This is a genomic window from [Clostridium] citroniae WAL-17108, assembly GCF_000233455.1.
GTDB lineage: Bacteria > Bacillota > Clostridia > Lachnospirales > Lachnospiraceae > Enterocloster > Enterocloster citroniae.
In genome coordinates this window covers 1-46,986 of the sequence record NZ_JH376424.1, presented here as the reverse complement: position 1 = coordinate 46,986, position 46,986 = coordinate 1, and the positions used below count along the sequence as shown (strand labels likewise).

Genomic DNA, 46,986 nt, shown 5'->3' with positions numbered 1-46,986 from the left:
CTCCTGCTCTGCAAAACGTGCATCAATACACTTCTCCTGCTCTGTAAAACGTGCATCAATACACTTCTCCTCGCTCTGCAAACGTAGCATCAATACGCTTCTCCTGCTCTGCAAAACGTAGCATCAATACACTTCTCCTGCTCTGCAAAACGTGCATCAATACGCTTCTCCTGCTCTGCAAAACGTGTATCAATACGCTTCTCCTGCTCTGCAAAACGTACATCAATGCGCTTCTCCTGCTCTGCAAAACGTGCATCCATGCGTACATCCATGCGTTCCTCAGAAGCCGAAATCTCTTCCTTCATAATAATACGGATCATCTCTAAATCCCTTTTATCAAGCATCTCTTCCCTCCTTTCCAAAGAGTTTACGCTCGGAGTCTCCGAGAGTAAACAAGAATATAAAACACCCGGGTGAAAATCCAGGTGTTCTGATCGTTAAGTTACTGTCTCGATCACAGGCGGTAATCTATATATAGCATATATGGCGGTCAATTTCAATATCCGAAAACGGACTCCCCAAACTTTTTAAAAAATGGGGTAAAATAAACTTTATTCATCTGCAGTGTTTTTCCCGAAATACAAAAACAGGAACCGGTCTTGATCCGGTCCCCGTTCCCATTCCCCCGTCAGGTCCCATATCTTTACATGTTACTCGCTGAGATATGCTTTCTTTACCTGATCATTATTCATAAGTTCCCCGGCATCCCCGCTGAGGGCGATATTGCCGGTCTCCAGAACATATGCCTGGTTGGCGATGGAGAGGGCCTTCTTCGCATTCTGTTCCACTAAAAGCACAGTAGTCCCGTCCCCGTTGATCTTCTGGATGATATCAAAGATCTCGTTTACGTAAATGGGTGAGAGTCCCATGGAGGGCTCATCCATTACAATCATCCTGGGATGGCTCATAAGGGCACGCCCCATTGCAAGCATCTGCTGCTCGCCGCCGGAAAGAGTTCCGGCCAGCTGATTCTTCCGCTCCTCCAAACGTGGGAAACGGCTGTAGATCATTTTAAGGGTGCTGTCTATCTCTTCCTTGTCTTTCCTGGTGTAAGCTCCCATCTTCAGGTTCTGAAGAACCGTAAGGGTTGCAAACACTCTCCTGCCCTCCGGCACATGGGCAATGCCCATATTGACCAGTTTATATCCGGGAACCTTGGTTATATCCGTTCCCTCGTAAATGATCTTTCCTGATTTTGCGCTGATCAGACCGGTAATGGTGTGCAGGGTGGTGGTCTTTCCTGCCCCGTTGGCACCGATAAGCGCTACGATCTCTCCCTGGTTTACATCAAAGGAGATTCCCTTTATGGCCTGGATCACACCATAGTATACTTCCAGGTTTCTGACTTCAAGCATAGCCATAATAACCTCTCCTCCTATTCACCAAGATACGCTTTTACTACTTCCGGATTGTGCAGGACCATGCCGGTCTCACCCTGGCAAAGGACCTGGCCAAAGTTCAGTACGGTCAGTTCTTCACAGATTCCGCTTACCAGCTTCATATCGTGTTCAATGAGAAGGATCGTCATATCAAAATTGTCCCGCACAAAACGGATGGTTTCCATAAGCTCTGCTGTCTCGTTGGGATTCATACCTGCCGCAGGCTCGTCCAAAAGAAGCAGTTTGGGTTTTGTGGCAAGCGCCCTGGCTATCTCCAGCTTTCTCTGCTTGCCGTATGGCAGGTTGGATGCCTTGTAATCACATTCATGATCCAGCCCGAATACATGTAACAGCTCCATGGCCTTTTCATCCATCTGCTTCTCTGTCTTATAATACCTTGGCAATCTGAAGATACCGGCCGCCGTGGAGTATTTGTAGTGGTTGTGCAGTCCCGCCTTTACATTGTCCAGCACGGACAGATCCTTAAACAGACGGATATTCTGGAACGTCCTTGCAATCCCTGCCTGATTGATCTCCGTGGTCTTTCTTCCCGTTACATTGACGCCGTCCAGCTCTATGCTTCCTGCATCCGGCTTATATACGCCCGTAAGCAGATTGAAGATCGTGGTCTTTCCGGCGCCGTTAGGCCCGATCAGGCCATAGAGCTGCCCTTTATCAATACTGATCTGGAAATTGTCAACTGCCTTAAGTCCGCCAAAGGAAATGCTTAAATTCTTTACTTCAAGTAATGCCATGTTATGCCGCCTCCTTTGCCGGATTCTTATCTTTCCTGCTGAACTTCTCTGCCACACGCTCACGCATGGTCACAAACTGCGGCGCGGAGTTAAAGAGCATGGCAAGGATCAGCACCACAGCATACATGAGCATACGGTAGTTGCTGAGTCCCCTGAGCATTTCCGGAAGAAGGTAGAGGATAACGGTTGCGATCACCGATCCCCGGATACTTCCAATGCCTCCCAGAACCACATACACTAGGATCATAATGGACATGTTGTATCCAAAGTTCTTGGGCAGCGCTGTCAGGGTGGTCAGGTTGTGGGCGTACAGTACGCCCGCCACACCGGCCAGACCTGCGGAAACAGAGAAAGCCAGCAGCTTATATTTTGTGATATTGATACCAATGGACTCTGCTGCGATCCGGTTGTCGCGGATCGCCATGATGGCGCGTCCCGCTCTGGAATTCACCAGATTGATCACTATAAACAGGGTGACCAGAACCAGGATCACTCCAATGGTAAAGGTAGCGGTCTGGGGCGTTCCTGTAATTCCCTGGGCCCCCTTGATCAGCACTTCGCCGCCCTCCTCCAGGTTCAGGGACATGGAATCCTTAAAGGAAATATGAAATCCTGCCGTGTCACGTCCCAGATAAACGGCGTTTACCAGGTTCTTGATGATCTCGCCGAATGCCAGGGTTACAATGGCCAGATAATCGCCTCTCAGGCGCAGTACCGGAATACCGATCAGTATGCCGAAGGCTGCTGCTGTGACAGCCCCGATGATAATGGCGATCACCATTCCCAGGGTGGGGTCAATAACCCCCTTCATACACTTGGAAAACAGGGCGCCTGCAAATGCGCCCACGCACATAAATCCTGCATGGCCCAGGCTCAGCTCACCCAGGATACCAACAGTCAGGTTCAGGGAAACAGCCATGATCACATAGATACAGAAGGGAACTAAAAGTCCCTTCATCAGGCTGGACACATGGCCTGTACCCACCAGGATCTGCATGATGACATAGGCTGCCGCCACCATTCCGTAAGTGATCATATTATTGATAAATGTTTTACGCTTTGCGTTACTCTTCATACCGGCACCTACACTTTCTCATTAATCTTCTTGCCCAGAATACCGGTGGGCTTTACAAGCAGCACAATGATCAGCACAGAGAACACGATGGCGTCCGACATCTGTGAGGATATGTATGCTTTTGCAAGGATCTCGATTACACCCAGGAGGATCCCGCCAATAAATGCACCGGGAATAGAGCCGATGCCGCCGAACACAGCAGCAACAAAGGCTTTGATGCCCGGCATGGAACCGGTATAGGGAGTCAGGGACGGGTAAGCCGAGCACAGGAGCACGCCTGCAACGGCAGCCAGTGCGGAGCCGATCGCAAACGTAAGGGCAATGGTGCCGTTGACATTGATCCCCATCAGGGTAGCTGCCCCACGGTCCTCCGAAACAGCCAGCATGGCCTGCCCTGCCTTGGATTTGTTGATAAATGTGGTCAGACCGATCATAATAACGATACAGGAAAGAATGGTGACAATGGTCTCCCCTGTGATCGTCATCTGTCCGCCCGCCAGTTTGATGGCCGGAATAGTAACAACAGATGTAAATGACTTCGTATCCGCACCAAATATAAGCAGTGCCACATTCTGCAGCAGATAACTGACACCAATGGCCGTGATAAGTACTGCAAGAGGAGAGGCGCCGCGCAGGGGCTTATAAGCGATCCGCTCAATGGTCATACCCAGCAGCGTACAGGCCAGAACTGCCACCAGTACCCCTACCATGGGAGGAAATCCCATGGTGCTGACCGTGACAAATACCACGTAGCTGCCAATCATAATAACATCGCCATGAGCGAAGTTCAGCATTTTGGCGATCCCATAAACCATTGTATACCCAAGAGCTATAATGGCATATACACTGCCCAGGCTGACGCCGTTGATCAAATAGTTAATAAAGCCCATACCTACACCTCTTTGTCTGAAGTCTTTTTTAATTTACCACTATGAAGCGGCAGAATACTGAAATTAATATATCACAGAAACTTACTATAAACAAGAGGGTTGTCATCGAGACAACCCTCTGTTGGGTTTCGCATTATGATCTGCAATCGCTGCAATTACATTGCTGTGTAAGCTCCGTCCACAACCTTAACAGCCTTAGGTGCCTTATGAGGCTCGCCGTCCTCTGTCCAGGTCATACCCTCGCCGGTCAGTCCATCCAGCTTGATGTTCAGCATAGAGGTCTTAAGTGCATCACAGATAGCGCTTGCATCCATATCAGATGTCACGCCTGCATCTTCCATTGCTGCCTTGATGGCGTAGATCGCATCATAGGCATCGGCTGCAAACTGTACAGGAACTTCATTGTATGCATCCTTGTAGCTCTTTACAAAGTTAACGGTCAAATCATCGGAAGCATCCGCTGCAAATGGTGTAAGAAGCATCAGGCCCTCTGCCAGCTTGGTGTCAAAGTTCTGAACCTGAAGGATACCGTCCATACCATCGCATCCAAAGAACTGAGGAGCAAATCCTGTCTTGTCAGCCTGCTGTAAGATCAGGGAAGCCTCTGTATAGTAGATAGGCAGGAATACCAGCTCGGCGCCTGCATCCTTTGCCTTCTGTAACTGTGTGGAGAAATCCTTGTTGCTGTCAGCGGTAAATGCTTCTGCTGCAACGATCTCAAGACCCTGGTTTTTGGATTCTTCAGCAAACTTCTCATAGATACCGCTGGAATATACATCAGAGCTGTCATAGATAACAGCGATCTTGGAAGCCAGCTTGTTCTCACCAATGTACTTGGCGGAAGCTGCACCCTGATCCGGATCGGAGAAGCAGATACGGAATACGTTGGGGTTTGCCGCACACTCTACAGCAGAACCGGATGGTGTGATCTGGAACATGTTGTCAGAGGCCGTCTTATCAGCAACCGCAATACAGGGAGCAGAGGTAACGGTTCCCATAAGAGCCTGCATACCCCAGTCTTTTAACGTATTATAGGCATTGACAGATTTCTCTGCGTCATGCTCATCATCTTCAAATTTAAACTCAACCTGAGCACCGTTAATTCCGCCTGCGGCATTGATCTCATCCACTGCCAGCTGGGCACCGCGCTGAACAGCCAGGCCGTATACTGCAGCACCGCCGGTAGTCGGCCCAATTCCGCCGATCTTGATCACGCCGCCGGCTGCTTCTGTGGTTTCTGCCGCCTCACCTGCCGCTGTGGTTTCCCCTGCCGCACTTGACTCAGCAGCCGGTGCTGCTGTGGTTGTTTCTGCTGTCTTGGAGCCTCCGCACGCTGTCAGGGAAGCTGCCATGGCCACTGCCAGGCCAAGACTAAATAATCTCTTCTTCATAAATGTTTCCTCCTCTTGCTTTTCCTTACGTTCCACGATCTATAGCATCGCTGTATTATCATGGACTTTCTATGTAAAGCTTTCTATATTATAGGTAGTCCGGAAGAGATTGTCAACCTTTTCATGAAAATATTAAGTCGATTTTAGGGATTTGCAGAAAAATTATCCTAAAATTTGCTGTATTTCCTCAAAATGAACCAATTTTTAGGGGAGGGGACCATATTCAGGCCTTCCCTCCCCTGCTATTCCAGGAAAATATGTTTGTTTTCACTCTCTGATCTTACTCTTCTTCCCATTCCAATCCGGAGTTTTCAATCCGCTTATCCCTGAGCATCAGCTCCAGCACCGCCTCCTTGGCTGGCATACCCCCAAACAGGATGGCATTGACCTGCTCCACAATGGGCATGGAAACATGGTGCTGCCGGGACAGGGCCAGGGCTGCCTTGGCGGAATATACTCCTTCCACCACCATATTCACCTCAGCCATGGCTTCCTCCATGGTGTAACCTTTGCCAATGAGGATACCGGCACGCCGGTTACGGCTGTGCATGCTGGCACAGGTAACGATCAGGTCCCCGATTCCCGTAAGACCTGCAAATGTCTCCATCCTGCCTCCCATATCCGTGCCCAGGCGTGATATCTCCGCAATCCCCCTGGTGATCAGGGCCGCCTTTGTATTATCCCCGTAGCCCAGACCGTCAGCCATGCCGGATGCCAGAGCGATCACGTTCTTTAAAGCTCCGCCCAGTTCAATTCCCAGAATGTCAGGGCTGGTATAAACGCGGAACACCTGGCTCATGAATATACCCTGCACAAACTCCGCCACATGTTTTTTGTGGGCGCCTGCGACACAGGTGGTGGGAAGACCCTTGCTGACCTCCTCCGCATGGCTGGGTCCTGAAAGCACTGTAACCTCAGCCTCCGGCAGTTCTTCCTCAATGATCTGCGACAATGTCATAAGGGTATTCTCTTCGATCCCCTTTGCCACATTTGTAATAACCTGGCCTTTCTTGATATATGGTTTCATCTTCTGCGCCGTGCCGCGCACAAAGACTGAGGGCACTGCCAGGATGAGAAGATCCCTGTCCTCCATTGCTTCCTTCAGATCTTCTGTGAATCCGATGGATTCCGGAATATGCAGATCCGGCAGATTCCTGTGAGTGTGTGTTTTCTTAAGTTCCCTCACTTCCTCCGGTATCGCCGACCAGATGATCACCTGATGTCCGTTGCCGCTCAGCAGTACAGCCAGCGCGGTTCCCCATGTACCTGCTCCAATTACACCAATTGATGCCATAACTTCACCGTCCATTTTCAGTTATTTATTTCTTTTTTGCGCCTACTTTATTCTCCTTGCCCTGCACCAGCCTTACAATATTGGCCCTGTGCCTCCAGAAGGCCATGGCGGCGATCACTGCGGAGATACCATAAAATTCCGGTCTGGCCGCAGCAGACAGTCCGTAGGCTCCCATCTGTCCCATCACCACATTCCAGACCACTAAAATGGTGGATACAATAAGAGATCCCAGGGATACATACCTGGTCACAGCCACGACCAGGACAAATGCCGCCAGGCACAGCAGCATCAGCCTCCAGTCCAGGGAGGTGACAATTCCTGCAGTTGCCGCAATTCCCTTACCGCCTTTGAAATTCAGATAAAACGGGAAGTTATGTCCCAGTATGACTCCGAATCCGGCGTATAGAATCCACACATAAAGATAATCCGGCTGGCTTCCAAACAGGATCCTTACCAGAAAACAGGGGATCACTGTCTTAAAAAAGTCTCCCAGAAATACAATGAGTCCCGCCCTCACTCCCATCACCCTCAGGGCATTGGTGCTTCCGGAGTTTCCGCTTCCGTGCTGGCGGATATCGATCCCCTTATACTTGCCATAAAGATAACCGGTCTGAAAAAGTCCAAACACATATCCCATAACTAAACATATGATACGTTCCATTCCTTTATCCCCCCTTGTCTGGCTTACTGCTCTTTTGCCTTGCGTTCCCGGGTAATAAACTTTAGGGAAGTTCCCTTGAATCCAAAGGCATTCCTGATCTGGTTCTCCAGGTATCTGGTATAGGAAAAATGCATCAGTTCCTTGTCATTCACAAAGATCACGAATGTGGGCGGTTTCACAGCCACCTGGGTCATATAGTAAATCTTAAGTCTTTTTCCCTTGTCTGACGGCGGCTGCTGCATGGCAACTGCCTCCGTCATGATCTCATTGAGTACTCCTGTAGCCACGCGCAGTGTCTGATTCTGGCGCACCGCATCAATCAGCTCAAACAGCTTTGGAAGGCGCTGTCCTGTCTGGGCGGAAACAAAAATGTATTCCGCATAGGGCATAAAGGATAATGTATTCTTTATCTTATTGGTGTACTCGTAAATGGTCTTATCCGTCTTTTCAATGGCATCCCACTTATTCACCGCCACGATCACACCCTTGCCCCGCTCGTGGGCAATCCCTGCGATCTTGGCGTCCTGCTCCGTCACGCCCTCGGTGGCATCAATGACAATCACCACAATATCAGCCCGTTCCACGGCCGTAACCGTACGAATGATGCTGTACCGCTCCAGTTCTTCCTTGATTTTATTCTTGCGGCGCAGTCCTGCCGTATCAATAAACACATAGGGGGTGCCGTTGTGAATGATCTCCGTGTCCACCGCATCCCGGGTGGTGCCGGCAATGTCGCTTACAATCACCCGGTTTTCTCCCAGCAGCTTATTAATAATGGAAGATTTACCTACATTAGGCTTGCCCACCACCGCTATACGCGGACGGTCATCATCTTCCTCCTCCGCCTGCGTACCGTCAAAGTGCTTTGCCACCTCATCCAGCAGATCGCCGATCCCCAGGCGCGAAGCAGCCGATACCGGTACAGGGTCACCGATCCCCAGGTTATAGAATTCAAAGACATCATTGCCAAACTTGGCCACGCTGTCCACCTTGTTCACGGCCAGCACCACAGGCTTATGGGACTTGCGCAGCATGTCCGCCACCTTTGCATCGGAATCCACCAGACCCTGGCGCACATCCACGATAAAAATGATCACATCCGCAGTGGAAATGGCTATCTCCGCCTGCTCCCTCATCTGGGAAAGGATGACATCCCTGGCGTCAGGCTCGATCCCCCCTGTGTCGATCAGTGTAAAGTTCATATCCAGCCAGTTACAGTCAGCATAGATTCTGTCCCTGGTCACTCCCGGTGTGTCTTTTACAATGGAGATGGTATCTCCTGCTATCACATTAAACAACGTGGACTTGCCCACATTGGGCCTTCCCACGATTGCAACCACTGGTTTGCTCATCTTATTTCCTCTCTTTCAATCTGCCTGTATCTGCTTTTTTATCCGGCTTTCTTTTATCTGCCCTGCCTATATCTGCTTTCGCACGATCCGGTATTCATCCCCGGACTGATAATAAGGGCACTGGTACATGGTATTACTCAGAAAGCGTCCCATCTCATCCTCATCCAGATTCACTTCACAGATATAGTAGTCATTTTCCTCATCATATACGTAATTCCCACAGCACTCGCAGCTGGTCCTCACTGTCTTCCTGCCAGACTCCATCCGGTTCATACCCCTCATATCTATATTCTGCACCGGCACGCCTTCCATGCACGCCTTCTGCGCCTGCCCGCTTTCAAGATGAAACAATACCTGCGCAAAGTCATATCCGCTTGATTTTACTATACGTGCCCTTACTTGTAAAGCATTTTCTGAATCCACACCAATCCCATCAGTATATAACTTATATAATAACAATATTGCCCTTTTTTGTAAATGGCAAGTTCTTTTTCTGAAAATATTTTGTATTTTTTGAAGAAATACCCGCAACCCCTTGACCGGGCCAAATAAAAAATGGTATAAATCATATGTGGTATTTTGACAACATACGAGTATTAGTATTTATTTACTTATTTAACAAAGGAGCACAGCTATCATGGCTAACAATTATGTATTCAACGATTCCCTTCCTGTTGCGCCGCTAAAAATCGCTGCACTGGAAAGCTGTCAGGAACTGGCATCCAAGGTAAATGACCATGTTGTACAGTTTAGACGCAATGATATGGAAGAGCTTATGCGCCGCAAGGAGGATCTGCATTACCGCGGTTATGACGTGGATTCCTACCTTCTTCCCTGCAGCTGTCCAAGATTCGGCACAGGAGAAGGAAAGGCCGTTATCGGTGAATCCGTCCGCGGTACCGATGTCTTTGTGATGGTGGATGTGATGAACTACAGCATTCCCTACATGGTCAGCGGCTATACCAACCACATGTCACCGGATGACCATTTCCAGGATTTAAAACGGGTGATCGGTGCCTGTGTATCCACAGCCCACAGGGTAAATGTGATCATGCCTTTCTTATACGAAAGCCGTCAGCACAAGCGCAGCAAGCGCGAATCCCTGGACTGCGCCATGGGGCTTGAAGAGCTGGCAGCCATGGGAGTGGAGAACATCATCACCTTTGATGCCCATGACCCACGCGTGCAGAATGCCATCCCCCTTATCGGCTTTGACAATTTCATGCCTACTTATCAGTTTGTGAAGAGTCTCTTTGCACATGACTCCAGCATCCAGATTGACAAAGAGCACCTGATGATCATCAGCCCTGACGAGGGAGCCATGAACCGGGCCGTGTACCTGGCCAACAACCTGGGCGTGGATATGGGTATGTTTTACAAGCGCCGTGATTACTCCCAGATTATCAACGGACGCAACCCTATTGTGGCCCATGAATTCCTTGGTGCCTCCGTGGAAGGAAAGACTGTCCTGATCATTGACGACATGATCTCTTCCGGTGAGAGTATGCTGGATACCTGTAAGGAATTGAAGGAGCGCAAAGCAGGCAAGGTCATTGTATGCTGTACCTTCGGCCTCTTTACCAACGGCCTTGAGAAGTTTGACGAATTCTATACCCAGGGCTACCTGGACTATGTGATTACCACCAACCTGAATTACCGCAACCAGGAACTGTTAAAGAGGGAATGGTATCTGGAAGCTGACATGAGCAAGTATATGGCGGCTATCATCAACGCCCTGAACCATGACCGCTCCATCAGCGCATCTCTCTCCCCAACGGAGAAGATCCAGAAGCTGGTGCAGAAATACCAAAACGGCGGATATGAGTATTTCCAGAAATTAGTATAAGACAGGCTTTTCTCCCTGCCTGTTAGGGCTTTCCAAAAAGAGCACAACCCGTTCCCCATGGAGTGGATTGTGCTTTTTAATATCATGGGAAATTCCTCTGGAATTCCCTATGGTATAAAAAACGGTCCGCGGGGACCGGCCCGGTATGGCCGCTCCTGAACGGCAGCCCGCACACAATGGCCCTCAACGGATCACCGGAGGCACAAAAAGGCGGCCAGGTTTCCCCGCTCCTCTCCCACCCTGCGGTGGGAAAACAGATAGTCGCTGTTGCACATGGTGCAGATATTGGTGGTATGTATTTGTTCCTTTGGAACACCGGCTTCCCTGAAAATGATCTCATTGGCCTTCCACAGATCCATCTGGTATTTGCCCGGTTTTCCGTTGAAGCAAAAGAGATCCTGCCAATGTGTTTTGTCAAAGGCAGCCTTAAACTCCTCCGCCACCTCCTCACCTACTTCAAAGCATTCCCGGCAGATGCTGGGGCCAATGCAGACCACCAGATCTTCAGCCCTTGTTCCGTATGCCTCCTTCATGGCGTCAATGGTGACCCGGCCCATCCTCTTTACAGTGCCCCTCCACCCGGAGTGGCTGAGGCCAATGGCGCGGTTTCTTGTGTCCACCAGATATAAAGGCACACAATCCGCGTAAAAGGTCACCAGGGTGATGCCCGGTATATTGGTGATCAGGCCGTCCACATCCCTGTAGTCCCGTTCCCGTATAACGCCTTTCCCCTCGTCTTCCTCCGTCACCCTGCGCACATTTACGGTATGTGTCTGATAAGAGACAACCATCCTGTCCCGCTCCACCTCCAGGGCATCGGCCATTCTTGTGAAATTCTCCAGGACATGGGAGGGATCGTCCTTTCTGCTGTAGGAAAAATTCATGGTGGCAAATTTTCCTTTGCTGGCACCCCCCAGACGGGTGGAGAACCCATTCATGACCATTTTGGTGTGTTCCAATGCCTTAAAAGAAAGAAAGGGCACACCGCCCTGCTCACAGGTAATAAATATATCATTGCTGTTTTTATAGTTCCATTTGATCGCCATCGATTATCTCCTTACAAAGCATATCTAAAATGCATCCTGGACCAGCTCGACCCGTTCTCCCAGGATCCCCACCACATCAAATCGGCAGGCACAATCCTCAGCAAAACCGTGGCTGTACATATAATGGGCGGCAGCCTGGCGGATACGCCTCTGCTTTCTCTTATCCACTGCCTCAAGAGGACCGCCCATGCGGCCGTCTGTCCGGTACTTGACTTCCACGAATACCAGGCAGGGGCCCTGGGTACAGATCAGGTCCACCTCCCCCTGTCTGCAGCGGTAATTCCGCTCCAGGACGCGGTATCCTTTTTTCTGTAAATAAACAGCTGCCAGTTCTTCATAGCAGCTGCCTACTTCCCGTTTATTCATCTTCCTGCTCCACAAAATTCCTGATAAATGATCTTCTGTGAATGGGACATGGTCCCAGTTCCCTGATCGCCTGGATATGGGCCGCGGTCCCGTAGCCCTTGTGCTTTGCAAACCCGTAGCCCGGGAACATTTCCTCGTATTCCGCCATCATATGGTCCCTTGTAACCTTGGCCAGGACGCTGGCAGCTGCGATGGAAAGACTTTTTGCATCCCCTTTTATGATGGGCACCTGCTTCATAGGAAGGCCCGGTATGGTGACCGCGTCATTGAGAAGCACATCCGGTGTTACGCCAAGCCGGCCCACAGCATCCCTCATGGCTTCATAGGTGGCCTGTAGGATATTGATATCATCGATCCTGGCAGGGGACACAATCCCCACGCTCCAGGCTGCCGCCTTTTCCTTGATCTCCTCAAACAACTCCTCCCTCCGCTTTTCAGAAAGCTTTTTGGAATCGTTCAGGTACAGGATCCGGCAGTCCTTTGGGAGAATCACCGCGCCTGCCGCCACCGGACCTGCCAGCGGCCCTCTTCCCGCCTCGTCAATGCCGCATACATAGGCATAAGCTTCATATTCTTTTTCATACTGGGTCATGGCTTCCAGCCTGGCCAGTTCCTTCTCCAGTCTCTCTCCCTTTAGTACTCTTGCAGCCACAGTTATCCTCTCCTTATTCCCCGGGCTGTTCCAGGGTTACACGCCCCAGTTTCCCTGCCCGGAAATCATCCAGTAAAAGGGCTGATGCCCTTGCCACATCCAGCTCCCCGCCCTTCATCAGGCATGAGCGCGCTCTTGCAATGTCCTCCAGGATGGCGGCCGGCTCCTTATCCTCTGTCTCCAGGTCAAACCGGTTTAAAAGGGTTCCGGGATACTGCTCCTTCAATATGCGGATACACTGTCCGGCCAGTTCATCCTTGTTAAGGATCTGGTCATTGATGGAGCCGATGAGAGCCAGCTTAAGCCCCACGCTCTGGTCATCAAATCTAGGCCAGAGGATACCCGGGGTGTCCAAAAGCTCCAGGGTCTTGTTCAGGCGGATCCACTGATTTCCCTTTGTCACACCGGGCTTGTTGCCTGTTTTGGCACATGCCTTGCCTGCAAAGGAATTGATGAATGTGGATTTGCCCACATTGGGGATCCCCACCACCATGGTACGGATGGGGCGGTTTAAGATGCCCCGCTTCCTGTCGCGCTCGATCTTGTCCCTGCATGCCTGCTGCACCACGCCCTGCACCTGCTTTAAGGTTCCCTTATTCCTGGCATCGATCTTTACCACATGAATACCCTTTGCCTCAAACCAGGCTGCCCACTGGGCGTTCAGGCGCTCATCCGCCAGGTCTGATTTGTTGAGAAGCACCATCCTTGCCTTGCCTGCCGCCAGACTGTCAATGTCCGGATTACGGCTGGAAAGGGGCACTCTGGCATCCACCAGTTCGATCACCAGGTCAATCAGCTTTATATCCTCTTTCATGGCCCGTTTGGCCTTGGTCATATGACCGGGATACCATTGTATATTCATACCTTGTTAACTCCTGTTCTTATATGCTTCCTGTTCCTATATGTCTCCTGCTTTTGGTTATAGCTTCTATTTTGAACGGATCAGATCCAGTTTGAGTAAGGGATAGATGCGGAACCAGACCTTACCCTGTATCTGCTCTCTTTTTACATTTCCAATGTTGGAAAAGCGGCTGTCCTCACTGCTGTCCCGGTTATCGCCCAACAGGAAGTATTCGTCCTCCTCCAGCTGGATCGGCGTGTCGGCACGGCCGGCCAGGGAGACCTGCTCCAGTCCGTCCGGGGCCTCCAGCAGCTCACCGTCAATAAATACATAGCCGCCCTTGATCTGCACGGTCTCCCCCGGAAGCCCGATGACCCGCTTTACATTCTTTTTCCGGTCCTCACGTTCAAAGACCACGATATCAAACCGTTCCGGCTTTCCCACGTCATAGGCAAGGCGGTTTACCAGCACCACGTCATCGGCTGCCAGCACCGGCTGCATGGAATTGCCCGACACAAGGACCTGGGCACAAAAGCCATATACCAGAAACCAGGCAAGGGCCAGCACGATCACCACATTTACAACCCAGTGCACAATCCGGCGCAGCCAGGCCGTATCTTCATTTACATAAAACTCCATGGACCACACCCATTTCTCCCACTGTTGCCAGCGCTGCAAAAGAATAAGAAAGGGACAATTTTCATTGTCCCTTGTTCCCGTTTCAACTACCTGATTATTTAACTGATTCTTTAACCTTGGCAGCCTTACCAACCCTGTCTCTTAAGTAGTTCAGCTTAGCACGTCTTACTTTACCCTTACGAACAACTTCTACGTTGTCAACGCTGGGAGAATGTAATGGCCAGGTTTTCTCAACGCCGATACCATTGGAATTCTTCCTTACGGTAAATGTCTCTCTTGCTCCGCCGTTCTGTCTTTTAATAACAGTTCCCTCGAAAATCTGGATTCTCTCGCGGTTACCCTCTTTGATCTTGTTGTATACCTTTACGGTATCGCCAACGCAGAATGCGGGTACGGTTTCTTTCAGCTGAGCTGCTTCAATGTTCTTAATAATGTCGTTCATCGTGTGAACCTCCTTCATCTATTGGATGTTCTTAATACCATGTGCGGTAAATCAAATTCACTGCCTTTCAGTAACAGAGGACCATCTATTTCTTGTCACAACATCTGATTCTATCATATATTGTCCCAAAATGCAAGCTTTTTATCGATCAATCTTCTTCTTTTTCGCTGTGGGAATGGAGGTAAAGATGAATTTTGTCAATGCGGTTTTTATCCACCTGCTCCACCACCAGGCGCACTCCGTCACACTCCACTTCCTCTCCCTGGGCGGGAAGGTGCTCCAGCTTGTCAATGATCAGACCTCCCACGGAATCATAATCCTCAGAGGCCAGCTCCAATCCCAGCTTGTGGTTTAGGTCATCCAGCTTCATGGCTCCTTCCACCAGATACTGGTCCTCCCCCAGGGCAACCAGCTCGTCCTCCTCATCCTCATCATACTCATCCCTGATGTCCCCTACGATCTCCTCCAGAATATCCTCCAGGGTGATCAGGCCGGCCGTTGCGCCGTACTCATCCAGGACAATGACAATGTTGTTGGAGGTTCCCCTCATCTCCACCATGAGTTCGGACAATTTTTTGGATTCAAAGGTATAAAGAGGCTGCCGCAGATGGTCGCCTATGGAAAAATGCTTCCTGTCCTCGATCAGCAGCATGTCCTTGATATTGATAATGCCCACCACGTTGTCCGTGGTTTCCTCGTATACGGGCAGGCGGGTGTAGCGCTCCTGGCGGAACACCTCCAGCAGCTCGTCAAAGCCTGCATTCACATTGATGAACGTCATATCAATCCTGGGAACCATAATATCCTTGGCCACAGAATCGCCCAGATCAAACACATTGTTTATCATTTCTTTTTCTTCCGACTCAATGACGCCCTTTTCATGGCCCACCTCCACTATGGTGCGCAGCTCGTCCTCCGTCATGTCATCTCCCCGCTTGTTGGGATCCACGTTGAGGAGCTTCAGTACGCCAAAGGACATCCCGTTCACCGCTGCGATCACCGGTGTGAGAAGGACCATCAGGATATAGATCACATGACCGAACCTGAGGGCATTCTTCTCCGCCTCCAGGGTGGCGATGGTCTTGGGGGTGATCTCACCAAAGATCAGGATCAAAAGGGTCAGGATTCCTGTGGCCGCACCGGCCGCCCTGCTTCCGAACACCTCCGTGGCCAGTACGGTCAGCATGGAGGATGCGGAAAGGTTGACCACGTTGTTGCCGATCAGTATGGCACTGAGCATCTTGCCCTGATCTTCCCCCAGCTTCATGACCCACACGGCAGATTGATTGCCCGACTCTGCCAGGTTTCTGATGCGGATCTTATTAACCGTGGTCAGGGCTGTCTCCGAAGATGAGAAAAAGGCGGAGAGCCCCAGTAAAATAATGATAACAATTAAGCGTATGGCGATCGTGTCACCAGATAGGTCCAAAATTATCAACTCCTGTTTCGTTTGCGTATTTTCATGAAATTGTACAATATTCTGAGGATTCTGTCAACGCCGTGCTTGCGTTGTACTGGATTTTATAACCGGATATCATTTGTGTTTCAGCCATTTGATCTTTAAACTGCACACTTTATAAAAGCTTTTCACATCCTCCAGGGTGCATTCCCCGGAAGCCAGCAGCTTCTTTGCCGCCGCCATGGCCCGGCGTTTGATCCGGGGAGCTGCTTCCCCGCTTCCCGCGGACTCCGCATAGCTTTCCAGGATCTCCTCCAGCTGCCCGATGCCGCCCTCTCCCTGCCCCAGGGAATCCAGATATTTGTGCTCCTTTAGGGTCAGTCTGGCTCCGGCAAGCAGGTCCGGGCGGCGCTCCAGGGTGCGTTTGATGGACTGCTGCCTGCGCCACTCTTCAATATTCTTGTGATGTCCGCTTAAGAGCACTTCGGGAACAGCCATGCCCCGGAACACCTCCGGCCTGGTATACTGCGGATATTCCAGCAGATTGTCGTGAAAGGACTCCTCCTCTGCTGACACCTCATTGTTCAGCACGCCCGGCACCAGCCTGGAGATACAGTCTATCATTACCATGGCAGGAAGCTCTCCGCCCGTGAGCACAAAGTCCCCCACAGAGAGATGATCCGTGACGATCAGCTCCAGCGCCCTCTCGTCAATGCCCTCATAGTGACCGCACAGGAACACCAGGTCCTCCTCCTTTGCCAGTTCCTCGGCAATGGACTGGTTGAATACCCTGCCCTGGGGCGTCATGTAGAGGACCCTGGGTTTTTTACCGGTCCGCGCGCAAAGGTCTTCATATGCCTCGCACACAGGCCCGGGCTGCATCACCATACCGGCCCCGCCTCCGTAAGGCGCATCATCCACATGCCTGTGTTTATCCCTGGAATAGGCCCTGATATCAATGGCCTCCACCGATATGGCCCCGCTGTCCATGGCCCGGCCCGTAATGCTGGTTCCAAGCCCGTCCATGACCATATCCGGAAACAATGTCAATATATGGAAATTCATCTTTTCTCCTATTATCCTTTTATTTAGTTATCTTTCCACCGGTTCTTCAGTTTCGTCTGGAGCCGGTACAAGGTGTTCAGGGCATCAATGGGCGTCATGGTGGACAGTTCCAGGCAGTCCAGCTCCCTGACAATGTCGTCATCCTTTACCGTATCAAAGAAGGTGAGCTGCTGCATATCCACCTCGTCTGGCTTGGGAACCGCCTTGTGCTGGGTAATGTTGGAGCTGATCTCCGCGATCTCCTTGGCCCTGGCCGTGATGTCGGCATCGCTGAGTTCCTCTGCGATCTCCTTGGCCCTGGCAATGACTGAATCAGGTACACCTGCCAGTTTGGCCACCTGGATGCCGTAGCTTTTATCAGCCCCGCCCCGGACGATCTTTCGCAGGAACACGATATCATCCCCCTGCTCCTTCACCGCAATACAGTAGTTTTTCACCCCCGCAATGGTGCCCTCCAGCTCCGTAAGCTCATGGTAATGGGTTGCGAACAGTGTCTTGGCTCCCAGAAGCTTTGTACTGCTGATGTGTTCGATCACAGCCCACGCAATGGACAGGCCGTCAAAGGTGCTGGTTCCCCTTCCGATCTCGTCCAGGACCAGCAGGCTGTTCCTTGTGGCATTGCGCAGGATATTGGCCACCTCGGTCATTTCCACCATAAAGGTGCTTTGCCCGCTGGCCAGGTCATCGGAGGCGCCCACCCTGGTAAAGATCCTGTCGCAGATTCCGATGTCCGCCTCCTGGGCAGGCACAAAGCTGCCCAGCTGGGCCATGAGCACGATCAGGGCCACCTGGCGCATATAGGTGGATTTACCCGCCATGTTAGGGCCTGTGATAACGGACAGACGGTTCTTGCCATTGTCCAGGAAGGTATCGTTGGCCACAAACAGGTCATCCCGCATCATCTGCTCCACCACGGGATGGCGGCCGTTTTTGATCTGGATCACGCCCTTCTCGTTGATCATGGGCTTTACATAATTCCGGCGCGTGCTCACCACGGACAGGGAGCAGAACACATCCACTCCCGCAATGGCCTTTGCCGTCTTCTGGATGCGGACCACCTGGGCCGCAATGCTGTCCCTCACCTGACAGAACAGGTCATATTCCAGGGAGACCAGCTTGTCCTCGGCTCCCATGATAATGTCCTCCAGATGCTTTAGCTCATCTGTGGTAAAACGCTCCGCATTGGTCAGTGTCTGCTTGCGCACAAAGTAATCCGGCACCTGGTCCTTAAAGGAATTGGTAACCTCAAAATAGTAGCCGAACACCTTGTTGAATTTTACCTTCAGGGTCTTGATCCCTGTTTTTTCCTTTTCCTTTGACTCCAGCTCTGCCAGCCAGTTCTTACCCTCTGTCTTGGCCTGGCGCAGCTTGTCCGCCTCCTCGTTATAGCCGTCCTTGATGATGCCGCCCTCGCGGACCGTTACAGGCGGATCCTCCAGGATCGCCTCCCCGATCAGCTCATAAATATCCTGGAGGCTGTCCAGTTCCTCTGCCAGGCTTCTTAACAGTTCTCCGGTAAACTCTCCCAGGATCCGCTTGATGTGTGGAAGCATTTCCAGGGAACTTTTAAATGCAATCAGATCCCTTGGGTTGGCCGTCTTATAACTGATACGCCCGATCAGGCGTTCCAGATCATAGATGGGATTGAGGTACTCGCAGATCTCCTCCCGGGAAATATAATTCATATTCAGCTCTTCCACTGCTTCCTGCCGTTTCATGATCTCGTCCTTATGGATCAGGGGCTGTTCAATGTAACTTCTCAGAAGGCGCGCCCCCATGGCTGTCTTGGTCTTGTCCAGGACCCAGAGCAGGGTTCCCCGCTTCTGCTTTTCCCGCATGGTCTCCACCAGCTCCAGGTTTCTCCTGGTAGAGGTGTCAATGACCATAAACTGCCCTGTGGAATAGGGGGTGATGGTGGTAATGTGTTCCAGGGTATTTTTCTGGGTTTCATACATATACTGCATCACTGCCCCTGCCGCAATGATCCCCGTACCGTAATCGGTGAGTCCCAGACCGCTTAAATGACCCACACGGAAATGCTCCCGCAGCACCCTGCGGCAGGACTCATCACCGAAGAATCGGCTGTCCAACGCTGATATGACCACATGATAGCGGTTCTTAAGCTCTTCCAGATCCACGCCGGACATATAAAAAGCATTGTTACAGATGATCTCGGAAGGGGAAAACTTGTTGATCTCATCAAACAGCTCCCGGTCCGAATCCACTTCGGTTACCATAAAGTCCCCGGTGGTGATGTCCGCAGTGGAAATGCCGTAAATGCCGTCCATGCAGACGATTCCCATGAGATAGTTGTTCTTAGTCTCATCCAGGGCCTGCACACTGGTGATGGTCCCGGGGGTAACCACGCGGATCACTTCCCGCTTCACAAGCCCCTTTGCAAGCTTGGGATCCTCCACCTGTTCCGCTATGGCCACCTTATATCCCTTCTGGACCAGACGGTACAGGTAAGACTCCACTGCATGATAGGGCACGCCGCACATGGGAGCGCGCTCATCAAGGCCGCAGTCTTTTCCGGTCAGGGTGATCTCCAGCTCCTTTGAAACCGTCAGGGCGTCCTCGAAAAACATCTCATAGAAATCCCCCAGACGGTAAAACAGGATGCAGTCCGGATATTCTTTTTTAGTCTCTACGTAATGCTGCATCATGGGTGATAATTGTGACTGTACCAAAATTATGTCCTCTCTTCTCTCGTATCGTTGGATGCAGGTTGACGGTGTATCACCTACATTCTTTTTCCCATGTAATAAAATCCTTTGCTCTCTTCCAGATATACGGGTACCAGCTGTCCTATGAGGGACGAGTCCCCGGGGAAATGCACCACCGTGTTGTTGGACAGCCGTCCTGTGACCAGATCCGGGGAGTGGTCATTGACCTCCTCCACCAGCACCTCCTGCACGGTATGGACGTCCCTGCTGCACATCCTGGCGGAAATATCCTGCACCTCCTTAAGCAGGCGGTCAAAGCGGTCTTTAATCTCCTCATGGGGGATCTGATCCTCCATGGACGCTGCCGGGGTTCCGGTCCGTTTGGAGTAGATAAAGGTAAATGCGCTGTCAAACTCCACCCGGCGCACCACATCCAGGGTTTCCTGGAAATCCTCCTCCGTCTCTCCCGGGAACCCCACTATGATATCTGTTGTCAGGGAAATGCCTGGAACCGCTTTCTTGATCCGGCCGGCCAGTTCAACAAACTGCTCCTTTGTGTAGACACGGTTCATTTTCTTAAGGATCCTGCTGCTTCCCGACTGCAAAGGCAGGTGCAGATGGCGGCAGATCTTATCCGACTGCGCCATGACCTGGATCAGCTCCTCTGACAGGTCCTTGGGATGGGAGGTCATGAATCGGATCCTGCGGATGCCCTCGATCTGCTCCACTTCCCTTAAAAGCTGTGCAAATGTCATGGGCGTGTCCAGATTCTTGCCGTAGGAGTTTACATTCTGTCCCAAAAGCATGACTTCCACCACGCCCTCGGAAGCCATTTTACTGATCTCCTTTACGATCTCCTCCGGCTTCCTGCTGCGTTCCCGCCCCCGAACATAGGGAACAATGCAGTAGCTGCAGAAATTATTGCAGCCAAACATGATATTGACGCCGGATTTAAAAGGATATTTTCGCTCCACCGGCAGATCCTCCACGATCTGGTCCGTGTCCTCCCACACATCCACAACCATTTGGTGCTTGTGGGCTTTGCCGGAGCCTCCCCTCCGGCTCTCATCTTCCTTTTTGCGGCTGTCCAGACAGACGGACACCAGCTCTGCCAGCTTAAATATATTGTGGGTTCCAAAGATCAGGTCCACGTAGCGGTAGCTCTTCTTTATCTTGTCCACCACTTCCTTTTCCTGCATCATGCAGCCGCACAGGGCGATCATCATCTGGGGATGTTTTTTCTTGTAGGCTCCCAGCTGTCCCAGACGCCCGTAGACCCGCAGGTTTGCATTTTCACGCACCGTACATGTATTGTAGAGGACAAAATCAGCCTCCTCCGATTCCACGGCCTTGTACCCTATGGTTTCCAGGATCCCCAAAAGCTTCTCCGAATCCCTGGCATTCATCTGGCACCCAAAGGTGTTGATGCAGCAGGTCAGGGGCCGTCCCAGACGGTCCGAAAGCTCTCCCACCTGTGATCTGGCCCGTTCCATAAAGTACTGCTGGCGTTCCGGCTCCATGTCCGGGGGCATTATGTCTTTGTCTTTTATTGTAGTTCTGGATTCTTCCATCAATCTGCTCCTCACTGTTTCTTCCTGTATACATATGGAAAACAGCCGTTTTCCATATGGTGTAACACGCAAGCAGGCTGGACCGCATGGTCCAGCCAATTATAATTATTAACAGTATGAATTTTATATTAAAATACCATAGAAGTCAATCCGGGTTTTTAAAAGCTTTTCTCATCTTCCCGTTCCAGCCGTATGGTCACGGTCTGATCATCGATCTCCGGCCTGGGGGTATGGATATGGATGCAGGCTGTTCCCTGCGTCCCGCCGGCACGGGTCCGGACCCAGAAAGCCGCGCATCCTCCCAGGGACGGGATCAGGGGCGGACCGATCAGCTCAATGTCACCTTCCACAGACACACTGACCACCTGGGGATGATGATACAGCCGGTTTCCGTACTCATCCGCAAAAGTGCAGACCACCCGGGTCTCATCCACCTGGTCGTTATAGAGGACCGCGTCATCCACCTCGACCATCAGCCTGGCCAGCCTTGGGTTGTCGGAGTACCGTCTCTCCGCCACTGCCTCATCTCCCACATAGCCCACGATCCTGGCCCCGGTCCATCTGTGCTGCCAGAACTCGCCGTTCTCAGTCACCAGCACCGGAGGATGGGCAAGGCCCGGAAATTTAACACTGGGATAATAGGTCCTTGTTATATCATTGGACAGGGTTACCTCAATATAGTCGCAGTTTGTCAGCACATAAAAGGGGACCGGCTCACAGCGCTCTCCCCTTCCCACCATGGAACAGGGAACCAGGACCGCCTCCTCCTTGGGGGATTTCTGGCTTGCATACAGCCATGCCGCCCACTTGGGCACGCGGAACATATCCAGTACCCCATGGTAACAGATCTTATTAAGGGAATTGTGGTCATTATGGGTGTTGTAGTCAAACATACACCACCCAAGACCTCCCAGGTATTGGTCTGAAGTCATGATCTTGCTCATGGCCCTTGCATGGCGGATTGCAAACTCTTCCTGCCGTTCTTCCGAGTCAAAGGGCTTAGTGGGAAGGACCGCCCCCGTATGCTCGCTCACCAGATAAGGCACCCGTTTTGTACTGCCCGTGGCCTGGTGGGCGCTCAGCAGCATATGCTCTCCCTGGTCGTCCTCGCTGTAATCATTATAACTGTATATATCCTCGATCAAATGGCTGCCTGTTTCCCAGCGCACCCCGGTGGTCGGCCTGGAAGGGTCCATGGCCTTGCAGCGCCGGTTGGTCTCCCGGTACAGCTCGTCATGATCCGTTGTCTCGTTCAGACGCGTCCCCCATATCACAATGCCGGGATGGTTATAGTGTCCCAGCACCATATTTTCCAGATCCTGGAATACCACCTTTTTAAATTCCTCGTCACCCACATAGCCCCAGCCGGGAATTTCCTCAAAAACCATAAGCCCCAATTCATCGCACCGGTCCAGGAAATACCTGGACTGCATATAGTGGGAACAGCGCACCATGTTAAGGCCCATGAATTTTTTCAGCAGCCAGGCATCCTTTTCCTGGGCCCGCCTTCCCATGGCATATCCCACATAGGGATAAGACTGGTGGCGGTTCAGCCCCATCAGCTTGATCCGTTCTCCGTTCAGGTAAAATCCATCCGGCTCCACACGGATGGTCCGAAATCCGATCCGCGCCCGGAATCCGTCCACCTGCCGTCCATCCTCATCCTGTAATGTAACACTGGCCTCATAAAGCTGCGGGTCATCCGGCTGCCACAGCTTTACCGTCCCCACATCACCGGGTTCCAGTAAAATGCTTCCGTTATCCGGCGCAGCCCATATCCGCTGCCGCTTTTCCCACACCAGGGTTCCGTCCTTACGGAGGGACGCCACGGCCCACAGTTCCCGCTCATGGCCATGGCTTTTGATCAGAAGCTCCGGTTCCATCACCGCATGGTCATGATCCAGGGTGTAGCGGAATAATACCTGCTTCAGATATGTTTCCTCCTGGATATACAGGGTAACATCCCTGTATATCCCGCCGTAGATCAGGAAATCCACGGTGGAACCATTGGGCGGTATATCCTCTCTCTCATGGGAGTCCACCCGAAGGACCATCCTGTTCTCCCCCGGTTTTACATACTCCGTAATATCAAACAGCGCCGTGGAGTACGCCCCCTTATGGCTGCCCGCCCTGCGTCCATTGATATATAGATCGTAGCAGGCGGAGACTCCCTCAAATGAAACCAGGGCGCGTTTTCCCTCCAGCCCCGGAAGGCTGAAGCTGCGGATATATGTGGATATCATGCAGGTCATGGTCTGATCAAAACAGTCATAGGGAATCTCCTTCACCGTATGGGGTACATTGACCAGCTGGCCTTCTTCATCCTTACCGCCTGTTATGTATTCTTCCTTAAAACCCTCTTTGAATCTCCATCCCAGGTTTAAATTGCAGTATTTCTGCATTCTATCTTCCCTCACTTTACATTTTATAAACTGCTATGATTTAATTGCCCCCGCCGTGATATCCGCCGTAAACTGCCGGCTGAACAGCAGGAATATGATAAACAGCGGCAGGGTGGCCAGAAGCACGCCGCACATGACCATACCGTAATCCGTGCTGTTGTAAGCTCCCTGCAGCTGTGCCAGGGCCACCTGAAGAGTATTCCTGCTGGAATCATTGGTCACGATCAGCGGCCACAGGTAATCGTTCCAGCTGTCCATGAATATATAGATACATAAGAACGCGCAGCCCGGTATCATAATGGGCAGCCCCACGTGCAGGAACAGGCCAAAGGTGCCGCACCCATCGATCCTGGCGGAGTTGATCAGGTCATCATGTATGGACCCGGTACAGTACTGGTTCATCCAGAAGATGCCGAATGCCGGGATCAGTCCGGGAAGGATCAGCGCCTTAAAGGTGGAGAGCCAGCCCAGCTTGTTCATGATGATCAGCTGTGGGATCAGGTTGAGTTGGGGCGGGATCATCATGGTCACCAGACACAGTGCAAATAAGAATCTCCTTCCGGGAAATTGAAACTTTGCAAAATAAAAGGATGCCAGGGAACAGAAGAACACGCCTCCCACGGTCTTGCATACGGCCACAACAAATGTGTTGAACATGGCCCTTCCAAACTGGATGGAATTTAAAAGATTCGTCATATTGGTCATGAACTGCCCGCCAAAGACCATGACCGGAGGAAACCGCATGAATGCCGCGGAACTGTTGGTGGCCATGACCGCCAGCCAGTAAAAGGGGAACAGGGATATGACGGCTCCCAGGCCGATGAATCCGTATAAAAGAATGCCGGATACCACTTTATTCATTTTCATGTTAATCCACCTCCCGTCTGGTAATCATCCAGTTGATCAGGGAACAGAAGCCGATGATCACAACCAGAGCCCAGGAAATAGCTGAACCGTAGCCAAACTGACGGTTGCCGAATGCCTGGTTGTACAGGTAAAGGACCACGGTCATACCGCTCTTGCCGATCCCTCCCGCCGTGCCCACTAACATCTGGGCTTCCGCAAACAGCTGCCATCCTCCAATGGTGGAGGTGATCACCACAAACTGGATCACCGGATTCAGCAGCGGCACCGTGATATACCGGAAGATCTGGAAGGTGGATGCCCCGTCCAGGCTGGCAGCCTCATACAGAGAGCTGGGTATCTTCTGCAGTCCGGCCAGCAGGATAATGGCGTTATAGCCGGTCCACCTCCATATGACAATGGCCGCAATGGCCACGTGCACGCCCCAGGTCAGGGACATCCACTGCACCGGGTCAAATCCCAGGCGGCTGATCAAAAAGTTCAGGATTCCATATTTATTGCCGAATATGTTGGCGAATACAATGGCGATCGCCACCGTTGAGGTGATGTTGGGAAGGTAGTATACGGTACGGAAAAAATTCTTTCCCTTTAAAAACGCGCCGTTCAGCAAGAAGGCCAGGACAACAGCCAGGATGACCATGGGAATGGTGGACAGCACCCATATGATCAGCGTATTTTTAATGGACAGCAGGAAGGTGCTGTCCTGTAAAAGATGCTGGAAATAAAAAAGTCCTACAAACTTTTTCTCTCCCACTCCTCCCCATTTGTGGAATGAAAGAAAAAAAGAATAGAAAATAGGAAAGATCCAGAATATTGCATAGATCAAAAAGAAAGGGCTGATCAGCAGGTATATCATCCTGTTTTTATAGATGTCGTGGAGTAATCCCCGTACCCTGTCCCCGGGCGGGCCTCCCTGTGGTTTCTTCCTTTTTTTCATTGATTGTTTTCCTCCATGGCCTGCCCGTTTGCAGGTCAGCTTATAACCTGGGGCAAAACCCAATAATGGGCCACTTTAAAAGCGGCCCATACCAGCAGTTTATTTCATGTATTCCAGATCGTAAATCTCCTTTGCCTCTTTTACCGCATCTGCCAACGCCTCTTCAGGATCCTTATCCTGGTCCTGGACCAGTAAAAGCTGCTGCTCAAAGGCGGACTGGTAGGAACTGTAATTCGGAGGATAATAATAGTCGCTGATCTCCTTGGCGGCCTTAATAAAGTACTCATTTACCACCTGATTCCCGAAAAACTCCTCCTCATACATCAGGGCCGGATCATCCAGGGCCGAGATCAGGGACGGGAACAGACCCAGCTGTTCCAGGGATTTCACCTGATTCTCCGTGTTGGTCATCCAGGTCAGAACCTTGTATGCTGTTTCCACATTTTTACAATCTTTTGTAATCCCAATGGAGGAACCGCCTACATTTCCGGCTCCTCCCGGCGCGGTGGTCACTCTCCACTGGCCTGCCGTATCCGGCGCCGCGTCCTGGAGCTCCGGTTTCATCCACACGGCTCCCACAAATGCAGCCACGTCCCCGTTGTTCAGGGATGCCGCCCACTCGGAGGACCACTCGGTGTCACCGCCGTACACATACGGCTTTCCTTCCACCGCTGTCATGAACGCCTCCCTGATATGATCCTGGTCGGCTATAAAATTCCCCTGTTCATCGATCATGTGCTGAGACTGCTGTCCCAATGCAGCCACAAACAGATGGCCCATGAAATCAAACATCTTCACATCCGGAGTTGCCGCCTGCAGCTTCTCGGCTGCCGCATATGCATCCTCCCAGGTGGACATGGCGGCCGCCACATCAGCCGGCTCCGCGGGAAGCCCTGCCGCCTCAAACAGGCCGGCGTTATAGAACATGCAGGTGGGGCCGATATCCATGGGAAGGGCGATCAGCTTTCCGTCAACAGTCTCTGCACGTTTCCATTTCCACTCCACATACTGGTCTTCAATTTCCTTTGCATTGCAGGGGGCGTCATAAAGGTTCACAAACATATCCGGATACTGGAGAAGATTGGCGATCCAGTCATCCATTGGAAGCAGGTCCGGCAGTTCCCCGCCGCTTGCAATGGTGGTGTTGATCTTCTCCTCTATATCATCGGCAGAGAACAGCTCCGCCTTGATGGTAACTCCCGGGAACTGCTCCGATACCTGCGCGATCAGATCTTCCCTTATGCTGTTCTTCCAATACCACATGGTCAGTACTACTTCATCTGATCCACTCTCTGTTCCTTCCGGCACTGCCTGGGATGCCGTCTCCTTTCCAGAATCCGCGCTGCCTGCCGGATCCGCACTGTTTCCTGAACCGGAGCATCCGGCCAGTGAAGACATCACCATGGCTGCGGCCAAAAGGGCTGCCATTGATCTTTTTAACATAATATCCCATCCTCCTTTGTTGTAAACTAAAAACAAAAACACTCAATATTGTAGCAATTTATAACGGCATCTGCAAATCGTAAATTCAGGCTGAGGATAAATACATTAAAAATAGTAATTTATTTCTGTCAAAGGTGCCCGTTCCTGTCCCATGTGGGAAATAAATTTATATATTTATTTTTTCGCAGTGGGTAGACACATAAATTTCCCAAAATAAATTACCATTTATAATACTGAAAAAGTGTCTTTTCCGCGTTATATTTCATATTTTCCCCTTTATTCTTCCATTTATGATGAGCAAAAAATTTTACTATTTTTTCGCACTTTCATGTGGTACAATAATTAGAATTAATATTGGCATCTCAGGAGGGGGATTTTCGTGCAGGCATGTAAGGTCCATATCAATACCGCAAAAATGGTTTCTATTTTAAATCCAATATCCAAACTATTAAAAACACCTGTGCTTTTTTATGCAACAGAATCCAAACAGTGGTTTGGAGCCTCGAAACGAAACCTTCCCTTCTGCTACATGATGGAGCGCAGCCCTGTGACCAACGCGTTCTGTACCCATTGCGACCAGCAGGCCGATGAACAATGCGCCCGGCAGAAGAATGCATATGCGTACCACTGCCATGCCGGTCTGATCGAGGTCGCATGTCCGGTATACATTGACAACACCTATGTGGGATTTCTGATCATTGGGCAGTTTCGCACCAAAAAGGCCGGGCTGGAAAAGGAATATGCCAGAAAGCTGGCTTTGTTATGTGAAACAGAGCCGGATACCCTTTATAAAAAATATTATTCCCAGCCTCTCATCGGAGCCGAAGCAGTGGATGGGATAAAGCTGATCGCCGGAATGATCCGCAGCCGTCTTCTGGAGGAAAAGGTCTTTTCCCTGGAATACCACGAAGTCATCAAAAAGGTGGAAAACTATATTAACCAGAACATCTGCTCTCCTCTTCCCCTAAAGGGCATTGCCCAGCATGTTTTTATGAGCTCCGCTTACTTAAGCACCACCTACAAAAATGTGACAGGTAAAAATATCACGGACTATATCCAGGAGCGCCGCGTATCCGCGGCCTGCTTTCTGATCCGCACCACCTCAAAATCCATTTCAAAAGTGGCACAGGAAACCGGATTTTCCGATGCCAATTATTTTACCAAGGTTTTTAAGAAAAAAACGGGAATGACGCCCAGGGAATACCGTCAGCGGTGGAAAGACGGGGATATCGAAGAGTAGGGACCTTACATATCACAGGACCGTAATGCCTTTGTCATTCCGGTCCTCTTTGCCTTGTCGATCCCGCCCCCCATGTGTGGCAGAGCCTGGTTTAAGAACGCGGCCCGCATAACGGAGTCCTCCCCGTATCTTTCCCTGATCTCGTCAATGGCAGCGTCCAGCCTGGAATATTTCTCATAGCTGTCCATGTCAAACATATTGTACTGATATCCGCTGTGGCGGGTGACCCGGCTGGTGTGCACCCCCATCTGGCGGATGGGTGAACGGTTCCACAAGCTGTCAAATACCCGGCAGGCCGCACGGTAGATCTCAAGGGTGGTGTCCGTGGCTGAGATCAGGGTGGTCTGCCGGGAACAGTGGATAAAATCCCGGTCAGTGATGGATATGGCCACACAGGCCGCCTTCATCCCATCCGCCCTCAGCCTGGCGCACACGGTCTCGGTCAGTGAAAGAATGACCTGACGGGCGGCGGCTGCATCCGTCACATCCGAGGGAACGGTCATGGAGTTGCCGTACCCCTTGTTTTCCGGAAGTTCTTTGAGAAAAGGTGAGGTGTCCCGTCCATTGGCATAATTCCAAATAAATTCCCCGTGTTTTTTTAAATGCCGGATGATCAGCTCCGGGTCGGAGACAGCCAGTTCCCCAATAGTCCTGATCCCCAGGCTTATCAGCTTTTGTCTGGTGGCCCGTCCCACCCAGAACAAGTCGCCGATGGGCAGGGGCCACATCTTTTTCTGTATCTCCTCCCGGAACAGGGTGTGCACCCTGTCGGGTTTTTGAAATTCCGATGCCATCTTAGCCAGCAGCTTATGGTCGGACACCCCGATATTGACCGTAAAACCCAGGGTGTTTCGGATCTCCTCCCGGAGCTGGTGCGCGAAAACCACTGGATTCCCCCACAGGGACATGGTTCCCTTCATAAGGCAGAATGCCTCATCAATGCTGTATTGGTGCACATAAGGGGAATACTGTCTCAGAAGCCTGATCAGGGCCTTGGAACATTCCACATACAGTTCATAATCAGGGGGCAGGATCACCAGCTCCGGACACTTGCGCCTTGCCTCATAAAGGGATTCCCCTGTACTGACCCCGTACTTTTTAGCAGGTCCTGATTTTGCCAGCACAATCCCATGCCTCTCTTTTTCATTCCCTCCGATCGCGGAGGGAATGGTACGAAGATCCAGGCCGCTTCCTTTGATATGGATCTCGTGGGCCGCAGTCCAGCTGAGGAACGCACTGTTCACATCCACATGATACCATATTTCTTCTATCTCTCCTTCTGTTTTCATCCTTTCCTCCGTTTAAAACTCGTGTACTCTCGGACTCTCCCGGTTCCTATGTCAGGGTCTGGAAAAATGACCACTTGTGGGTGGATACCCGGTATCTCAGCTCAATGAGCTTTCTCTGGCCTTCAGCCGCCGCCCAGCAGATAAAGCTGATATAGTCCATACCACAGTACTTTTCCTCCCTGGAGGATACCACCTCCTCAATCTTAACTGTGATGATCCCATGTTCTTCATTCTCATACCGGAACCACAACGGCGTCATATCCCCCAGGGTACTGCAGGCCCCAAACAGCTGTATGGGTATGTTCAAAGCAGCCACCGCTCTCACCTCCTGTTGTTTTTAATATATAAGAACATATGTTCTTTTTCAAGTGGTAATTCCTGGTATTTACAAATTGGATAAAAAGCGGACAAAAAACCGGCTGCACTGAACGGGAACGTCCAGGCCTCCGGCATGTTTACATCTTAACGTATAGGAAAATGGATCCGCGCCGGTCATTCCCGGCAGTGGATCGTAAACTGGTTTTTCTCATAATCGATCAGTCCGCACCGCTTCATCCTGGACAGTTCACCGGACAGGGCGCTTCTGTCCACGGAAAGATAATCTGCCATCTGCTGTCTGTTAAAGGGCACAGTGACCCTGTGGCTGCCCTGCTTTGCCGCCTCCTGGGACAGGTACACCAGGACCCTCTCCCTTAAGGATTTGGGGGTTATGATATCCATCTTCCTGGTGAGCATCAGGTTCTTGCGGGCCAGCACATACATCAGGCTGCGGATCAGGCGGGTGTGGAAATCACAGGCAGAAGGACAGGTGGTCAGGATCCTGTTCACATCCATGAACAGCACTTTGGCAGGCTCTGAAGCCTGTACATCCACCATCAGCGCCTCTCCCTTAAGACATGCATAGGTCTCGGCAAAGATCTGCCCCTGGCTGATGTTCTCAATGATCTTGCGGTTCCCCCATACATCATCTTTTATGATGTTCACAGAACCCTCCATCACAACTCCCAGCCGGCCTGTGATATCCCCTGCCCTGTATATATACGCGTCTTTTTGAAAGCTTTTTTCCTCGGCCGAAAGACATTTCAGCACACTCTCTATCTCCCTGTCCTTAATCCCCTGAAACAGAGGAGTTGCCGATAAAATATGAACGTTCATCCTTTTCTCCCATCCGGATTCCTTACTGCTTCAGGAACACGTATTCCCGTTCTCCTGAAAGCATTTCGCTGCAGCGGTATCCCAGCCGGTCAAATGCCTTGACCCCATCCGGCTCCTCAACTGCGTTCTCCGCCATGAACCGGACCATCTCCCCGCGGGCCATCTTGGCTTCCGTGGCCTTTACCTTTACTTTGGCATTTCCCTGTTTATCATGCTCCAGGCTTCCAAACACGCAGGTGATGTATGTAATATCCGGCGTCAGATAGGGTTCTATGGCCTTGCTGTACTCTTTGGATGCAAGGTTTATAATGGTCCTGTCCTCTTTTACCAGTTCTCTGTACAGCAGGTCTCCCCAGTATTCATACAGACTGGTAATCCCTTTCTGTCCCTCCTCCTTTGGCGAAAGCATTACCTTTGCCTGCATCTCCAGGCGGTAGGGCACGATTCCGTCCAGAGGGCGCAGGATGCCGTAAAAGCCGGAAAGGATCCGCAGATGGGACTGCACATAATCCCAGCTCTTTTGCTCAAATACCCCGGGAGCCATATACTGGTACTGGATCCCCTCATAGGACAATAGGGCCGGAGTAAGGCGGCTGGTAAGGTCCATGTTCCTGAACCGCTCGTAGTTAAGGGCAGCAATCCTTTCATTGCACGCCCACATGTTCCTGGCCTCCTCACGGCTCAGATTTCTTACGTATTCTTTTAATATTTCTGCCTTTGAAAGAAAACAGGGAAGACCTGCTGAGTCCAGCTCATCCTCCCTGACATTCATCTTCTTGGCAGGTGATATGATGATATTCATCCTGTCGTCTACTCCACTTTTCCGATTTTTGGATAATAGCAGAACAATACCTTTGCCATTATGTCTTTCTTTGGTACAAACTGGTTTTTCCAGAACCTGGCATCCAGGGAATTGTTCCTGTTGTCCCCCATCATAAAATAACAGCCCTCCGGCACCGTGTAAGGACCATAGGATCCCTCCATCGGCTCTGGCAGGTACGGTTCATCCAGGGGGGTCTGGGAATCGTTGATGTACACCTTGCCGTCCACAACATTTACCGTCTCTCCCGGCAGCCCGATGACGCGTTTTACATAGTAGACCTCCCTGTTGTCCGGGAACTTAAAGATCACCACGTCCCCCCGTTCCGGCTCACTGTTAATATACGCCAGTCTGGAACCGATCACGCGGCTGTGGGACATGATGGTATTCTCCATGGAACCGGTGGGAACCCGGCTGTTGGCAATGATGACATTGTTGAGGAACAGGGCGATCACCACGGCTGCCACAATGATCTGGATCCAGCTGATGATCTCCTTTTTCCAGCTAAAGGGTTCTTCCTCCGGCTGTCTGCGGCTCCTCCCCCTTTTTTCCCTCTTGTTTTCTTCCGTCTCCTCTATCTCGTCTATGGGCATACAATTTCCTCTTTTCTATGGTTTTACCTGAATCAGCGGATCTGACCGTCTCCGTAAATAATATACTTGGTGGTGGTCAGTTCCTTTAACCCCATAGGGCCTCTGGCGTGAAGCTTCTGCGTACTGATGCCGATCTCGGCGCCAAAGCCAAACTCATTGCCGTCCGTAAAACGTGTGGACGCATTGACATACACCGCCGCGGCATCCACCTCATTTAAAAATTTCTGGGCATTAAAATAATCAGAGGTCACAATGGACTCCGAATGGCCTGTGTTATACGTATTGATATGGCTGATGGCCTCATCCACGGAATCCACGATTTTAAGGGACAGGATATAATCCAGGTATTCCCTTCCCCAATCCTCCTCCGTGGCGGGAACAAAGCCGGGGACCATGGCGCAGGCATCCTCATCCCCGCGGATCTCCACCTTTTTTTCATCCAGGCGTTTCTTCAGCATGGGCAGGAATCTCTCTGCAATCTTTCTGTGGACCAGAAGGGATTCACAGGCATTGCACACACCGATCCTCTGGGTCTTGGCATTAAATATGATATCCAGGGCCATCTGGAGATCAGCAGTCTCATCCACATACACATGGCAGTTTCCTGTTCCGGTCTCTATCACCGGGATGGTGCTGTTCTCCACCACGGCGCGTATAAGCCCCGCGCCGCCCCTTGGTATGAGCACATCAATATAGCGGTTCAGGCGCATCAGTTCCTTTGTTGTCTCACGGCTGGTATCCTCGATCAGCTGCAGGGAATCCTCGGGAAGCCCCACCCGTGAAAGCCCGGTCCGCAAGGCCTCCACAATGGCCCGGTTGGATGAAAGGGCATCACTGCCGCCTTTTAATATGACCGCATTGCCCGATTTAAAGCAAAGGCCAAAGGCATCCGCTGTCACGTTGGGACGGGCCTCGTAGATCATTCCGATCACGCCAAGGGGGACCCGCTTCTGCCCGATCTGCAGTCCGTTGGGGCGCAGCTTCATGGAAAGCACCTCTCCCACCGGGTCATCCAGGGATGCCACCTGCAAAAGGCCGTCAGCCATGGCCTGGACCCTTGCAGGGGTCAGCCTCAGACGGTCTAAAAGCCCCTGGTTCATCCCACCGGCTTCCGCCTTGTCGCAATCCTCCTTGTTGGCTGTGAGGATCTCCTCCTCGTTATCCAAAAGGGCCCTGGCCGCTTCCTCCAGGCCCATGTTCTTTTCCCTGGAGCCCAGGGTATTGAGTATTCTTGATACATCTTTGGCGCGCTTGCCCATGTCAGTTAACGTCATTATAATCTCCTCTCCCTCCTATGGCTGAGCCGGACTTCTGCCTTCAGACTTCCTTAATGCCTCCGTGCTTCTTTCCCAGGTCCGTGACGGAGCCGTCTTCCTCCTGTATGGATATATTGTTCAGATTGCTCCTTAAGCTGCCGCGGATAGCGGCAATGTATTCCCTGCGCAGCCTTGCCTGTTCTTCCTTCTCTTCCTCAGTCAGGCCGGTTGCCTGGGATTTATGGTACAGTTCATTGATACGGTCGATTCTTGACACATCCATGTGGGTCACCTCCCTAATATTCGTTATTCAGGTAATGCATCAGGTCAAAGTCCAGATTGGGGTGTGCCAGGAACAGGGTTCCCTTGGCCTGGCCTGCCATGATCTCCAGGATCACTTCCACCCGGTCCCCATTGGCAATGACCATATCCGCCCCGCTGTCCGTGGCGATCCTGGCCGCCGCCAGTTTGGCGGACATGCCTCCTGTTCCCACATCGCTTCCGGATGTAGCTTTGCCCATGCCCAGAAATTCCGGGGTGATCTCCGGCACCAGGCTTATGAATCTGGCATCCGGGTTGCTTCTGGGGTCGTCTGAGTACAGGCCGTCAATATCGGACAAAAGGATCAGAAGATCCGCCCCGATCAGAGCGGCCACAATGGCGGACAGACGGTCGTTATCTCCAAAACTGTCCACATAGGGGATTTCCGAGGTGGACACCGTATCATTTTCATTGACAATGGGAATGGCTCCCAGGTTCAGAAGTTCATCAAAGGTATTCTGGGCATTGTACCTGGACGAATCGTTGACCATGGTATCCTTTGTGAGAAGCACCTGGGCGGCTGTCTGGTTGTACTCCGCAAACAGCTTCTGGTAAACCATCATAAGTCTGGCCTGCCCCACTGCTGCAAATGCCTGCTTTTCAGCCAGCGAATCCGGCCTCCTGTGATGGCCCAGGGCCTGCCTGCCGGCCGCAATGGCCCCTGAGGATACAAGGACCACGTCCCTTCCCTCTCCCCGCAGGTCGCTGATCACCCTGATCAGCTTTTCTATCTTCATAAGGTTCAATTCCCCTGTCTGCGGGTGGGTCAGGGAGGAAGAACCGATTTTGATCACAACCCTCTGCTTATCCTTAAGGCTCTGACGTTCCTGGATTTCCATGGTATACTCCTTTAAATTTCTCAAGTGATTCTTGTTTATCTTACACCAATTTACAGGTCACGTCAATTTCTATGTTTCAAAGGGACGGTATCTGCGGATGATTTCCTCTGCCGTGCGGATACCGTCCATGGCAGCCGAGGTGATACCTCCCGCATACCCGGCCCCCTCACCGCAGGGAAAGATCCCTTTTACAGCGCTCTCCAGGTTCTCATCCCTTGGCATACGCACCGGGGAGGAGGTACGGCTTTCAATGCCTGCCAATATGGCGTCCGGCCGGTCAAAGCCCTTGATCATATGGCCGAAAGCCTCCATTGCCTCCAACAGGGACCGGGAGATATATGAGGGCAGCATTTCCCTCAGATTGGCAAAAGCATACTCTCCCTTAAAGGCCGGCATGACCTGTCCAAAGGCTGCGGATATCCTGTCCTCCTTAAAGTCACCGTAAAGCTGTACGGGGATACTGCCCTTTCCAAGCCGGAAGGCGGCTTCCTCCAGGCTGCGCTGGAATTCGATTCCCCCAAGGGCCGGACACCTGGTATGAGGAAAATCCTCAGGGGTTACGGTTACGATCAGGGCGCTGTTGGCATTTTCCCCCGCCCTGTCATGGTAACTCATTCCATTGACCGCAAGACGGCCCTGTTCAGAGGAGGCATTAACCACATAACCGCCCGGGCACATGCAAAAGGAGTATACCCCCCTGCCGCCTGAAGTCTGCCTGGTCACCTTGTAGCTTGCCGGTCCCAGTTCCCGGCACTCCTTTGCAGCATACTGGCTCATATTGATCAGGGTCTGCGGATGCTGTACGCGCAGGCCCACGGCAAATGCCTTGGCCTCCATGGGGATTCCCCTGTCCCACAGCACCTCAAAGGTATCCCTGGCGCTGTGGCCAATGGCCGTCACCAGGACCCGGGTATGGATCCTCTCCGCCCCGTTGACCACCACAGCCTTCAGACGCCCTTCCTCCACCACAAAGTCTGTGGCTCTGCTGAGAAAGCGCACCTGGCCCCCCAGCTGTTGGATCTCACGGCGCATGGCCTTTACGATCCGGCTCAGCACATCCGTACCGATATGGGGCTTATTCACATACAATATGGAGGGATCCGCGCCAAATTCCACCAGGATCTGCAGTACGGCCCGGTTGCGTCCAAAGGAATCCTTTACCAGGGTATTCAGCTTCCCGTCAGAGAAGGTTCCTGCCCCTCCCTCCCCAAACTGCACATTGGAGTCCGGGTGCAGTTCACCGCCCTCCCAGAATCCGGCCACCCGCTTTGTCCTGGTATCCACATCCTCCCCCCGCTCCAGCAGGACGGGGCAATATCCTTGTCTTGCCAGCATCAGGCCGCAGAACAGGCCTGCTGGCCCGGTTCCTATGATAACGGGAGGATGCTCCAGTTCTGCGGTTCCGTGCCCGGGAAGATGATAGCATATGGTTTCCTGAACCGACACATCCCTGCTTCTCAGCCTTTGGACCAGCTTTTCCTCCTTTTTTCCGGATATCTGCCTTACCCTTACATCCACCACATAGCTGTAGAGGATGTCCGGTTTTTTTCTGGCATCAATTGACTGCTTTATGATATTAAATGTATCGATCTCCTCTGCTTTCACTCCCAGGATTCTGGATATTTTTTCGATCATATCCTTCCTGTCATGCCCCAAAGGCAGCTTTAACTGGTTTATGCGGATCATGTCCTGTTCCTCCCATCTGTGTTGGATGCGTTCCTTCCCGCAATCACCCCGCTGGACCAGGCAAACTGCAGGTTATAGCCGCCGCATATGCCATCCACATCCAGCAGTTCCCCTGCCAGGTAAAGATTTTTCCTGATCCTTGACTCCATGGTCAGGGCATTGACCTCTTTGACATCCACTCCGCCGCAGCAGATCTGGGCATTGGCAAAGGGATTCACGGACATGATAATGGCCTCATAGGACTTCAGCTGCTGCACCAGATGTTTCAGCTGCCCCGGGGACAGTCCGCCCGCTTTCCGGCAGGGATCTATGCCCGCCAGACGTATCAGCACCAGGGCCAGCTTTTTATTCAGAAGCCCTGTAAACATCTCCTCTGCGGTCTTGTATTCCATGCGGGCCGCCCGCTTTTTCAAAAGGCCAAAGGCATCCCCGTCTTTCCAGGAAGGCATAAAATCCACCTTCACAATAACCTTCCTTCCCTGGTCCAGGGCCCTGGAAGCAAACCGGCTGATCTGGAAAATGGGAATGCCGGACAGGCCGTAGTCCGTGAGCTGCAGTTCTCCCCTGTCCTCTGCCAGCAGCTTTCCGTCAGAGAACAGGCTTACCTTGGCCTCTGTGCGGATGCCCGCCATCTGCCTGTACATGGTTCCCTGGCACCTGAGCTGTACCAGGGCAGGAAGGGGTTTGATCACGCTGTGTCCCAGCTTTTTTGCCAGTTCATAGCCGCTTCCGTCCGAACCGGTTGCAGGCGCGGCCTTGGAACCCGTGGCCAGGATCAGGGCATCTGCCTCCAGCACCCCCTGGCTGGTGTTAACCCGATATGTATGACCTGCAGATTCTATTCCCTTTACCTCACAGGAAAGAAGCACACGGACCCCAAGGTGGTCCACCTCCTGGCGCAGTACGTCCAATACCGCCGAAGCCTGGTCCGAGTTGGGATAAATATACCCGTTCCTGTCCTTTGGCTCAATACCCAGATCCCTGAAAAATCCAAGGGTCTCCTTTACAGGGAACCCCTGGATCACCTTCATCGGAAAGCTCTTATCGTTACTTCTGTAGCATTCCGGCTCCATGTACAGGTTGGTCATGTTACACCGTCCATTGCCTGTGGACAGGATCTTCTTTCCCACCCGGTCCATATGCTCCACGATCGTCACCTGGGCGCCGCACCTGGCAGCCGACACCGCGGCCGCCAGCCCGGCGGCCCCGCCGCCTATGATCACTACCTGTTGTTTTCTCATCTATGTCAGACTCCTTACCCTCAAAAAATATATTCAAGTACGCCCTAACTTGTATACGACTCCAGATAATGGTACACATCCATCATGGAGGGGAACCATATTCCTTCCATCAGCTTGGCCCGTTCCATTTCCGGAAAATCCGTGACCGGAATATGGGTGTAAAGGCAGATGGTGCTTCTGTCACTGCAAAACACCAGCAGGAAACCGGACTCGGATACCAGATAGTATTCCTCTGCCGGGGACGTACTCTCCAGTATGGGTTTTATCTCCTCCTGGTTCATGGCAGCCTTGTCATCCATGTCATTGACCGTCTCTGTCTCAATCACTGTATTGGGGACCGCCTGCTCCTGCCTCATATTGTATCTGGTGATCCCATACCCAACCACAAGGCATACGATGGATGTTGCGGCAAACAAAAGAAAGCAGTATAGTATTTTTTTCATCGGACTAACCTCCTAACGTATTCCGGCGCGTTAAGGTTAGTATCTGCTTTCTATGCTATTTTAATCATGTTTTCACAAATTTTCCCTCTGATGTCAGGGAAGCGCCGTCATCCGGCCAGCAGATGCGTCTTTCTCAAAAGCCTTACAAGCCTCCTGCCTCCCGGCATGGCCATCAGTTCCTCCTCATCCACGGCCTTCAGGCGCACCAGCAGCAGGGCGTATACCACAATGGCCACTGCCACGGAAGGGAGTACCACAGCTGCCATCCCAAGCCTTCCCTTCATCATGGAAGGCGGAAGCATGCCGTACACCAGCCTGTACACCCCATATGCGGCCGCACCCATGATAAGGGAACACAGGGTGGGCAGCAGGATGGTTTTCTTATATTCCTGTCTGTATCTCACATACTTTGCAATGGCATGTCCGTTTAGCAGACACATTACAAATGCAAAGATGATATTTGCAAATACCACGCTGTAAATCCCCATTTTCAGTACCAGAAGAAACACTTCCAGCACGGCCACATGGACCACAAGAGCGGCCACTGCATGGCGGATGGGCACATCCAGGCGGCCCAGGCCCTGAAGGATGGCATTGGTCACCGTGGACAGGGAGTAGAATACCACAGCCAGGGAGCCGACCATGGAAAGTCGGATCAGCATAGTATTGTCCTCGCTGATAAACAACAGGTTGCAGACAGGTTTTGCCAGCACCGTGATACCCACCGCAGCCGGAATGGCGATGAGAAGGGAGAAACGGATCGCGGTTGCAATGCGCTCCAGTTTTTCCTTTCTGTTCCGGTTGGCCACAGCCCTGGTCAAAGACGGGATCAGGGATGAGGACAATGCATTTGACACTGCCACGGGAATGTTAAAAAGCAGCTGGTACTGCCCCAGCACACCCCAGTAGGTGGCAATGGAATCTTCCAGATATCCAAGCTTATACATCCCCTGGCCGAACAGATAGTTGTCCACCACATTGGAGCAGTTGTAGATCCCGCTGCTGACCACAATGGGAAGGACCGTGATGGTCAGGATATGGACCAGGTGTCCGTAGCTCTCCGTCCTGCCCGACACATCCTTCCTGGCCAGGCGCCGCATCTTTTGTCCCCTGGAACATGTGAGGATCATAAAATAAACCAGGGCCGTGAGGGCGCCCGCCCCCGTGCCAATGGTTCCTCCCGCCGCGCCCAGGGCATAGGCATAATCCTTTGCCCCCTGGGCCGCATTCATGGATACGCCTACATTAAACAAAATCCCGGCAGCCACCACGCTGACAATGGCATTGATGATCTGTTCCAGTATCTGGGAGACAGCCGTGGGCACCATGGTACCTGTTCCCTGGAAATATCCCCTGAGCACGCCCAGGTAAGCCATGACCCATATGGTGGGGGCCAGGGTCTTAAGAGCATACCTGCTAAAGGGGGTGCGGATCAGGTCCGCGAACAGGTCTGCTCCAAACCAGAGCACGGCGGCCGCCACACCGCCCACCACGGTGGCATAAATAAGAGCCGCTTTTAAAATGCGGCTGCAGTTTCTGTATTCTCCCCTGGCAATGCGGGCCGCTATCATCTTTGACACTGCCACGGGCATACTGTAGGAGGATAATATTAACAGGATATTATACACGTTAAATGCCGATGTATAATATCCATTTCCCTGTTTTCCTATAATATCATTGAGGGGCATCCGGTACAGCATGCCTATGATGCGTACCAGGATGCCTGCCATTGCAAGGATGCTGCCCTGTATTACAAAATTGGCAGCCTTCTGTTTTCCGGTTCTCTTCTTAGCTGTGCGTACATTCATATCTCTTTGTTATGCGCCCTCATTTCCAATTATTTCCGACTTGGCAAAATCCTTGGTGGAGATGATGCAGACCCATGTCTGCCCCTGGTTTAACACGATCTCATTGTGCTCCTGGTCATAGTAATGAGTGACCCCAAACTCCCCATCCTTTTCCCAGCTGATGGGGATGGCCTTGCCCTCTGTCATAAAATACCCGCAGTCAGAGGTATGTACATTGATATTCAGATACTCGGTGGTGGCATAATAGCCGGACTGGCAATACTGGAAGATCACATTCTTAGCCGTAATCGGCCCTTCATCCCCCTGATGCACGCCCCCGTACTGGTACCGGTGATATAGCCCGTCAGAGGGTTCATATACAAAATACGCCTGGTTCATCACATATCCCGGCTTTATCGTCACCGCATCCATGACCCCGGGACGTTCCTCCAGGGACACACCTTTCCCATCCCTGGCAAACCGGTAATGCCCCTGGTAGGACGGATCGTAATCCTGGGTATAGCCCAGCTTCCGGATGGAAGCCTGGATACGTTCCCCGCTTGTGTAGGCGTTATGGGGCTGTTTCTTGTCCCTGCTCCTGTAAAATGCCGTGCCTCCGATGGCCTCCAGGCCATTAATATTATCCACATTGCTCAGATATGGCTTCGCAAAGGTGCTCTGCCCGTAGTGGACATAGACCGCATCAAACTCCCTGGCAAAATAGGTGTAATAGGTGCGGCAGCTGCGCACGGAACCAATGCGCTCCAGATCGTCATAATCCTCGATCAGAGACATATAGCGGTTCATGGTGCCTTCCACCGGCGCCTCATAGACCACGCCGGCGCGGTTGATGCCGTACTGGGGTCTGGCCTCCTTGTCGTTGCTCATCATTACAGCGGCCGGACGCCGGACGCCCTGGGAGGCAGGCACCATCTCTCCCGTCAGATAACTGCGTATCATGCCGTCTTTTTCCACCCGTTCCTCAGGCAGATAGTAGTCATAGGGACTGTCATCCGCCACGGGTTCGGTTTCCGAATGGATGAAGATCTCTGGCTCAGCTTCCGTGGTCACGGCAGGAGGTTCCGGTACGGACTCAGCTGTAACATCCACACTTGCCTCCTTTGCGCACCCGGCCATAAGACCGGCCGCCGCCACAACCGCCGCTATCCATCTGAGCCTTTTTCTCATCTTGTGTACCCCCTGGTTTCCAGTATTTTCTTCTGTCTTTCCTCCATCTGCTCCCGTTCCCCGTCCTCCATGTGGTCATAACCGCAAAGATGCAGCATGCTGTGGGCCACCAGGAACGCAAGCTCACGGGTCTGGGAATGGCCATACTTGTCCGCCTGTTCCTCTACCTTGTCCACGGAAATAACAATATCCCCCAGTATCAGTTCCCCTGTCTCAGGATTAAAATAATCCTCCACCGCATCCTCCACATGGTCAAAATCCGATGGAACTTTATAGTCCACCATGGGAAATGAAAGCACGTCCGTGGGCGCGTCTATACAGCGGTGTTCACGGTTGATCTCCTGGATGGCGTCATTGTCCGTGAGGATCACGTTCACCTCAGCCTCATAAGGGCATTCCTCATAGTCCAGCGATGCCAGCACAATGTCGTTAATGATCTCCTCATAGGGAAGATCCAGCTTTTTCTCAGCTTCATATTCAATGGATATTGTCATCAGTAGCTTCTCCTTGACTTCCCCGGTCCATCCGGCCAGGGGCTTTCCTTTTTACCGTTCCCGGTATATTCTTTTACCGTTCCCGGTGCATTCTCCTACCGTTTCCGGTACATTCTTTTACCGTTCCCGGTACATTCCCGCGCCGGGCCGGCGTCCGCGCTTTTCACTCCCCGAACCCTTTTGCTCATTCCTTGGCTCGTTCCTCTGTTCATTCCTCTGCTCGTTCTTCTGCTCATAGGCATCGTATGCCTGTACGATCTTCTGGACCAGGGGATGACGCACCACATCAGAACTGGTGAGATAGCAGAATCCGATATCATCAATTTTCTTTAACACCTTTAAGGCCGTATCCAGGCCGGAGACCGCGCCGGAGGGAAGGTCCTTCTGGGTCCGGTCTCCGGTGACAATGACCTTGGAGCCAAAACCGATCCTTGTAAGGAACATCTTCATCTGGGCCGGTGTGGTGTTCTGGGCCTCATCCAGGATAATATAGGCATTATCCAGTGTCCTTCCTCTCATATATGCCAGGGGGGCCACCTCGATCAGCCCCTTCTCCGAGTTGTGCAGATACGCCTCCGCCCCCATGATCTGATACAGGGCATCGTACAAAGGCCGCAGATATGGATCGATCTTGCTCTGCAGGTCGCCCGGAAGAAAGCCCAGCTTCTCCCCGGCCTCAATGGCGGGGCGCGTAAGGATAATCCGTCCCACCTCCCCGTTCTTAAATGCCTGGATCGCCATGGCCATGGCCAGATAGGTCTTGCCCGTACCGGCCGGTCCGATGCCGAACACGATCATCTTCTTACGGATGGAATCCACATAATTCTTCTGTCCCAGGGTCTTTGGCTTTACCGGCTTACCCGTAATAGTCCTGCAGATGATATCCTTATCGATCTCCAGGATCTGCCCGTCTTTCTCCGTAAAAGAAAGGGACAGGGCATAATCCACGTTCTGCTCCGTAATGGTGTTGCCCCTTCTGGACAGCTCGATCAAATTGTTAAATACGCTTTTGGCCTGCCCTATGGTCTGTTCAGGCCCTATGATCTTAATCTCTCCGTCCCTGGCGATCATGGTCACATGCAGGGTACGTTCTATTTTCTTTAAGTAGGTGTCAAACTGCCCGCATACATTCTTCTCATGCTCAGCGGGGATGTCAATCATCGTCTCAATTACACTCATCTAGGCTTATCTTGTCTCCTCCGGTTCACTATTAGGTTCTTCCATGCGTTCTGCGGCAGGCTGTGTTTTGACAATGGATTCCTGGGTCACCAGTTCACCTTTTATCCTGCACTGAGAAACACTTGTTTCTATTCTATCATTATTTTCAAGAATTTGTACCCCTTTTTCCTCTAAATTTTTGACAAACTGGTAATTTATGGCTTTGGATATATGCTCCAGCTCTTCCCGGGTATAATTTCTCTCATAGGCGGACATCTCGCGCCCCTTGATATCTCCTATGTAAAGGGGCAGGTAAAAATTAGAAAACAACTTCAGCTGCTGCTCCTCCATGGCGTAATCCCACTCCCCCTGTCCCCTTACAGGCATCAGGAAGGTAAATGACCATTTCCCCGCCTTTACATACCATCCCCGGCGTTTGCGGCCTGTCTGCACCCGTTCCTTGTGAAGCAGCGGAATGGTCTTTTCATACTCCCTGGTGGTCCTGGCCACCACATCCGCGTCCGCGTGGACCATGTATGCATTGATCTCCTCCTCACTGTCGCCAATGATCGGTACACGTCCGCTGACCAGTACCTGTCCCTCCTCCACCTCATCCCCCACGGAGACTTGTGCGATCCCCTGGCGGACTACCATGGATGTAATGGTCCCTGCCTGGGACGCCACAATGTCACAGGGCGTCTCGTCCTTTTCCGGCACAATGGACAGTACTTCATTTTCCTTAATATGGATCAGCAGCCTTGTACCGGATACCCTGGCGCTTACCCAGGTGATCTCAGGAAAACTGGTGCGGATGGAGCTTTCAAGGTTTTCACAGTTGATCTTAGACTTTAGCATCCCGTAGTCGATATCCTGGGAATCCAGGTACCGGATCAGGGTGTCATAGGTGTACCGGTAATTCCCGTCAAACTGAATATCCCATATGAACAGGGACATGACATACAGTACCAGGAAAAAGGCACCGATACCGGCGGCATAATACCAGCGTTTCCTGTATTTATAAATAAAAAAAGGAACACCGAAGCGGCCGATGATACGCAGCCTGACCTGCGCTTTGCGCACCAGAGGCTTTACGCGGCGGTACCCTTTCACTGTCATATAAAATTCATAGTCCCCGTCCCGGTTGCATATAAGCCCCCACACTTCCAGCCTCCTGGCATTGCACAGGTTGAGGAAACGTTCCGGTGAATAACCGTGAAGACGGAGTCTTACATATCCGTTCCAGTTATGTAACAGCCAAACAATCAAGCGGGCCCCCTCCTTGTTATAAACACTTGGGCATTCCGCCCATTTATGTTTCAAATTCCAGCGATGTGATCTGACCGGTTATCTTCATCTCCTCTGCCGTATAATAATCAATCCTCAAACGGCTTCCGTGAATCAGGACCTTACAGTTTTTTGCCTGCAGTTTTACCAGAGTATCTGTATAAATAAGGATGCTCCTGTAATTTTCCACGTTCACCTCGCCGCGGCCCACAAAGTTCACAAGCACGTCTCCCAGGACCACATCCCGGGGAAGCCCCAGTGCAGACACAGCTGTTTTCTTTGGTTCCCATGACATACATCCCACGCTCCTGATACACTGGTTCTTTTTATTATATGCATAAACTGGTGAAAAATGCAGTTCCCTTTTTTCAAAAAACACTCACATTTGTACCATCACCTGAATAGACTATACTGAATCAATGAATCAGCGAGGTCTTTATGAATAACCAACCCTATCATACAGACAGAGTGAATGAGTATCCGGATGCTGTTTTAAACGCTGCTGAAACAAGCGAGGCAGACATCCCCATTACTCCTCTTCCCAATCCAGGCGAAGGCGGCCCTGTGGACAGCGGCAATGGTACTGATAACGGCGGCATCCCTGTGATCCCCCTTCCAAACCCGGGTGAAGGCGGTCCTGTGGACAGCGGCAACCGGCCCTTCCCGCCTATTTTCCGCCCTGTATTCCCAGGAGGCACAGGCGGGTCCGTAACCGTGATCCCAGGCATAACCTTCCCATGCTTTAACTGTACGGCCACCAGCTTTGGCCGTGTGCGCTTCCTCAATGCCTCCACCGGATATCAGCCATTTTATGTGTATCTGGGCAACTGGATGGTGGCCAGCGGACTGGCTAACGGCGATATCACCAGCTATGTGCAGTCTGCATCCGGAACACAGACCGTAACTGTTTCCGGCGCCAACGGGTATGTGTACATCCAGAAATCCATTCAGGTGAGCGCATCCTCCTCCATGACCATTGCCATCATCAACACGGCCAGCGGACTGGACATCATGGAAATCTCCGACATTTCCTGCAATGCTCCTTCGGGAAACAGCTGCCTGCGTACCTGCAACCTGTCACAGAACCTGGGGCCCTTTGATGTGTCCATCGGGAACCAGAACAATTCCTACACTGCCTTCACCAACGTGCGGTACCGGGAGGTCACGCCCTATACCAGTTTTTACCCGGGATGGTATCAGCTCTACATTGCCAGAACCGGTGCGTTCCCTTCTACCTATGTAGCCACCGCCACTGCCAACATGAGCGCCAATATGTCCTATACACTGTATATCTTCAATGCGCCCAATGCAACCGAAGGCCTGAGGACCATGGTGGTCTCCAACTAAAGCGGAAAAAGGACCGGATGCGACTGACCCAGTCACATTACCGGTCCTTCTCTGTCTTTTTCAGAACAGGTTATCATTAGAACAAGTTATTTCAAAACAGGTTGTGGAATGCCTCACAAGGTTCTCTCAGCACTTTGTCACAGATCCTTTCCCCCTCTTTCGCCAGCCCTCTTTCATCCACGTTCACAAGCCTTCCATTTTCATAGACCACCCTGCCGTTTACCATGGTCATGTAAACATTGCCGGTCAGACCCACCCTGCCTATGATGTTGCGCGGGTCGTGGACAGCCCCTGCCAGTTCCAGCGTCCCAGCGTCAATCATAAACAGATCCGCGGCTTTGCCCTCTTCCAGGGAACCGATGTCCTCCCTGCCAAGGGTTCTGGCGCCGTTAACCGTGGCCTGCTTAAGGATCTCATAGGCGGAAACACCGCCGCCCCGCTCTTTGCTGTGGTAACACTGCATCATGTAGGCTGTGCGGATGGAGTCCAGGAGGTTGCTGCTGTCATTGGTGGCCGAACCATCACAGCCCAGGCTTAGAAGGACGCCGTAATCCATCAGTTTTTTCATTTCAAGGATGGGGAAACCTCCCAGGATGGCGGGGGATGGACAGTGTGAAATGCCGCAGCCATTGGCACCCAGCACCTTGTACTCCTCATCCGTCAGCTCCCAGCAGTGGGCAAACCAGGTGTTCTCACCCAGAAAGCCGATCCGCCTGCACCAGTCAAGTGTGCGCATTCCCCAGCGCTTTTCCATGATGTCATTTTCCCCTTCCCCCAGGTGGGTGTGAAGCCTTGCCCCGGTCTCCTTTGACAGTTTGACCGATTGGATAAATGTGTCCTCGTAGCAGTTCACGGGCTGGCATGGTGCGATGACGATCTGTTTCATGGAAAATGGCTCCGGATCATGGTATGTGTGGATCAGGCGCCTTGTGTCCTGTATAAATTCCCCGGTGGTTTCCCTCATATCATCAGGTATGGTACTCCCCTGGCTTCTTGGAAGCGTATTGGTCCCCCTGCCCGCGTGATAGCGAATGCCGATCCGGGAGGCCGCCTCCATCTGGCGGTCCACTGCTTCCTTCTTTGTGTGTACCGTAAAGCAGTACTGATGGTCAAAGGCCGTGGTGCATCCATGTTTTACAAGGTCTGCCATTGCGGTCAGGGATGAATAATAGATCACATCCGAGTCAATCCTCTGAAAAATCCGGTATATCTTGTCCAGCCACTCCACCACCAGCATATTGGGGTAATCAATGGTTGCCAGATTCCTGACAAAGGTCTGGAAAAAATGGTGATGGGTGTTGACCAGGCCCGGATACACAAACTTATCCTTCCCGTCCAGGATTTTTGCGTCATCGCACCGGATGCCGTATCCGATCTCCAGGATCTTTTCCCCTTCAATAAGCATGTCTGCGTTCCGGTAAACATCATCCCTGCCATTACAGCATACGATCGCAGCCGCATTTTTGATCAGTATCTTATTTTCTGCCATAATTCCTCCTACTACAATATATTTATGGTTAATATCCCTTACATCCAGTAAGGAATTATCCATCTTGTTGCTTAAGCTGTTAGAATGTAAGAGCAATCGGTATAGCGGATTCCTCCTTGGGCTTTGCGCCCGTAAATAAGTCTGCTAACCAGCTCTTCATTCGCAGCATTCGTTTTATGCAGGTTGAGCCGTCCTTTGGAATGCGTTCGTGTCACACCACAGTAGATTGAATGGGCAATGAGTAAAACTGGTATTGACCAATTGCTACCTAAGATAAAGGAGTGACATTTTTATGAGCATGAACGCAGTAGGTATTGATGTTTACCAAACGAAAGAGCACCGTGGCTATCCTACGTCCCGGCGGTGAAGTTGTCGCCAGT

The 46,986-nt window shown here is 51.7% G+C and carries 45 protein-coding genes; 3 read left to right on the top strand and 42 right to left on the bottom strand.

What is annotated here, in order from left to right; genetic code table 11:
• Positions 1-89: 89 nt before the first annotated feature.
• From HMPREF9469_RS17385 to HMPREF9469_RS33825, 10 genes are all read right to left on the bottom strand, one after another.
• Complete coding sequence (locus HMPREF9469_RS17385; RefSeq protein WP_007864243.1) at positions 90-344, bottom strand: hypothetical protein; 255 nt, start codon at positions 342-344, stop codon at positions 90-92.
• Positions 345-650: 306 nt separating this feature from the next.
• The gene (locus tag HMPREF9469_RS17380) at positions 651-1,361 is read right to left on the bottom strand and encodes an ABC transporter ATP-binding protein (protein ID WP_007864241.1); all 711 of its coding nucleotides are present in this window, start codon (positions 1,359-1,361) and stop codon (positions 651-653) included.
• A 14-nt stretch (positions 1,362-1,375) separates the two neighbouring features.
• The gene (locus HMPREF9469_RS17375; RefSeq protein ID WP_007864238.1) at positions 1,376-2,134 is read right to left on the bottom strand and encodes an ABC transporter ATP-binding protein; all 759 of its coding nucleotides are present in this window, start codon (positions 2,132-2,134) and stop codon (positions 1,376-1,378) included.
• A 1-nt stretch (position 2,135) separates the two neighbouring features.
• Positions 2,136-3,209: a branched-chain amino acid ABC transporter permease gene (locus HMPREF9469_RS17370; protein WP_007864235.1), complete on the bottom strand. Its 1,074-nt coding sequence runs from the start codon at positions 3,207-3,209 to the stop codon at positions 2,136-2,138.
• An 8-nt stretch (positions 3,210-3,217) separates the two neighbouring features.
• Entirely contained in the window at positions 3,218-4,099 is an 882-nt protein-coding gene (locus HMPREF9469_RS17365; protein WP_007864232.1) for a branched-chain amino acid ABC transporter permease, read from the bottom strand.
• 155 nt (positions 4,100-4,254) lie between these two features.
• Positions 4,255-5,490 carry an ABC transporter substrate-binding protein gene (locus tag HMPREF9469_RS17360; protein ID WP_007864223.1) on the bottom strand — a complete coding sequence of 412 codons (1,236 nt, stop codon included), beginning with the start codon at positions 5,488-5,490 and terminating at the stop codon, positions 4,255-4,257.
• Between the two features lie 280 nt (positions 5,491-5,770).
• Positions 5,771-6,784: an NAD(P)H-dependent glycerol-3-phosphate dehydrogenase gene (locus tag HMPREF9469_RS17355; RefSeq protein WP_007864222.1), complete on the bottom strand. Its 1,014-nt coding sequence runs from the start codon at positions 6,782-6,784 to the stop codon at positions 5,771-5,773.
• Between the two features lie 25 nt (positions 6,785-6,809).
• A complete protein-coding gene (gene plsY / locus HMPREF9469_RS17350; protein WP_007864221.1) occupies positions 6,810-7,445 on the bottom strand; it encodes a glycerol-3-phosphate 1-O-acyltransferase PlsY in 636 nt (211 codons plus the stop codon).
• Between the two features lie 23 nt (positions 7,446-7,468).
• Entirely contained in the window at positions 7,469-8,797 is a 1,329-nt protein-coding gene (gene der, locus HMPREF9469_RS17345) for a ribosome biogenesis GTPase Der (protein ID WP_007864220.1), read from the bottom strand.
• A gap of 66 nt (positions 8,798-8,863) precedes the next feature.
• Positions 8,864-9,061, bottom strand: coding sequence for a DUF6472 family protein (locus tag HMPREF9469_RS33825; protein WP_040416804.1), 198 nt, complete (start codon positions 9,059-9,061; stop codon positions 8,864-8,866).
• A gap of 373 nt (positions 9,062-9,434) precedes the next feature.
• Here HMPREF9469_RS33825 and HMPREF9469_RS17335 point away from each other — a divergent pair, with 373 nt between their 5' ends.
• Positions 9,435-10,643: a ribose-phosphate pyrophosphokinase gene (locus tag HMPREF9469_RS17335; RefSeq protein ID WP_007864217.1), complete on the top strand. Its 1,209-nt coding sequence runs from the start codon at positions 9,435-9,437 to the stop codon at positions 10,641-10,643.
• Positions 10,644-10,834: 191 nt separating this feature from the next.
• Here HMPREF9469_RS17335 and pgeF read toward each other — a convergent pair whose 3' ends face one another.
• The 14 genes from pgeF to HMPREF9469_RS17265 all read right to left on the bottom strand — a co-directional run bounded on the left by pgeF (position 10,835) and on the right by HMPREF9469_RS17265 (position 26,976).
• Positions 10,835-11,689 carry a peptidoglycan editing factor PgeF gene (pgeF, locus tag HMPREF9469_RS17330; RefSeq protein WP_007864216.1) on the bottom strand — a complete coding sequence of 285 codons (855 nt, stop codon included), beginning with the start codon at positions 11,687-11,689 and terminating at the stop codon, positions 10,835-10,837.
• Between the two features lie 24 nt (positions 11,690-11,713).
• Positions 11,714-12,055, bottom strand: coding sequence for a YraN family protein (locus HMPREF9469_RS17325; protein ID WP_007864213.1), 342 nt, complete (start codon positions 12,053-12,055; stop codon positions 11,714-11,716).
• Positions 12,048-12,707: a ribonuclease HII gene (locus HMPREF9469_RS17320; RefSeq protein WP_007864199.1), complete on the bottom strand. Its 660-nt coding sequence runs from the start codon at positions 12,705-12,707 to the stop codon at positions 12,048-12,050. The genes HMPREF9469_RS17325 and HMPREF9469_RS17320 overlap by 8 nt, the downstream gene beginning before the upstream one ends.
• Before the next feature lie 13 nt (positions 12,708-12,720).
• Positions 12,721-13,569 (bottom strand): ribosome biogenesis GTPase YlqF, encoded by an 849-nt coding sequence (gene ylqF, locus HMPREF9469_RS17315; RefSeq protein WP_007864197.1) that lies wholly within the window; start codon positions 13,567-13,569, stop codon positions 12,721-12,723.
• 66 nt (positions 13,570-13,635) lie between these two features.
• Complete coding sequence (gene lepB / locus HMPREF9469_RS17310; protein ID WP_040416738.1) at positions 13,636-14,187, bottom strand: signal peptidase I; 552 nt, start codon at positions 14,185-14,187, stop codon at positions 13,636-13,638.
• 94 nt (positions 14,188-14,281) lie between these two features.
• Positions 14,282-14,629, bottom strand: a complete 348-nt coding sequence (rplS, locus tag HMPREF9469_RS17305; RefSeq protein ID WP_007864195.1) for a 50S ribosomal protein L19 — start codon at positions 14,627-14,629, stop codon at positions 14,282-14,284.
• 148 nt (positions 14,630-14,777) lie between these two features.
• Positions 14,778-16,058, bottom strand: a complete 1,281-nt coding sequence (locus tag HMPREF9469_RS17300) for an HlyC/CorC family transporter (RefSeq protein WP_007864194.1) — start codon at positions 16,056-16,058, stop codon at positions 14,778-14,780.
• A 105-nt stretch (positions 16,059-16,163) separates the two neighbouring features.
• Positions 16,164-17,093: a tRNA (guanosine(37)-N1)-methyltransferase TrmD gene (gene trmD / locus HMPREF9469_RS17295; protein ID WP_007864193.1), complete on the bottom strand. Its 930-nt coding sequence runs from the start codon at positions 17,091-17,093 to the stop codon at positions 16,164-16,166.
• A 23-nt stretch (positions 17,094-17,116) separates the two neighbouring features.
• Positions 17,117-19,759: a DNA mismatch repair protein MutS gene (mutS, locus tag HMPREF9469_RS17290; protein ID WP_040416735.1), complete on the bottom strand. Its 2,643-nt coding sequence runs from the start codon at positions 19,757-19,759 to the stop codon at positions 17,117-17,119.
• Between the two features lie 77 nt (positions 19,760-19,836).
• Complete coding sequence (gene miaB / locus HMPREF9469_RS17285) at positions 19,837-21,330, bottom strand: tRNA (N6-isopentenyl adenosine(37)-C2)-methylthiotransferase MiaB (protein WP_007864191.1); 1,494 nt, start codon at positions 21,328-21,330, stop codon at positions 19,837-19,839.
• Positions 21,331-21,488: 158 nt separating this feature from the next.
• On the bottom strand, positions 21,489-23,732 hold the full coding sequence (locus HMPREF9469_RS17280; protein WP_007864190.1) for a glycoside hydrolase family 2 protein: 2,244 nt from the start codon (positions 23,730-23,732) through the stop codon (positions 21,489-21,491).
• Positions 23,733-23,765: 33 nt separating this feature from the next.
• Positions 23,766-24,599 (bottom strand): carbohydrate ABC transporter permease, encoded by an 834-nt coding sequence (locus HMPREF9469_RS17275; protein ID WP_007864189.1) that lies wholly within the window; start codon positions 24,597-24,599, stop codon positions 23,766-23,768.
• A 1-nt stretch (position 24,600) separates the two neighbouring features.
• Positions 24,601-25,533 (bottom strand): carbohydrate ABC transporter permease, encoded by a 933-nt coding sequence (locus tag HMPREF9469_RS17270; protein WP_007864187.1) that lies wholly within the window; start codon positions 25,531-25,533, stop codon positions 24,601-24,603.
• Positions 25,534-25,632: 99 nt separating this feature from the next.
• Positions 25,633-26,976 carry an extracellular solute-binding protein gene (locus tag HMPREF9469_RS17265; protein ID WP_007864185.1) on the bottom strand — a complete coding sequence of 448 codons (1,344 nt, stop codon included), beginning with the start codon at positions 26,974-26,976 and terminating at the stop codon, positions 25,633-25,635.
• 379 nt (positions 26,977-27,355) lie between these two features.
• On the opposite strand from HMPREF9469_RS17265, the gene HMPREF9469_RS17260 reads away from it, so the two are divergent.
• Positions 27,356-28,216: a PocR ligand-binding domain-containing protein gene (locus HMPREF9469_RS17260; RefSeq protein WP_007864183.1), complete on the top strand. Its 861-nt coding sequence runs from the start codon at positions 27,356-27,358 to the stop codon at positions 28,214-28,216.
• Positions 28,217-28,221: 5 nt separating this feature from the next.
• On the opposite strand, the gene HMPREF9469_RS17255 is transcribed toward HMPREF9469_RS17260, so the two are convergent.
• The 17 genes from HMPREF9469_RS17255 to HMPREF9469_RS17175 form a co-directional block, all read right to left on the bottom strand.
• On the bottom strand, positions 28,222-29,505 hold the full coding sequence (locus HMPREF9469_RS17255) for a DNA polymerase Y family protein (protein WP_007864182.1): 1,284 nt from the start codon (positions 29,503-29,505) through the stop codon (positions 28,222-28,224).
• A 46-nt stretch (positions 29,506-29,551) separates the two neighbouring features.
• Positions 29,552-29,821 carry a hypothetical protein gene (locus HMPREF9469_RS17250; RefSeq protein WP_007864179.1) on the bottom strand — a complete coding sequence of 90 codons (270 nt, stop codon included), beginning with the start codon at positions 29,819-29,821 and terminating at the stop codon, positions 29,552-29,554.
• A gap of 176 nt (positions 29,822-29,997) precedes the next feature.
• Positions 29,998-30,660 (bottom strand): Crp/Fnr family transcriptional regulator, encoded by a 663-nt coding sequence (locus tag HMPREF9469_RS17245; RefSeq protein ID WP_007864178.1) that lies wholly within the window; start codon positions 30,658-30,660, stop codon positions 29,998-30,000.
• Positions 30,661-30,682: 22 nt separating this feature from the next.
• The gene (gene yaaA, locus HMPREF9469_RS17240) at positions 30,683-31,462 is read right to left on the bottom strand and encodes a peroxide stress protein YaaA (RefSeq protein WP_007864175.1); all 780 of its coding nucleotides are present in this window, start codon (positions 31,460-31,462) and stop codon (positions 30,683-30,685) included.
• 8 nt (positions 31,463-31,470) lie between these two features.
• A complete protein-coding gene (gene lepB / locus HMPREF9469_RS17235; RefSeq protein ID WP_007864172.1) occupies positions 31,471-32,073 on the bottom strand; it encodes a signal peptidase I in 603 nt (200 codons plus the stop codon).
• Positions 32,074-32,105: 32 nt separating this feature from the next.
• Complete coding sequence (locus tag HMPREF9469_RS17230; RefSeq protein WP_007864169.1) at positions 32,106-33,347, bottom strand: glutamate-5-semialdehyde dehydrogenase; 1,242 nt, start codon at positions 33,345-33,347, stop codon at positions 32,106-32,108.
• Positions 33,348-33,390: 43 nt separating this feature from the next.
• Complete coding sequence (locus tag HMPREF9469_RS17225; protein ID WP_007864167.1) at positions 33,391-33,612, bottom strand: DUF896 domain-containing protein; 222 nt, start codon at positions 33,610-33,612, stop codon at positions 33,391-33,393.
• Between the two features lie 13 nt (positions 33,613-33,625).
• Positions 33,626-34,489, bottom strand: coding sequence for a glutamate 5-kinase (gene proB, locus HMPREF9469_RS17220; RefSeq protein ID WP_007864165.1), 864 nt, complete (start codon positions 34,487-34,489; stop codon positions 33,626-33,628).
• A gap of 69 nt (positions 34,490-34,558) precedes the next feature.
• Positions 34,559-36,175: an NAD(P)/FAD-dependent oxidoreductase gene (locus tag HMPREF9469_RS17215; protein WP_007864163.1), complete on the bottom strand. Its 1,617-nt coding sequence runs from the start codon at positions 36,173-36,175 to the stop codon at positions 34,559-34,561.
• On the bottom strand, positions 36,172-37,416 hold the full coding sequence (locus HMPREF9469_RS17210) for a BaiN/RdsA family NAD(P)/FAD-dependent oxidoreductase (RefSeq protein WP_007864161.1): 1,245 nt from the start codon (positions 37,414-37,416) through the stop codon (positions 36,172-36,174). Before HMPREF9469_RS17210 ends, HMPREF9469_RS17215 begins: the two co-directional genes overlap by 4 nt.
• Positions 37,417-37,460: 44 nt before the next feature.
• Positions 37,461-37,859 (bottom strand): hypothetical protein, encoded by a 399-nt coding sequence (locus HMPREF9469_RS17205; RefSeq protein WP_007864151.1) that lies wholly within the window; start codon positions 37,857-37,859, stop codon positions 37,461-37,463.
• Positions 37,860-37,966: 107 nt separating this feature from the next.
• Positions 37,967-39,667: a putative polysaccharide biosynthesis protein gene (locus HMPREF9469_RS17200; RefSeq protein WP_007864149.1), complete on the bottom strand. Its 1,701-nt coding sequence runs from the start codon at positions 39,665-39,667 to the stop codon at positions 37,967-37,969.
• 9 nt (positions 39,668-39,676) lie between these two features.
• Positions 39,677-40,834, bottom strand: a complete 1,158-nt coding sequence (locus HMPREF9469_RS17195) for a DUF3048 domain-containing protein (RefSeq protein WP_007864147.1) — start codon at positions 40,832-40,834, stop codon at positions 39,677-39,679.
• Positions 40,831-41,328 (bottom strand): rRNA maturation RNase YbeY, encoded by a 498-nt coding sequence (ybeY, locus tag HMPREF9469_RS17190; RefSeq protein WP_007864146.1) that lies wholly within the window; start codon positions 41,326-41,328, stop codon positions 40,831-40,833. Before ybeY ends, HMPREF9469_RS17195 begins: the two co-directional genes overlap by 4 nt.
• 117 nt (positions 41,329-41,445) lie before the next feature.
• Positions 41,446-42,507, bottom strand: a complete 1,062-nt coding sequence (locus tag HMPREF9469_RS17185) for a PhoH family protein (RefSeq protein WP_007864144.1) — start codon at positions 42,505-42,507, stop codon at positions 41,446-41,448.
• A 6-nt stretch (positions 42,508-42,513) separates the two neighbouring features.
• Positions 42,514-43,752 carry a sporulation protein YqfD gene (locus tag HMPREF9469_RS17180; protein ID WP_007864142.1) on the bottom strand — a complete coding sequence of 413 codons (1,239 nt, stop codon included), beginning with the start codon at positions 43,750-43,752 and terminating at the stop codon, positions 42,514-42,516.
• Between the two features lie 43 nt (positions 43,753-43,795).
• Positions 43,796-44,065 (bottom strand): YabP/YqfC family sporulation protein, encoded by a 270-nt coding sequence (locus HMPREF9469_RS17175; RefSeq protein WP_007864139.1) that lies wholly within the window; start codon positions 44,063-44,065, stop codon positions 43,796-43,798.
• Between the two features lie 143 nt (positions 44,066-44,208).
• Between HMPREF9469_RS17175 and HMPREF9469_RS17170 the strand changes: the two genes are divergently transcribed.
• Positions 44,209-45,117 carry a DUF4397 domain-containing protein gene (locus tag HMPREF9469_RS17170; protein WP_007864138.1) on the top strand — a complete coding sequence of 303 codons (909 nt, stop codon included), beginning with the start codon at positions 44,209-44,211 and terminating at the stop codon, positions 45,115-45,117.
• A gap of 91 nt (positions 45,118-45,208) precedes the next feature.
• Here the strand turns inward: HMPREF9469_RS17170 and HMPREF9469_RS17165 are convergent, their stop codons facing one another.
• Positions 45,209-46,606, bottom strand: coding sequence for an amidohydrolase (locus HMPREF9469_RS17165; RefSeq protein ID WP_007864136.1), 1,398 nt, complete (start codon positions 46,604-46,606; stop codon positions 45,209-45,211).
• Positions 46,607-46,986 lie beyond the last annotated feature (380 nt).

Bases quoted from the DNA above. Each gene is read 5' to 3' on its own strand.
- HMPREF9469_RS17385 (WP_007864243.1), bottom strand. From the start codon at position 344: ATGCTTGATAAAAGGGATTTAGAGATGATCCGTATTATTATGAAGGAA.
- HMPREF9469_RS17380 (WP_007864241.1), bottom strand. From the start codon at position 1,361: ATGGCTATGCTTGAAGTCAGAAACCTGGAAGTATACTATGGTGTGATC.
- HMPREF9469_RS17375 (WP_007864238.1), bottom strand. From the start codon at position 2,134: ATGGCATTACTTGAAGTAAAGAATTTAAGCATTTCCTTTGGCGGACTT.
- HMPREF9469_RS17370 (WP_007864235.1), bottom strand. From the start codon at position 3,209: ATGAAGAGTAACGCAAAGCGTAAAACATTTATCAATAATATGATCACT.
- HMPREF9469_RS17365 (WP_007864232.1), bottom strand. From the start codon at position 4,099: ATGGGCTTTATTAACTATTTGATCAACGGCGTCAGCCTGGGCAGTGTA.
- HMPREF9469_RS17360 (WP_007864223.1), bottom strand. From the start codon at position 5,490: ATGAAGAAGAGATTATTTAGTCTTGGCCTGGCAGTGGCCATGGCAGCT.
- HMPREF9469_RS17355 (WP_007864222.1), bottom strand. From the start codon at position 6,784: ATGGCATCAATTGGTGTAATTGGAGCAGGTACATGGGGAACCGCGCTG.
- plsY (WP_007864221.1), bottom strand. From the start codon at position 7,445: ATGGAACGTATCATATGTTTAGTTATGGGATATGTGTTTGGACTTTTT.
- der (WP_007864220.1), bottom strand. From the start codon at position 8,797: ATGAGCAAACCAGTGGTTGCAATCGTGGGAAGGCCCAATGTGGGCAAG.
- HMPREF9469_RS33825 (WP_040416804.1), bottom strand. From the start codon at position 9,061: ATGGAGTCTGGCAGGAAGACAGTGAGGACCAGCTGCGAGTGCTGTGGG.
- HMPREF9469_RS17335 (WP_007864217.1), top strand. From the start codon at position 9,435: ATGGCTAACAATTATGTATTCAACGATTCCCTTCCTGTTGCGCCGCTA.
- pgeF (WP_007864216.1), bottom strand. From the start codon at position 11,689: ATGGCGATCAAATGGAACTATAAAAACAGCAATGATATATTTATTACC.
- HMPREF9469_RS17325 (WP_007864213.1), bottom strand. From the start codon at position 12,055: ATGAATAAACGGGAAGTAGGCAGCTGCTATGAAGAACTGGCAGCTGTT.
- ylqF (WP_007864197.1), bottom strand. From the start codon at position 13,569: ATGAATATACAATGGTATCCCGGTCATATGACCAAGGCCAAACGGGCC.
- lepB (WP_040416738.1), bottom strand. From the start codon at position 14,187: ATGGAGTTTTATGTAAATGAAGATACGGCCTGGCTGCGCCGGATTGTG.
- rplS (WP_007864195.1), bottom strand. From the start codon at position 14,629: ATGAACGACATTATTAAGAACATTGAAGCAGCTCAGCTGAAAGAAACC.
- trmD (WP_007864193.1), bottom strand. From the start codon at position 17,093: ATGAATTTCCATATATTGACATTGTTTCCGGATATGGTCATGGACGGG.
- mutS (WP_040416735.1), bottom strand. From the start codon at position 19,759: ATGATGCAGCATTACGTAGAGACTAAAAAAGAATATCCGGACTGCATC.
- miaB (WP_007864191.1), bottom strand. From the start codon at position 21,330: ATGGAAGAATCCAGAACTACAATAAAAGACAAAGACATAATGCCCCCG.
- HMPREF9469_RS17280 (WP_007864190.1), bottom strand. From the start codon at position 23,732: ATGCAGAAATACTGCAATTTAAACCTGGGATGGAGATTCAAAGAGGGT.
- HMPREF9469_RS17275 (WP_007864189.1), bottom strand. From the start codon at position 24,599: ATGAAAATGAATAAAGTGGTATCCGGCATTCTTTTATACGGATTCATC.
- HMPREF9469_RS17270 (WP_007864187.1), bottom strand. From the start codon at position 25,533: ATGAAAAAAAGGAAGAAACCACAGGGAGGCCCGCCCGGGGACAGGGTA.
- HMPREF9469_RS17265 (WP_007864185.1), bottom strand. From the start codon at position 26,976: ATGTTAAAAAGATCAATGGCAGCCCTTTTGGCCGCAGCCATGGTGATG.
- HMPREF9469_RS17255 (WP_007864182.1), bottom strand. From the start codon at position 29,505: ATGAAAACAGAAGGAGAGATAGAAGAAATATGGTATCATGTGGATGTG.
- HMPREF9469_RS17245 (WP_007864178.1), bottom strand. From the start codon at position 30,660: ATGAACGTTCATATTTTATCGGCAACTCCTCTGTTTCAGGGGATTAAG.
- yaaA (WP_007864175.1), bottom strand. From the start codon at position 31,462: ATGAATATCATCATATCACCTGCCAAGAAGATGAATGTCAGGGAGGAT.
- lepB (WP_007864172.1), bottom strand. From the start codon at position 32,073: ATGCCCATAGACGAGATAGAGGAGACGGAAGAAAACAAGAGGGAAAAA.
- HMPREF9469_RS17230 (WP_007864169.1), bottom strand. From the start codon at position 33,347: ATGACGTTAACTGACATGGGCAAGCGCGCCAAAGATGTATCAAGAATA.
- HMPREF9469_RS17225 (WP_007864167.1), bottom strand. From the start codon at position 33,612: ATGGATGTGTCAAGAATCGACCGTATCAATGAACTGTACCATAAATCC.
- proB (WP_007864165.1), bottom strand. From the start codon at position 34,489: ATGGAAATCCAGGAACGTCAGAGCCTTAAGGATAAGCAGAGGGTTGTG.
- HMPREF9469_RS17215 (WP_007864163.1), bottom strand. From the start codon at position 36,175: ATGATCCGCATAAACCAGTTAAAGCTGCCTTTGGGGCATGACAGGAAG.
- HMPREF9469_RS17210 (WP_007864161.1), bottom strand. From the start codon at position 37,416: ATGAGAAAACAACAGGTAGTGATCATAGGCGGCGGGGCCGCCGGGCTG.
- HMPREF9469_RS17205 (WP_007864151.1), bottom strand. From the start codon at position 37,859: ATGAAAAAAATACTATACTGCTTTCTTTTGTTTGCCGCAACATCCATC.
- HMPREF9469_RS17200 (WP_007864149.1), bottom strand. From the start codon at position 39,667: ATGAATGTACGCACAGCTAAGAAGAGAACCGGAAAACAGAAGGCTGCC.
- HMPREF9469_RS17195 (WP_007864147.1), bottom strand. From the start codon at position 40,834: ATGAGAAAAAGGCTCAGATGGATAGCGGCGGTTGTGGCGGCGGCCGGT.
- ybeY (WP_007864146.1), bottom strand. From the start codon at position 41,328: ATGACAATATCCATTGAATATGAAGCTGAGAAAAAGCTGGATCTTCCC.
- HMPREF9469_RS17185 (WP_007864144.1), bottom strand. From the start codon at position 42,507: ATGAGTGTAATTGAGACGATGATTGACATCCCCGCTGAGCATGAGAAG.
- HMPREF9469_RS17175 (WP_007864139.1), bottom strand. From the start codon at position 44,065: ATGTCATGGGAACCAAAGAAAACAGCTGTGTCTGCACTGGGGCTTCCC.
- HMPREF9469_RS17170 (WP_007864138.1), top strand. From the start codon at position 44,209: ATGAATAACCAACCCTATCATACAGACAGAGTGAATGAGTATCCGGAT.
- HMPREF9469_RS17165 (WP_007864136.1), bottom strand. From the start codon at position 46,606: ATGGCAGAAAATAAGATACTGATCAAAAATGCGGCTGCGATCGTATGC.